The sequence below is a fragment of the Lentibacter sp. genome (assembly GCF_965657785.1).
Classification (GTDB): domain Bacteria; phylum Pseudomonadota; class Alphaproteobacteria; order Rhodobacterales; family Rhodobacteraceae; genus Lentibacter.
This window is the reverse complement of the sequence record NZ_CBFHPP010000004.1, coordinates 13020-70161: the sequence shown is the minus strand read 5'-3', so window position 1 is coordinate 70161 and position 57142 is coordinate 13020. Positions and strand designations below refer to the sequence as shown.

General features: G+C 54.2%; 55 protein-coding genes. 29 read left to right on the top strand and 26 right to left on the bottom strand.

All coding sequences use genetic code 11. From position 1 onward, the window contains the following. The first annotated feature begins 13 nt into the window (after positions 1 to 13). Both xsc and ACTF58_RS03850 read left to right on the top strand, forming a co-directional pair. Entirely contained in the window at positions 14 to 1786 is a 1773-nt protein-coding gene (gene xsc / locus ACTF58_RS03855) for a sulfoacetaldehyde acetyltransferase (RefSeq protein ID WP_438990647.1), read from the top strand. A gap of 4 nt (positions 1787 to 1790) precedes the next feature. Beyond that, complete coding sequence (locus tag ACTF58_RS03850) at positions 1791 to 2951, top strand: acetate/propionate family kinase (RefSeq protein ID WP_438990646.1); 1161 nt, start codon at positions 1791 to 1793, stop codon at positions 2949 to 2951. 1 nt (position 2952) lies between these two features. Here the strand turns inward: ACTF58_RS03850 and ACTF58_RS03845 are convergent, their stop codons facing one another. Beyond that, the gene (locus tag ACTF58_RS03845) at positions 2953 to 3804 is read right to left on the bottom strand and encodes a phosphate acyltransferase (RefSeq protein ID WP_438990645.1); all 852 of its coding nucleotides are present in this window, start codon (positions 3802 to 3804) and stop codon (positions 2953 to 2955) included. Positions 3805 to 3840: 36 nt separating this feature from the next. On the opposite strand from ACTF58_RS03845, the gene ACTF58_RS03840 reads away from it, so the two are divergent. Together ACTF58_RS03840 and ACTF58_RS03835 are read left to right on the top strand one after the other, a co-directional pair. After that, positions 3841 to 4974, top strand: coding sequence for a citrate/2-methylcitrate synthase (locus ACTF58_RS03840; RefSeq protein ID WP_438990644.1), 1134 nt, complete (start codon positions 3841 to 3843; stop codon positions 4972 to 4974). Positions 4975 to 4977: 3 nt separating this feature from the next. After that, on the top strand, positions 4978 to 5727 hold the full coding sequence (locus tag ACTF58_RS03835) for a sulfite exporter TauE/SafE family protein (protein WP_438990643.1): 750 nt from the start codon (positions 4978 to 4980) through the stop codon (positions 5725 to 5727). A 108-nt stretch (positions 5728 to 5835) separates the two neighbouring features. Here ACTF58_RS03835 and ACTF58_RS03830 read toward each other — a convergent pair whose 3' ends face one another. The 4 genes from ACTF58_RS03830 to ACTF58_RS03815 form a co-directional block, all read right to left on the bottom strand. Continuing rightward, positions 5836 to 6477: a DUF1523 family protein gene (locus ACTF58_RS03830; RefSeq protein ID WP_438990642.1), complete on the bottom strand. Its 642-nt coding sequence runs from the start codon at positions 6475 to 6477 to the stop codon at positions 5836 to 5838. Positions 6478 to 6488: 11 nt separating this feature from the next. After that, positions 6489 to 6758, bottom strand: a complete 270-nt coding sequence (locus ACTF58_RS03825) for a hypothetical protein (RefSeq protein WP_438990641.1) — start codon at positions 6756 to 6758, stop codon at positions 6489 to 6491. A gap of 126 nt (positions 6759 to 6884) precedes the next feature. Next, positions 6885 to 7088: a hypothetical protein gene (locus ACTF58_RS03820; protein ID WP_438990640.1), complete on the bottom strand. Its 204-nt coding sequence runs from the start codon at positions 7086 to 7088 to the stop codon at positions 6885 to 6887. Positions 7089 to 7281: 193 nt separating this feature from the next. After that, positions 7282 to 8415: an S-(hydroxymethyl)glutathione dehydrogenase/class III alcohol dehydrogenase gene (locus tag ACTF58_RS03815; RefSeq protein ID WP_438990639.1), complete on the bottom strand. Its 1134-nt coding sequence runs from the start codon at positions 8413 to 8415 to the stop codon at positions 7282 to 7284. Positions 8416 to 8560: 145 nt separating this feature from the next. On the opposite strand from ACTF58_RS03815, the gene ACTF58_RS03810 reads away from it, so the two are divergent. Further along, complete coding sequence (locus ACTF58_RS03810; RefSeq protein WP_438990638.1) at positions 8561 to 8872, top strand: I78 family peptidase inhibitor; 312 nt, start codon at positions 8561 to 8563, stop codon at positions 8870 to 8872. Here the strand turns inward: ACTF58_RS03810 and ACTF58_RS03805 are convergent, their stop codons facing one another. Beyond that, positions 8873 to 9310, bottom strand: coding sequence for a c-type cytochrome (locus ACTF58_RS03805; RefSeq protein WP_438990637.1), 438 nt, complete (start codon positions 9308 to 9310; stop codon positions 8873 to 8875). 75 nt (positions 9311 to 9385) lie between these two features. Next, entirely contained in the window at positions 9386 to 10804 is a 1419-nt protein-coding gene (gene rimK, locus ACTF58_RS03800; protein ID WP_438990636.1) for a 30S ribosomal protein S6--L-glutamate ligase, read from the bottom strand. 163 nt (positions 10805 to 10967) lie between these two features. Between rimK and tgt the strand changes: the two genes are divergently transcribed. Together tgt and ACTF58_RS03790 are read left to right on the top strand one after the other, a co-directional pair. Next, the gene (gene tgt / locus ACTF58_RS03795; RefSeq protein ID WP_438990635.1) at positions 10968 to 12098 is read left to right on the top strand and encodes a tRNA guanosine(34) transglycosylase Tgt; all 1131 of its coding nucleotides are present in this window, start codon (positions 10968 to 10970) and stop codon (positions 12096 to 12098) included. 285 nt (positions 12099 to 12383) lie between these two features. Then, a complete protein-coding gene (locus tag ACTF58_RS03790) occupies positions 12384 to 12722 on the top strand; it encodes a DUF2794 domain-containing protein (protein ID WP_438990634.1) in 339 nt (112 codons plus the stop codon). A gap of 62 nt (positions 12723 to 12784) precedes the next feature. Here ACTF58_RS03790 and gyrB read toward each other — a convergent pair whose 3' ends face one another. Then, positions 12785 to 15202: a DNA topoisomerase (ATP-hydrolyzing) subunit B gene (gyrB, locus tag ACTF58_RS03785; RefSeq protein ID WP_438990633.1), complete on the bottom strand. Its 2418-nt coding sequence runs from the start codon at positions 15200 to 15202 to the stop codon at positions 12785 to 12787. Between the two features lie 214 nt (positions 15203 to 15416). Here gyrB and ACTF58_RS03780 point away from each other — a divergent pair, with 214 nt between their 5' ends. Beyond that, entirely contained in the window at positions 15417 to 15689 is a 273-nt protein-coding gene (locus ACTF58_RS03780) for a hypothetical protein (protein ID WP_438990632.1), read from the top strand. Here ACTF58_RS03780 and recF read toward each other — a convergent pair. The 6 genes from recF to mutM all read right to left on the bottom strand — a co-directional run bounded on the left by recF (position 15669) and on the right by mutM (position 21941). After that, the gene (gene recF, locus ACTF58_RS03775) at positions 15669 to 16772 is read right to left on the bottom strand and encodes a DNA replication/repair protein RecF (RefSeq protein WP_438990631.1); all 1104 of its coding nucleotides are present in this window, start codon (positions 16770 to 16772) and stop codon (positions 15669 to 15671) included. The two genes, ACTF58_RS03780 and recF, sit on opposite strands and share 21 nt — an antisense overlap. A gap of 21 nt (positions 16773 to 16793) precedes the next feature. Further along, positions 16794 to 17912, bottom strand: a complete 1119-nt coding sequence (gene dnaN, locus ACTF58_RS03770) for a DNA polymerase III subunit beta (protein ID WP_438990630.1) — start codon at positions 17910 to 17912, stop codon at positions 16794 to 16796. 121 nt (positions 17913 to 18033) lie between these two features. After that, positions 18034 to 19404, bottom strand: a complete 1371-nt coding sequence (dnaA, locus tag ACTF58_RS03765; protein ID WP_438990629.1) for a chromosomal replication initiator protein DnaA — start codon at positions 19402 to 19404, stop codon at positions 18034 to 18036. A gap of 409 nt (positions 19405 to 19813) precedes the next feature. Next, positions 19814 to 20077 (bottom strand): 30S ribosomal protein S20, encoded by a 264-nt coding sequence (gene rpsT, locus ACTF58_RS03760; RefSeq protein ID WP_438990628.1) that lies wholly within the window; start codon positions 20075 to 20077, stop codon positions 19814 to 19816. A 169-nt stretch (positions 20078 to 20246) separates the two neighbouring features. Then, positions 20247 to 21023: an enoyl-CoA hydratase gene (locus ACTF58_RS03755; protein ID WP_438990627.1), complete on the bottom strand. Its 777-nt coding sequence runs from the start codon at positions 21021 to 21023 to the stop codon at positions 20247 to 20249. A 66-nt stretch (positions 21024 to 21089) separates the two neighbouring features. Continuing rightward, positions 21090 to 21941, bottom strand: a complete 852-nt coding sequence (gene mutM, locus ACTF58_RS03750; RefSeq protein ID WP_438990749.1) for a bifunctional DNA-formamidopyrimidine glycosylase/DNA-(apurinic or apyrimidinic site) lyase — start codon at positions 21939 to 21941, stop codon at positions 21090 to 21092. Between the two features lie 95 nt (positions 21942 to 22036). On the opposite strand from mutM, the gene ubiE reads away from it, so the two are divergent. The 4 genes from ubiE to ACTF58_RS03730 all read left to right on the top strand — a co-directional run bounded on the left by ubiE (position 22037) and on the right by ACTF58_RS03730 (position 27186). Then, the gene (ubiE, locus tag ACTF58_RS03745; RefSeq protein ID WP_438990626.1) at positions 22037 to 22780 is read left to right on the top strand and encodes a bifunctional demethylmenaquinone methyltransferase/2-methoxy-6-polyprenyl-1,4-benzoquinol methylase UbiE; all 744 of its coding nucleotides are present in this window, start codon (positions 22037 to 22039) and stop codon (positions 22778 to 22780) included. Continuing rightward, positions 22777 to 24315 carry a 2-polyprenylphenol 6-hydroxylase gene (gene ubiB, locus ACTF58_RS03740; protein ID WP_438990625.1) on the top strand — a complete coding sequence of 513 codons (1539 nt, stop codon included), beginning with the start codon at positions 22777 to 22779 and terminating at the stop codon, positions 24313 to 24315. Before ubiE ends, ubiB begins: the two co-directional genes overlap by 4 nt. Before the next feature lie 91 nt (positions 24316 to 24406). Further along, a complete protein-coding gene (locus ACTF58_RS03735; RefSeq protein ID WP_438990624.1) occupies positions 24407 to 26512 on the top strand; it encodes a YjbH domain-containing protein in 2106 nt (701 codons plus the stop codon). Continuing rightward, complete coding sequence (locus tag ACTF58_RS03730; RefSeq protein ID WP_438990623.1) at positions 26509 to 27186, top strand: YjbF family lipoprotein; 678 nt, start codon at positions 26509 to 26511, stop codon at positions 27184 to 27186. Before ACTF58_RS03735 ends, ACTF58_RS03730 begins: the two co-directional genes overlap by 4 nt. Here the strand turns inward: ACTF58_RS03730 and ACTF58_RS03725 are convergent. Both ACTF58_RS03725 and fliK read right to left on the bottom strand, forming a co-directional pair. After that, positions 27183 to 27836: a flagellar hook capping FlgD N-terminal domain-containing protein gene (locus ACTF58_RS03725; RefSeq protein WP_438990622.1), complete on the bottom strand. Its 654-nt coding sequence runs from the start codon at positions 27834 to 27836 to the stop codon at positions 27183 to 27185. The two genes, ACTF58_RS03730 and ACTF58_RS03725, sit on opposite strands and share 4 nt — an antisense overlap. Before the next feature lie 11 nt (positions 27837 to 27847). Beyond that, positions 27848 to 29593, bottom strand: coding sequence for a flagellar hook-length control protein FliK (fliK, locus tag ACTF58_RS03720; RefSeq protein WP_438990621.1), 1746 nt, complete (start codon positions 29591 to 29593; stop codon positions 27848 to 27850). 112 nt (positions 29594 to 29705) lie between these two features. Here fliK and ACTF58_RS03715 point away from each other — a divergent pair, with 112 nt between their 5' ends. From ACTF58_RS03715 to ACTF58_RS03685, 7 genes are all read left to right on the top strand, one after another. Continuing rightward, the gene (locus ACTF58_RS03715) at positions 29706 to 30011 is read left to right on the top strand and encodes a rod-binding protein (RefSeq protein WP_438990620.1); all 306 of its coding nucleotides are present in this window, start codon (positions 29706 to 29708) and stop codon (positions 30009 to 30011) included. Continuing rightward, entirely contained in the window at positions 29989 to 30348 is a 360-nt protein-coding gene (locus ACTF58_RS03710; protein ID WP_438990619.1) for a hypothetical protein, read from the top strand. The genes ACTF58_RS03715 and ACTF58_RS03710 overlap by 23 nt, the downstream gene beginning before the upstream one ends. Before the next feature lie 208 nt (positions 30349 to 30556). Next, the gene (locus ACTF58_RS03705; protein WP_438990618.1) at positions 30557 to 31771 is read left to right on the top strand and encodes a flagellin N-terminal helical domain-containing protein; all 1215 of its coding nucleotides are present in this window, start codon (positions 30557 to 30559) and stop codon (positions 31769 to 31771) included. Positions 31772 to 31854: 83 nt separating this feature from the next. Continuing rightward, complete coding sequence (gene flaF / locus ACTF58_RS03700; RefSeq protein ID WP_438990617.1) at positions 31855 to 32229, top strand: flagellar biosynthesis regulator FlaF; 375 nt, start codon at positions 31855 to 31857, stop codon at positions 32227 to 32229. Beyond that, on the top strand, positions 32226 to 32630 hold the full coding sequence (gene flbT / locus ACTF58_RS03695) for a flagellar biosynthesis repressor FlbT (RefSeq protein ID WP_438990616.1): 405 nt from the start codon (positions 32226 to 32228) through the stop codon (positions 32628 to 32630). The genes flaF and flbT overlap by 4 nt, the downstream gene beginning before the upstream one ends. After that, on the top strand, positions 32627 to 33433 hold the full coding sequence (locus tag ACTF58_RS03690; RefSeq protein WP_438990615.1) for a DUF1217 domain-containing protein: 807 nt from the start codon (positions 32627 to 32629) through the stop codon (positions 33431 to 33433). Before flbT ends, ACTF58_RS03690 begins: the two co-directional genes overlap by 4 nt. A gap of 72 nt (positions 33434 to 33505) precedes the next feature. Beyond that, complete coding sequence (locus tag ACTF58_RS03685; RefSeq protein ID WP_438990614.1) at positions 33506 to 34474, top strand: D-2-hydroxyacid dehydrogenase; 969 nt, start codon at positions 33506 to 33508, stop codon at positions 34472 to 34474. A 68-nt stretch (positions 34475 to 34542) separates the two neighbouring features. Here the strand turns inward: ACTF58_RS03685 and ACTF58_RS03680 are convergent, their stop codons facing one another. From ACTF58_RS03680 to ACTF58_RS03660, 5 genes are all read right to left on the bottom strand, one after another. Then, positions 34543 to 35313 carry a maleate cis-trans isomerase family protein gene (locus ACTF58_RS03680; protein ID WP_438990613.1) on the bottom strand — a complete coding sequence of 257 codons (771 nt, stop codon included), beginning with the start codon at positions 35311 to 35313 and terminating at the stop codon, positions 34543 to 34545. Next, positions 35273 to 36337: a pyridoxal phosphate-dependent aminotransferase gene (locus tag ACTF58_RS03675; protein ID WP_438990612.1), complete on the bottom strand. Its 1065-nt coding sequence runs from the start codon at positions 36335 to 36337 to the stop codon at positions 35273 to 35275. Before ACTF58_RS03675 ends, ACTF58_RS03680 begins: the two co-directional genes overlap by 41 nt. Then, a complete protein-coding gene (locus tag ACTF58_RS03670; protein ID WP_438990611.1) occupies positions 36334 to 37986 on the bottom strand; it encodes a hydantoinase B/oxoprolinase family protein in 1653 nt (550 codons plus the stop codon). Before ACTF58_RS03670 ends, ACTF58_RS03675 begins: the two co-directional genes overlap by 4 nt. Further along, positions 37983 to 40076: a hydantoinase/oxoprolinase family protein gene (locus tag ACTF58_RS03665; RefSeq protein WP_438990610.1), complete on the bottom strand. Its 2094-nt coding sequence runs from the start codon at positions 40074 to 40076 to the stop codon at positions 37983 to 37985. The genes ACTF58_RS03670 and ACTF58_RS03665 overlap by 4 nt, the downstream gene beginning before the upstream one ends. A 132-nt stretch (positions 40077 to 40208) precedes the next feature. Further along, the gene (locus ACTF58_RS03660; protein WP_438990609.1) at positions 40209 to 40406 is read right to left on the bottom strand and encodes a hypothetical protein; all 198 of its coding nucleotides are present in this window, start codon (positions 40404 to 40406) and stop codon (positions 40209 to 40211) included. A gap of 94 nt (positions 40407 to 40500) precedes the next feature. Here ACTF58_RS03660 and ACTF58_RS03655 point away from each other — a divergent pair, with 94 nt between their 5' ends. The 6 genes from ACTF58_RS03655 to ACTF58_RS03630 all read left to right on the top strand — a co-directional run bounded on the left by ACTF58_RS03655 (position 40501) and on the right by ACTF58_RS03630 (position 47519). Further along, positions 40501 to 41517 (top strand): LacI family DNA-binding transcriptional regulator, encoded by a 1017-nt coding sequence (locus tag ACTF58_RS03655; RefSeq protein WP_438990608.1) that lies wholly within the window; start codon positions 40501 to 40503, stop codon positions 41515 to 41517. A gap of 120 nt (positions 41518 to 41637) precedes the next feature. Further along, positions 41638 to 42504, top strand: a complete 867-nt coding sequence (locus ACTF58_RS03650) for a flagellar motor protein MotB (protein WP_438990607.1) — start codon at positions 41638 to 41640, stop codon at positions 42502 to 42504. Positions 42505 to 42598: 94 nt separating this feature from the next. Further along, positions 42599 to 43900, top strand: coding sequence for a flagellar hook protein FlgE (locus ACTF58_RS03645; RefSeq protein WP_438990606.1), 1302 nt, complete (start codon positions 42599 to 42601; stop codon positions 43898 to 43900). A 57-nt stretch (positions 43901 to 43957) separates the two neighbouring features. Beyond that, entirely contained in the window at positions 43958 to 45415 is a 1458-nt protein-coding gene (gene flgK / locus ACTF58_RS03640; RefSeq protein WP_438990605.1) for a flagellar hook-associated protein FlgK, read from the top strand. After that, positions 45412 to 46419 (top strand): flagellin, encoded by a 1008-nt coding sequence (locus tag ACTF58_RS03635; protein ID WP_438990604.1) that lies wholly within the window; start codon positions 45412 to 45414, stop codon positions 46417 to 46419. The genes flgK and ACTF58_RS03635 overlap by 4 nt, the downstream gene beginning before the upstream one ends. Before the next feature lie 17 nt (positions 46420 to 46436). Further along, entirely contained in the window at positions 46437 to 47519 is a 1083-nt protein-coding gene (locus tag ACTF58_RS03630; protein ID WP_438990748.1) for a flagellar basal body P-ring protein FlgI, read from the top strand. A gap of 3 nt (positions 47520 to 47522) precedes the next feature. Here the strand turns inward: ACTF58_RS03630 and ACTF58_RS03625 are convergent, their stop codons facing one another. Then, complete coding sequence (locus tag ACTF58_RS03625; protein WP_438990747.1) at positions 47523 to 48116, bottom strand: DUF1285 domain-containing protein; 594 nt, start codon at positions 48114 to 48116, stop codon at positions 47523 to 47525. 68 nt (positions 48117 to 48184) lie between these two features. Between ACTF58_RS03625 and ACTF58_RS03620 the strand changes: the two genes are divergently transcribed. From ACTF58_RS03620 to ACTF58_RS03605, 4 genes are read left to right on the top strand one after another with little or no spacing between them, the layout of a single operon-like run. Further along, positions 48185 to 49192, top strand: coding sequence for an AAA family ATPase (locus tag ACTF58_RS03620; RefSeq protein WP_438990603.1), 1008 nt, complete (start codon positions 48185 to 48187; stop codon positions 49190 to 49192). Beyond that, positions 49189 to 50061, top strand: a complete 873-nt coding sequence (locus ACTF58_RS03615; protein WP_438990602.1) for a DUF58 domain-containing protein — start codon at positions 49189 to 49191, stop codon at positions 50059 to 50061. The genes ACTF58_RS03620 and ACTF58_RS03615 overlap by 4 nt, the downstream gene beginning before the upstream one ends. Then, positions 50058 to 52799, top strand: a complete 2742-nt coding sequence (locus ACTF58_RS03610) for a DUF4159 domain-containing protein (RefSeq protein ID WP_438990601.1) — start codon at positions 50058 to 50060, stop codon at positions 52797 to 52799. The genes ACTF58_RS03615 and ACTF58_RS03610 overlap by 4 nt, the downstream gene beginning before the upstream one ends. Then, positions 52796 to 54853, top strand: a complete 2058-nt coding sequence (locus ACTF58_RS03605; RefSeq protein ID WP_438990600.1) for a hypothetical protein — start codon at positions 52796 to 52798, stop codon at positions 54851 to 54853. The genes ACTF58_RS03610 and ACTF58_RS03605 overlap by 4 nt, the downstream gene beginning before the upstream one ends. Before the next feature lie 2 nt (positions 54854 to 54855). On the opposite strand, the gene fliP is transcribed toward ACTF58_RS03605, so the two are convergent. The 4 genes from fliP to ACTF58_RS03585 all read right to left on the bottom strand — a co-directional run. Next, positions 54856 to 55593, bottom strand: coding sequence for a flagellar type III secretion system pore protein FliP (gene fliP, locus ACTF58_RS03600; protein WP_438990599.1), 738 nt, complete (start codon positions 55591 to 55593; stop codon positions 54856 to 54858). Beyond that, complete coding sequence (locus ACTF58_RS03595; RefSeq protein ID WP_298802045.1) at positions 55593 to 55883, bottom strand: FliM/FliN family flagellar motor switch protein; 291 nt, start codon at positions 55881 to 55883, stop codon at positions 55593 to 55595. Before ACTF58_RS03595 ends, fliP begins: the two co-directional genes overlap by 1 nt. Then, entirely contained in the window at positions 55876 to 56475 is a 600-nt protein-coding gene (locus ACTF58_RS03590; RefSeq protein ID WP_438990598.1) for a hypothetical protein, read from the bottom strand. Before ACTF58_RS03590 ends, ACTF58_RS03595 begins: the two co-directional genes overlap by 8 nt. Continuing rightward, a partial coding sequence (locus ACTF58_RS03585) for a flagellar M-ring protein FliF C-terminal domain-containing protein (RefSeq protein WP_438990597.1) occupies positions 56472 to 57142 on the bottom strand: 671 nt, incomplete at its 5' end. The genes ACTF58_RS03585 and ACTF58_RS03590, both read right to left, overlap by 4 nt.

Here is a 57142-nt window from a genome sequence, read left to right as displayed (position 1 = left end):
GGAGAAAACGCACATGAAAATGACGACAGAAGAAGCCTTCGTAAAGGTCCTCCAGCGCCACGGTATCGCACACGCCTTTGGCATTATCGGCTCCGCCATGATGCCGATCTCCGATCTGTTCCCCAAAGCGGGCATCACATTCTGGGATTGCGCCCACGAAGGCTCCGCTGGCATGATGAGCGACGGCTACACCCGCGCCACTGGCAAAATGTCGATGATGATCGCCCAAAACGGCCCCGGCATCACAAACTTCGTGACCGCCGTCAAAACAGCCTATTGGAACCACACACCGCTCCTCCTCGTGACCCCCCAAGCCGCCAACAAAACAATCGGCCAAGGCGGCTTTCAGGAAGTCGAGCAGATGAAACTGTTTGAAGACATGGTCGCCTATCAGGAAGAGGTCCGCGATCCCTCCCGCGTGGTCGAAGTGCTCACCCGCGTGATCGCGCAGGCCAAGCGCCTCTCAGGCCCCGCCCAGCTCAATATCCCGCGTGACTTCTGGACACAGGTGATTGACGTCGAAATCGCCGATCCAATCGAATTCGAGCGCTCACCGGGCGGCACAAACTCTGTTGCCGAAGCCGCAGCACTCCTCAGCACAGCCAAAAATCCGGTGATCCTCAACGGCGCAGGTGTTGTTCTCTCGCACGGCGGGATCGCAGCCAGCCAAGCCCTCGCCGAGCGCCTCGATGCGCCCGTCTGTGTCGGCTACCAGCACAATGACGCCTTCCCGGGCAGCCACCCGCTCTTTGCCGGCCCACTGGGCTACAACGGCTCAAAAGCAGGTATGGAGCTGATCAAAGAGGCCGATGTAGTCCTCTGCCTTGGCACCCGTCTCAACCCCTTCTCCACCCTGCCGGGTTACGGCATGGATTACTGGCCGACGAATGCCAAAATCATTCAAGTCGACATCAACCCTGATCGCATTGGTCTAACGAAAAAGGTCACAGTCGGGATCGTCGGCGACGCCGCCATGGTTGCAGAAGGCATCCTCGAAAAGCTCTCTGGCACAGCAGGCGACGAAGGCCGCGATGCACGCCGCGCCAAAATCGCCGAGACAAAATCACGCTGGGCGCAGCAGCTCTCCAGCATGGACCACGAAGACGACGACGAAGGCACAGATTGGAACAAGCGCGCGCGCTCCGACAAGCCCGACTGGATGAGCCCCCGCATGGCATGGCGCGCGATCCAGTCCGCCCTGCCCGCAAATGCGATTATCTCGTCTGACATTGGCAACAACTGCGCCATTGGCAACGCCTACCCAAGCTTCAACGAAGGCCGCAAATATCTCGCGCCTGGTCTCTTCGGCCCCTGCGGCTACGGCCTCCCCGCCGTTGTCGGTGCCAAGATCGGCTGCCCCGATGTGCCCGTGGTCGGCTTCTCAGGCGATGGTGCTTTCGGTATCGCCGTAAACGAGCTGACAGCCATTGGCCGCGGCGAGTGGCCCGCTGTCACACAGGTTGTTTTCCGCAACTACCAGTGGGGCGCCGAAAAGCGCAACTCGACACTCTGGTTTGATGACAACTTCGTCGGCACAGAGCTCGACACCCAAGTCAGCTACGCAGGCATCGCCACAGCCTGTGGCCTCAAAGGCGTTGTTGCACGCACAATGGACGAGCTGACAGCCGCGCTCGCCCAAGCCTGTGAAGATCAGAAAAACGGCATCACAACCCTGATCGAAGCCATGATCAACCAAGAGCTCGGCGAGCCGTTCCGCCGTGACGCCATGAAAAAACCTGTCGCCGTCGCAGGCATTTCTGCGGCCGATATGGTTTCACAAGCCTAAGCCAATGACAGGGTCCAGCATCACAGGCTCCATTCTGGTCCTCAATGCTGGATCCTCCTCAATCAAGTTCGCGCTGTTTGATGAGGCGCTCAAAGAACAGATATCAGGCCTCGCCGCAGGCATTGGCGGCCAGAGCTTTCTTGAAGTCTCAGGCCAGCGCGAGGCGATCCCCCTCATAGATCACCGTGCGGCGCTCAAAGCCGTTCTGGCGGCTCTTGAGGCCAAGGGCATGAGCCTCACAAGCCTCCAAGCCGCCGCTCACCGCGTGGTCCATGGCGGGCGCAAACTCACCCGGCCTTTGCGCATTTCTCCTGAGGTCCGCAGCGAGATTGCCGCCTGTTCACCGCTCGCACCGCTTCACAACCCACACAACCTCGCCGCCATAGACACCCTCGCAGAGCTTGCGCCAGAGCTGCCACAATACGCCAGCTTTGACACAAGCTTTCACGCCACCAACCCTGATGTCGCGACCCGCTACGCCATCCCCAAAATGCAGGAAACAAAAGGCATCCGCCGCTACGGCTTTCACGGCCTCAGCTATGCCTCGCTGGTGGACGCGCTCCCCGAGATTTCGGGCGCGCCCCTGCCCTCGCGACTGCTCGCCTTTCATCTGGGCAATGGCGCCTCCCTCTGCGCCATACGCAACGGCGCCTCCGTTGCCACAACCATGGGCTACTCCCCGCTTGACGGCCTCACAATGGGCACCCGCTCCGGCGGAATAGATGCCAACGCCGTCTTGCGCCTTGTGGAAGACAACGGCCTTGAGCGCACCAAAGCCATCCTCAATCACGAAAGCGGCCTGCTTGGCCTTTCCGGCGGCAAATCCGATATGCGCCGCCTGATGCTGGATCAAACCGCCGACAGCGACTTTGCCATCGAGCATTTTTGCTACTGGTCCCTACGCCACGCAGGCTCGCTCATTGCCGCCATGGAAGGCCTCGATGCTATCGCCTTCACAGGCGGGATCGGCGAAAACGCAGTAGGCGTGCGCGCCCGTATCTGCCGTGGACTTGAGTGGACAGGCCTGCGCATGAACCCTGATGCCAACCACGGCCATGGCCCACAGCTTCAGTCCCAAGGCTCACGCGTTGCCGCATGGGTTGTCCCTGCGCGCGAAGAACGCCAGATCGCGCAAGATGCACAACAGCTGATCAAAACGTCATGAGCTACGAAAGCGCCACAACAATAGCGCTCACAGCGACAATATCCTCCACAGTCGCACCCCGACTCAAATCGCCGACAGGCTTGGCAAACCCCTGCAAGACAGGTCCCAAAGCCTGCGCGCCGGCAAGCTCCTGCGCCAGCTTATACGCAATATTGCCCGCATCCAGACTGGGGAAAATGAGCACATTCGCCGCGCCCGCGCCCATCCCCTTCTTGGCCGCGACCCTCGGATTCAATGCCGCATCGCCCTGCACAGGCCCGACAAACCCCGCAAGCTCTACGGCCCTGCGCACCCGCTCCACGCTGGGACCAGTCCCGCTTGTGCCCGTCGAGAATGATAGCATAGCCACCTCGGAGCGCCCCAAAAGGGCTTTGGCGCTCGCGTCAGAGGCGCGCGCAATATCGGCCAGTTCCTCGGCACTTGGCTCAAGGTTCAAGGCACAATCCGCAAAGATCAGCTCGCGCCCGTCAGGAAAGAGCATCACAAAGAAAGACGAGGCCGTGCTCACGCCTGCCGCAGGGCCAATCGCCATAGACGCCGCCTCGATCACCCGCCGTGTCGGGCTGTCCGCCCCCGCGACCATGGCATCCGCCTCGCCCGCCGCCACCATCGCCGCCGCGCGATACAACGGCTTCGCCAGCAAGCGCCGCGCCATCGCCTCCTTCATGCCCCGCGCGCTCACAAGCGCCTGCACCTGTGCCTCCGTGACCGCGCCCAAAGCCAACGGCTCGCAGATCCCCTCCGCCCTGAGCCGCGCCATCGCCGCAGCAATCCGCGGCTCCTCCGCCTCCGGAAAAACAACCCGTTTGGACCGCGCCCGCGCCACCTCATAAATTTTTTTCAAAAATTCCATGTATGCCTCTGTATACTTTCCCCAAAGGAGCCAGCAATGAGCACAGACGTCAAGATCAACCGTGGCCTCAAAGGCATCTACTTCGAACGCTCGGGCGTCAGCCATATCGACGGAGCCAAAGGCGAGCTGAGCTATCGTGGCTATTCTATCCACGATCTGGCCACCCGCTCGACCTTTGAGGAAGTCTGCTATCTGCTCATCTTTGGAGAGCTGCCGAGCACAACAGAGCTGGCTGAGTTTGACGCCCGCCTCAAGGCCGCGCGCCAGCTGCCCCCTGCGATCTATGACATCATCGACAGCACCAAGACAGGCCACCCGATGGATGTCTTGCGCACGGCTGTCTCGGCGCTCGCAGCCCTTGAACCACAGAGCCAAACCGTGGGCGAAGACGCCTTCATAGAGAACGGCATCCGCCTGACGGCACAGGTTCCAATGATCATTGCGGCACATGAGCATATCCGCAATGGCCGCGCCCCTGTGCCCGCCGATCCGTCGCTCAGCCATGCCGCCAACTGGCTCTATATGCTCAAAGGCACGCGCCCGTCTGAAGATGCCGCACGGCTGGCAGATGTCGATTTTATTCTCCACGCCGAACACGGCGCAAACGCCTCCGCCTTTGCCGCCCGCGTCACTGTCGGCACCGAAGTAAACCTGCACGGTGCCATGGTCACAGCCCTCGCCACCCTCGCAGGCCCCGCCCATGGCGGTGCTGCCGAAGACGTTATGAAAATGGTTCAGGAGATCGGCTCGCCCGACAAGGCCGCCGCCTACGTCAAAGCCAAACGCGCCGCCCGCGAACCCGTCACAGGCTTTGGCCACCGCGTCTATCGCGCCGAAGACCCGCGCGCGCGCCATATGCGCGAGGGCGTTCGCAAACTGGGCGCCGAGATGGGCGCACCGGTCTGGTATGAAATCCTGCAAGGCGTGGTCGAGGCCATGAAGCCCTATGCCCGCCACGGTCTCAATGTGAACGTCGACTTCTACTCAGGCGTCATCTACCAGCTTCACGGTATCCCGATGGACCTCTACGTGCCGATTTTCGCAATCGGCCGTATGCCCGGCTGGATCATCCAATGTGTTGAACAACAGCGCGGCAATATCCTCATTCGTCCGCTCACGCTCTATAATGGCCCCGACCTGCGCGACTATGTGGACATGAACGACAGGTGAGAGGTGACAGAGCTTTTTGACCTCACAACAGCCCAACTGGGCTTCGCTCTCGCCGCTGTCTTTGTGGCAGGCGTCGTGCGCGGCTTTGCTGGCTTTGCCCTCTCGGCGCTCACCATGGCCGCACTGGCCAGTATCATTCCCCCCGTCGAGCTGATCCCGATCTGCACCATGCTGGAACTGGCCTCCGCCGCCCTTCTGATGCGCGGCGGCTTTTTTGAGGCCAACACCCGCATGGCCTTCACGCTTCAAGCAGGCGCACTCATAGGCGTGCCCTCTGGCCTCTACCTGACCACAACGATCGACCCCGAGATCTCGAAAATCATCGCCCTTGGCCTGATCGTCTGCCTGGCCGTGCTACAGCTGGCGCGCGTGCGCCTGCCGCTCACGCCCTCCCCTGTGCCAACCTTTCTCACAGGTATCTTTTCAGGCTTCGTCACAGGCCTCGCCAGCATTGGCGGCCTCGTGATTGCGCTCTACACACTGGCGCTGCAAATGCCGCCCAAAAAGATGCGCGGAACCCTGATCGTGATCATTTTTATCGGCGGAACCCTGACATTTCTCTGGCAGCTCCTCTACGGCATGATCACGCCTCTGGCCCTCACCCGTGCCGTCGCCTTCGCCCCGCCAATGCTCGCAGGCGTGATGCTGGGGCGCGCCTTCTTCAAGCCCGAATACGAGCGCCACTACAGGCCCTTCTGCCTCACATTGCTCATCGGCCTCGCAGCCTTCGGCCTGTTCAACACGCTTCTTTAAAGCGCGCGACACCCCGCTTCCTCTTTCTATAAATATCCAAACACACCCCCAGCCAAACCGCGCAACGCCCCTATTGGCCTGCAAAGGCTGCCGCGGGGTGGGGTAAGCCTATTTGCTGCGCCAGCTGTCAAGCCAGCTCTGCACCCGACTCTTGCGCGCGTCATAGCCGTCTTCCAACGCATCCATGGTCGGATCGACCGTGCGCTCGACAAACTGCCGCCACATGGCCCGCACAAACAAAAGCCCGACGATAAGAAACGCAAAAAAGAAAAGGTTAAACCACGGAAACGGCCGATACTCAGGCCCGCTCACAGGCTTAATCGAAATCGCATTGGGGTAGATCGACAAAAACCGCATCCGCCAGCCATAATGCGTGATGGAAACCCACTGCTCCTTGCCCGCAAGCGCTGCGGCCTCGGCTTCAAGGTCGGAACTGTCAAACTTGAAATAGGGCGGGTAAACGCCCGTATCCTCGTTGCGATAGACCATGACCTCTTCGCCCCCGCGCCAAAGCCCGAAAAACCATGTGTTGACCCGCACGGTGTTGATCAGCCGCAAATCACGCATCTCGCTCTGATCGGCCCCAAGATCGCCTTGGTTGTAAAATGGGCGCTGAACCCAAGACAGCCGCTCCAGACGGTCCGAGATTCCTGTCACCTTGGCGACATCATGCTGGGGCAGCGTGTAATGGAAATAAAGCCCAACCAGCACAAACAAGACCCCGCGTATAAACCGTCTCACATTGCGCATCGCGCACCCCCTCAATTGATCACATAAATCAGCACCGTCACCGCAAGGGTGGGTATCACATAGACCAGCAAAATCAACTTTTTGCGAAAGCCGTTTTCATACCGCTCAAGCCCCTCCCTGACAAATCTGTCACGGGGTGTTTGCGCTTTACTGGTCTCTTCCAGCGCGTCCCACTCGCCCTCAAGCCACTCGCGCCTGACAGAGCGCGAATAAATCGAAACCAGCAGATAGACAATTGTCAGCAGAACAAAGCCGACCACAGCAAACCGAATAAACTGCATTCCCTCTCCTTGCCCTTTGGCGGGCGTCGCACTCATAAAACCTCACAACAGCATATGCGCCCGACCGGCCCGCAGCCACAGCTATTTGCCAGCCGCCCGAAGCTTTGGCCTTATGGGTTTGCCAGCTCAGTCATCACGGCGCCTGTCGAGCCAATAGGCCAGCCCGCCCACCGCCGAGAATATAAGAAGCCCGATCCCGACAGGCAGGGCCGAAAGACCAAGCGCATCAAACCGCGCCCAGGCTTCAAAGCCGATCAGATCGCCCAGACTGAGGACAACAGCAAAGGCCACACAAAGCCCAACGATAAAGACGACAGCTTTTCTGATCATGGTCTGGCACCTCCCCGAGCCGCTCACACTGTGAGATTATGCGTGTTCAGCTTGCATTTGGACAGTCTTTTCGCTGGCCGCAGCGCGGAACTTGTTTTCGAACTGTGCTGCGCACACTCCGACCGGTTGAGGGGGGCCAGCCCCCCTCAAACTCCCCCCGGGATATTTAGGGAAAGAAAAAGAGGCAGGCGGCCTAGTAGACCACAACGCTCCTGATGCTTTCGCCCGAGTGCATCAAATCAAAGGCGCGGTTGATCTCTTCAAGTGGCATTTTATGGGTGATCATCTCGTCGATCTCCACTTTGCCATCCATATACCAATCAACAATCTTGGGCACATCCGTGCGCCCCTTTGCGCCGCCAAAGGCTGTGCCTTTCCAGACGCGGCCTGTGACAAGCTGAAACGGGCGGGTGCTGATTTCGGCTCCTGCAGGCGCGACCCCGATGATGACCGAAACGCCCCAACCGCGGTGCGAACATTCCAGCGCATCGCGCATGACTTTGACATTGCCTGTGGCGTCAAAAGAGTAATCCACGCCGCCGAAAGCGTCTTGCTCGGTCTTGGTCAGCGCGACAATCGCCTCGGTGACAGTTTGGCCCTCAAGTTTGGACGGGTTTACAAAATCGGTCATGCCGAATTTGCGCGCCATGGCTTCCTTATCATCGTTCAGGTCAACGCCAATGATCTTGTCAGCACCTGCCATCCGCAGGCCCTGAATCACGTTAAGGCCGATCCCGCCAAGACCAAAGACAGCCGCCGTCGACCCGATCTCGACACCCGCCGTATTGATCACAGCGCCAATGCCCGTTGTCACGCCGCAGCCGATGTAGCAAATGCTCTCGAACGGCGCGTCCTTGCGCACTTTGGCGAGTGCGATTTCAGGCATGACCGTATGATTGGCAAAGGTCGAGCAGCCCATATAGTGAAAGATCGGCGTGCCATCGAGCATCTTGAAGCGCGTGGTGCCATCGGGCATCAGGCCTTGGCCCTGCGTGCCGCGAATGGCGGTGCAGAGGTTGGTCTTGCCCGAGAGACAGGCATGACACTCGCGGCATTCGGGCGTGTAGAGCGGGATCACATGATCGCCTGGCTGAAGCGTTGTCACGCCCTCGCCCACTTCAAGCACAACACCGGCACCCTCATGGCCAAGGATGCTGGGAAACAGCCCCTCAGGGTCATCGCCCGAGCGCGTGAACTCGTCGGTGTGGCACACACCCGTGGCCTTGATCTCGATCAGAACCTCGCCCTTCTTCGGGCCTTCGAGCTCGACTTCCATAATCTCAAGGGGCTTGCCTGCTGCAAGCGCCACAGCTGCACGTGTTCGCATGATGTCTCTCCAAAATATCTTGGCCAGAGCCTGCGGGAAACGGCACAAAGTTGCAAGACTTAGGGGGAGAGGACAGGGCGGAATTCCCCTGATATAAAAGAAACAGCCTTGCTACTGTTTTGGCACGGATTCGGGAGTAACACGTATGAATTTTAAAACCATCACCGCCGCCTTTGGCGCAATTGCTGCGCTGTCTGCCTGCCAGATGAACGGCATCCTAGACCAAAACGAGCCCCTCATTCCTGCGGAAACACGTGCCGCGCTGGCAGATTCCTGCGGCGCTGACGATCTTGCCTTTATGACAGGGATGAGAGTTGGCGAAGTCGAGTTTGACGCCCGCGAGCGCCCCGTGCGCATTGTCGGCCCAAACAGCGCCGTCACAACAGATCTGCGCCCCGAGCGCCTCAATGTCAAAATCGACAGCTCCGAGCGGATCACAGGCTTTAGCTGCGGCTGATCACTTCTTGATGCGATAGGCCTTGTGGCAGGCGGCACAGGTGCCGCCAAGCTCGCCCATACCCGCCTGTAGCCAGCCCAGATCGCTGGTATCAAGCGCCTCAGCCGCCGCGCCCATGGCCACGGCCTTCGCTTCAAAATCAGCCCAGTTTTCCCAGATCGCCGGAAGCGCGGTTGATTTCGGGTCCATCTCTTGGGCCTCAAACGCCGCAGGGACCTTGGCCGCATACTCCATCAGCGCCTGCCGCGCCGCGCCTGCCTTGTCGGCATCAAATTCTATCTCGCCCTTGGCCATGCCGCCCAAAGTGCCCGTCGCCGTCTTGACGCCATCCATAAGCATCATCCGCGCCTTCACGGCTTCGTTTTCTACGCCGTCATGCGCCAAAGCCGCGCCCGCAAGCGTCGCGCCCAGCGCCAGTGCCACACCAAATCTTGTCATCGATACTCTCCTATTGGTTGACAACATTACGCCACGGAATGCCAAACCGATCAAGACACGCTCCTGTGAGCAGGCTCAGCCCGCGCTCTTGCCCGCCGCTTTGCCACGCTTGCGCACAGGCGCAGGCCGCACCCGCGCCTCGATCATCTCATAAAGCGTGCCCGCAATATTCTTGCCGCTCGCCCCCTCGATCCCCTCAAGGCCGGGTGAGGAATTGACTTCAAGAACCTTCGGCCCATCGCTGGCGCGCAAAAGATCAACGCCCGCCATATGCAGCCCGAAGGCCTTCGTTGCGCGCAACACCACATCGCGCTCCGCCTTACTGATTCTGACGGCCTCGGCCGTGCCGCCGCGGTGCAGATTTGAGCGAAAGTCGCCCTCTGCCCCCGTGCGCCGCATGGAGGCCACAACCTTGCCGCCAATCACAAAACAGCGGATATCCTCGCCCGCCGCTTCCTTGACAAAGTTCTGCACCAGAAAGTTCGCCTTTAGCCCGCGAAACGCATCAATAACCGACTCCGCCGCCTTCTTTGTCTCCGCCAAAACAACGCCCTTGCCCTGCGTGCTCTCCAAAAGCTTCACAATCAGAGGCGCCGTGCCGACAAGCCCGACAATCGAGTTGGTGTCTTTCGGGCTGGCCGCAAAGGCCGTATTGGGCATCCCGATCTTGTGGCGCGCCATTAGCTGATGCGCATGAAGCTTGTCGCGGCTCGCGGTGATGCCTTGCGAGGAGTTGACACAAAATGTCCCGATGGTTTCAAACTGGCGCACAACCGCTGTGCCATATGACGTAATCGAAGCGCCGATCCGCGGGATCACCGCATCATAGCGCGCCAGTCGCTTGCCGTCATAATGCACCTCGGGCGCAAGCGCATTCAGCGCCATATAACAACGCGTGGTGTCGATCACTTCAACAACATGGCCCCGCTTCTCGCCCTCTTCCACAAGACGGCGGGTCGAATAATTGTCCTCACGGCTCAATACGGCCACACGGAGCGCCCGCTCTGGGGCCGTCTCGCGCACCCGCTTGGAATGATAAACATCATAGCTCAGCTCGGGCTGCAAAAACCGCTCGGTCGCCACAATGCTGATATGGTCCTTCAGCGCCTGCCGCCCAAGCAACATACGGTTGCTCATGGTCGCCCGGTTGCTCAGCGTGATCTCGATGGGCCAGCGGTGGCCGTTGACCAGCAAGTTGGTCTCGATCACATAGCGGTTCTCGCTCTCGCCATTGGAAGAGGTCACGTCGCGGCGATCCTTGATCTCGGCAGAGCAGGCAAAGACAATGTCTTCCCGCCCAGGAACAGGATGCACCATAAAGCGCACCTTGGGCTTGGCAGAGGCCCCGAAAACCTCGATATCATAAGCATGAAGCGCCGAGGTTTTGGCCCCCGTGTCGACTTTGGCCTGAATGGCGGGCAGGCCAAGCTGGGGCAAAGCCACCCACTCTTCCCACCCGAACGACAAAATAGAACCACTCTTATCAAGACTCATGCGCTGCAATCCAATGTTTGAAAACGGCTGATGCCGAGCCTACCGCAATAAGGCTCAAAGACCAACTCGCCGCCTTTCGCATAGTTTTTCTCACAGGGCCAGCCCCTAAGTTCATCGGCTTCTCTCTTGGCAATCAGCTCTATTTGCGCCAAGACACAAAACCATGACACAAGAATTTTCCTTCTCCCTCGCCGCCACATCTGGCAAAGCCCGCACTGGCACAATCCGCACTCCGCGGGGCGAGATCCGCACACCCGCCTTTATGCCCGTCGGCACAGCGGCAACCGTCAAGGCGATGATGCCCGAAAGCGTGCGCGCCACAGGGGCCGACATCCTTCTTGGCAATACCTATCACCTGATGCTGCGCCCCACAGCCGAGCGCATCGCCGCTCTGGGCGGCTTGCACACATTCATGAATTGGGACCGCCCGATCCTCACAGACTCAGGCGGCTTTCAGGTCATGTCTCTGGCCGATCTGCGCAAGCTCACAGAAGAGGGCGTCGCCTTTAAGTCCCACATCGACGGCTCCAAACATATGCTCTCCCCCGAACGCAGCATGGAAATCCAGCGCCTGCTCGGCTCTGATATTGTCATGTGCTTTGACGAATGCCCCGCCCTGCCCGCCACGCGTGACGACATCGCCAAGTCGATGGAACTGTCCATGCGCTGGGCCAAGCGCTCGCGCACAGCCTTCGGCGATCGTCCGGGTTACGCCCTCTTCGGCATCCAGCAAGGCGGCCTTGAAGAAGACCTGCGCGCCCAATCCGCCGAGGCCCTGCAAGAGATCGGCTTTGAAGGCTACGCTGTCGGCGGCCTCGCCGTGGGCGAAGGTCAGGAGGCCATGTTCAACACGCTGGAGTTCGCGCCTGACCAACTCCCAAAAGACAAACCGCGCTACCTCATGGGTGTCGGCAAGCCCGACGATATCGTCGGCGCCGTCGCCCGCGGCATTGATATGATGGACTGCGTCCTGCCCTCCCGCTCGGGCCGCACGGGTCAGGTCTTCACCCGCCTTGGCGTGCTCAACATCAAAAACGCCCGCCATCAAGACGACCCGCGCCCGCTGGACGAAAACTGCGGTTGCCCTGCCTGCAAAAATTACAGCCGCGCCTACCTGCACCATGTCTTCCGCTCCCAAGAGATCATCTCCTCGATGCTGCTCACATGGCACAACCTGCACTACTACCAAGACCTCATGGCAGGGATGCGCGCCGCCATCGCCGAAGACCGCTTCGCCGCCTTCGAGCGCGACTTCCACAGCACCCGCGCCCAAGGCGACATCGACCCCCTCTAATCTGCCCCCTGCTTCCTCTTTCTAAAAATATCCCGGGGGGTCTGGGGGGCTGGCCCCCCAGCTTAGCCTGTGGTCTGGGGGGCTGGCCCCCAGCGTGTCGGAGGGCGCGCAGCGCACTCCGACACCCGCCTCGAGCGCACGCTCCGTTAACACCCCGAAATCCTGTTTTGCCGGTGCACGCATGGTGCACGCGTGGTGCACGCTTATCACCCCCCTAGAATCACCCCCGTTAACCATTTCAACGAGGGGCTTGATTCGGCCTGAAAACAGCGTCAGGCTAGAGCTATGAACATGGCCTCTCACACGCCCTTGCCCACAAGCTCACAGGTCGCCTTTCACCGCACCGAGCTGTCCCTCATTCTCGGCCTCTACGGCCGCATGGTCGCCGCAGGCGAGTGGCGCGATTATGGCATTTCCTGCCTCAAGGACTACGCCGTGTTTTCGGTCTTTCGCCGCACCGCCGAAAACCCGCTCTATCGCATTGAAAAACATCCGAAATTGCGCCTCAAGCAAGGGCAGTATTCAGTCATCGGCCTCAATGGTCAGGTGCTCAAACGCGGCCATGATCTCAAGGCTGTGCTGCGCGTTCTGGAGCGCAAACTCATCCGCGCCGTCAGCGACTGAGCGCGCATAAAAAAGGCCCAAACCTCTTTCGAAATTCGGGCCGGAATTTGCCATTAAGTGACTTAGAAGTCTAGGTTTTCCACGCTCAAAGCGTTCTGCTGGATAAACTCGCGACGCGGCTCCACAACATCGCCCATCAACTTGGTAAAGAGGTCATCCGCCTCCGCCATATCCTCGACTTTGACTTGCAAGAATGTGCGCGCATCAGGGTCCAACGTCGTCTCCCAAAGCTGGCTCGGGTTCATCTCGCCAAGGCCCTTATAACGCTGCAGCGATAGCCCGCGCTCACCCTCTTCAAGGATCGCTTTCAGCAAGTCCAAAGGCCCATAAATCATCTGGGTGCGGTCCTTGCGTTCAAGCTTCGCAGCCGTGCCGTAAACCTCCTGCAAACTCTGGGTCAGCGTGCCTGTGCGGCGCGCTTCTCCAGAGCGCAGCATCGGCCCGTCCAGCGTGCGAACCTCCTCCACACCGCGCAAAATGCGCGCCAGTCGGATGCCGTGATCCTGCGTGATACGGCCCTGCCAACCTTTCTCATATTCCAGTGCAATAAGGTCCAAACGCTTCGCAACCTTATCGGCCACACCCTGCAAATCGCCCTCAATTGCGCCGGGCACAAAGGCTCCCGCAATCGCGGCTTGCTCAAGAATATGGCGCGGGTAATGCGTTGGAAACGCATCCAAAACGCGGCGCAGCTGGCGCGCTTCATCGACCACACGGATCAGATCCTGACCCGCCATTTCGGTGCCATTTCCGAGCTTCAAGACAGCACCGTCAACACCCTGTTGAACGAGGTAATCGTCCAGAGCATTCTGGTCCTTGAGATAGACTTCAGACTTCCCACGCGCCACTTTGTAAAGAGGCGGCTGGGCAATATAGAGATAGCCACCCTCAATCAGTTCAGGCATCTGGCGATAGAAGAACGTCAACAAAAGCGTGCGAATATGCGCGCCGTCCACGTCCGCATCCGTCATCAAAACGATCTTGTGATACCGCAGTTTCTCGATGTTGAATTCGTCGCGCCCAATACCCGTTCCAAGCGCCATCACAAGGTTGCCGATTTCCTGGCTGCCGAGCATACGATCAAACCGCGCACGCTCCACATTGAGGATCTTGCCTTTGAGCGGCAAAATGGCCTGTGTGCCACGGTCGCGCCCCGTCTGGGCCGAGCCACCAGCGGAGTCACCCTCCACGATGAAAAGCTCTGTTTTGCTTGGGTCTTTCTCCGAGCAATCCTTGAGTTTTCCTGCCAGAAAGTTCACATCCATAGCCGTCTTGCGCCGCGTCAGCTCGCGCGCTTTTCGCGCCGCTTCACGCGCCTGTGCCGCCTCGACAATCTTGCCAACAATGATCTTCGCTTGCGACGGGTTTTCTTCAAACCACTCCGCCAGCTTGTCGTTCACCATGCTTTCAACAACAGGGCGCACTTCGGAGCTGACCAATTTATCTTTGGTTTGGCTTGAGAATTTAGGGTCAGGAACTTTGACAGACAGCACACAAGTCAGCCCCTCGCGCGCATCATCGCCCGTGAAGTTAATCTTTTCTTTCTTAGCTATGCCTGATGATTGCGCATAGTTGTTAATCGTCCGCGTCAGCGCGCCCCTGAAGCCCGCCATATGCGTGCCCCCGTCTCGCTGCGGAATATTGTTTGTGAAAGGAAGAACATTCTCGTGGTAGCTATCGTTCCACCACATCGCAACTTCGACGCCGATATCGTCCTTTTCACCGACGATATAAATCGGCTCTTCCATGACAGATGTTTTCGAGCGGTCGAGATACTTCACAAACTCCTTAACGCCGCCGTCATAATAAAGCTCGGATTTCAGCGGCTCCGCTGGCCGTTCATCTTCAAGGATGATCCGCACGCCGCTGTTCAGAAAGGCAAGCTCGCGGAGGCGTTTTTCCAAAACGGAAAATTCATAATCAAGGTTAGAGAATGTCTCCGTCGAGGCCAGAAAGCGCACTTCCGTGCCTGTCTCACCGTTTGCGTCGCCAACAACGCGCAGGTGCTCAACAGTGTCGCCATGCGAAAACTTCGCATAATGCTCCTTGCCGTCTCGCCACACGCGCAGCTCAAGCCAGACAGACAGCGCGTTTACAACAGAAACACCCACCCCATGGAGGCCGCCTGAAACTTTATAGGAGTTGCTGTCAAATTTGCCGCCCGCGTGGAGCTGCGTCATGATCACTTCGGCCGCCGAGACGCCCTCCTCCTCGTGGATGCCCACAGGAATGCCGCGTCCGTTGTCACGGACAGAAATCGAAGAATCCGCATGGATTTTGACGTTTACATAATCGGCGTGCCCCGCCAGCGCTTCGTCAATCCCGTTGTCGACAACCTCATAGACCATATGATGCAGGCCAGAGCCATCATCCGTATCGCCGATATACATCCCGGGCCGCTTGCGGACAGCCTCTAACCCCTTGAGAACCTTAATGGAATCAGCGCCATACTCTTCGGGTTTCTGCTCGTTCTCTGACATTCACACGCTTCCTTTGCGATTTTGTCATTTTATACTGTTTATGGGGGAGGTTGTCACGCTCAACCGCTATATTTTGGGCCTCTCGACACGCTCAGGCCGAAATAGGCCGAGGCAGGTTGTTACTTCATCATATTAAAATAAAACCACTTCAAAAAACACAATCATGCCATCAACTACTCTGCTCTTTGGCACAGTGTTTTGCGAGGTTACTTTCATGAAAAATCAAATCTCGTCAAAATATCACGCTCCGGATACCTCCTCCTTCAAGCCCATGAGACCACAGGACAAAGTCTTATGGTCGCCAATGGAGGCGGTGCTCTTCTCTGCTGCAAACGTTGCTGTCTTTGCGTTCCTTATGGGACATGGCCATTACGCCTATATCGCCCACCTCTTCGAACCGGTTTTTGCTATCGGCCTCTTTGTCGTGTGCGCACAATGGGCATACCAAATCTGGCGCAAAAAACAGTCAAGTCATGATCAACCGTGAGGCTTCAAGGCCTTCTTGAACCTCAATATGCTGGGCACGATCACCCAGCTCCGCAAACAGTTCTGGACCTGTGCCAGTCATCCAAGCTTGCGCGCCCAAAGCGCATATCTCGTCATAAAGCGCAGCGCGACGGTTCGAATCAAGATGCGCCGCAACCTCATCCAAAAGAACAATCGGAGGCGCTCCGACATCCGCCTTCAAGGCCCGCGCGTTCGCAAGAATGAGCGAGATCAAGAGCGCCTTTTGTTCACCCGTCGAGCAGTCTTTCGCAGGCACGGCTTTAGCCGCAAAGACGCCATATAAATCAGAACGATGCGGCCCAACGAGGGCACGCCCCGCCGCCATATCTCTAAAGCGGCTTTCGCTCAGAGCCTCGACGAGATCAGCCGCTGTCTCAGGCATTGCGCCTTCGCTCTGGACAAGCTCCAACTCAGCAGATGGAAAGGTCGTTTCTGCCCCGTCTTGCGCCACTCGAAGACGCGCAAGTGTCGCCACCCTATTGGCGTGAATGCCCGCTCCGCTCTGTGCCATCTTGGCTTCCAGAGCAGCATACCAATGCGTGTCACGAACCTCAGCCTTCAACAGCCTGTTGCGCTCTCGCATGGCCTTTTCGTATTCAAGAGAGAGGTCAGAGTGATCCGGAAAAAAGCTCATGCTCATACGGTCCAGAAAACGCCGCCGCCCGTCCGCCCCCTCTATCCAAAGCCTATCCATCGATGGGATCAACCAAACAACCCGCGCAATCCGCCCCAGCGCAGTCTGTGCAGCAGCCTTATCATCAATCCTGACAGAGCGCGCCGCGCCGTCTTCGGAGCTGGTATCAACCTCATAGGTGCGACCGTCATGCTCGATCAGCCCCGAGAGTTTCCAGCCAATATCCTCTGGCCGCTTCGCCATCTCTTTCGCGGAAGAACGCCGCATTCCGCGCCCGGGAGAGAACAGGGAAACCGCCTCAAGGATGTTGGTTTTTCCGGCTCCATTGGCCCCAAAGATAGCCAAAGGCCGCGCATCAACGTCAAGCTGCGCAGCCTTGTGAGAGCGAAAATGTGAGAGCCTAAGCTTGGTCAGGGCAAGCGAAGCCATGCGTGCTTACCCCGCCACAGCTCAAACGCGCATGGGCATCACGACGTAAACAGCCGATGTGTCATTGCCTTCGCGCATCAAAGTGGGGTCACCCGAAGAATTGAACATAAATACCGCATTTTCGCGGTCCACCTGATTGGCAATTTCGAGCAGATACTTGGCGTTAAATCCGATTTCCAGACGCTCATCGCCATAAGCGACAGCCAGCTCTTCTTCAGCAGCACCACTGTCAGGCGCATTGACCGACAAGATCAGCTTGTCTTCACCAAGCGTCAGCTTCACAGCGCGCGAGCGCTCTGACGAAACAGTCGCCACACGGTCAACCGCCTTGGCAAACTCGGCAGCATCAACTTCAAGTTTGCGTGTATTGCCCTGCGGTATAACCCGCGTGTAATCAGGGAATGTTCCATCAATGACTTTAGACGTCAGGGTGATATCAGGTGTTGCAAAGCGGATCTTAGTCTCGCTTACAGAAACCGCAATCTTGGCCTCATCATCGTCCAGCAGCTTGCGCAACTCACCGACAGTTTTGCGCGGCACAATCACACCCGGCATTTCCGCAGCACCAGGCGGTAGCTCCGCATCAATCCGTGCAAGGCGGTGACCGTCTGTCGCAACGCAACGCAAGACTTTGCCCCCATCTGAATCGGAGATGTGCATATAAACACCGTTAAGATAATAACGGGTTTCCTCCGTAGAGATCGCAAATTTCGACTTATCAAACAAGCGGCGCAACATAACGGCTGGCGCAGAAAAATTTGAGCTGTATTCGGATGTCGCCATCACAGGGAAGTCTTCTTTAGGCAATGTCGCCAAAGAGAAGTTCGAGCGACCGGCTTCGACAGTCAGCCGGCCTTTGGCGCCATCATCCGTCAGCGTCACAAGCGAGCCATCAGGCAGCTTGCGCACAATCTCATGGAGCAGCACAGCCGATACAGTTGTCGCCCCAGCGCGCTCAACTTGTGCATCGGCGCGATCGACCACTTCAATATCAAGATCTGTAGCGCGGAAGCGCACATCGCTGTCCTGCGCCTCAATCAGCACATTCGCCAAAATAGGGATCGTGTTACGGCGCTCTACGACTGACTGTGCTTGTGCCACAGCCTTCAACAGTGCGGCGCGCTCTATGCTAAACTTCATCCCTAGCTCCTCTGTGCTGGCGGGAGCAACAAATTAGCCCATCCCCCAGTCAACTCAAGTTCTTTCTTGTGTTGTCCACTGGAAAGTCAAAGGCGTCAAGCGCCTAGACCCCTGCTCTTGCTTAAGCTTCCAGTATGCGGCGCAGAATCTCTATATCTTCAGCGAGTTGCCCATCCTGAGCGCGCATATCTTCAATTTTGCGCACCCCATACATGATCGTCGTATGGTCACGCCCGCCAAAACAGCGGCCGATCTCTGGAAGGGAACGGCTGGTGAGTTGCTTGCAAAGATACATAGCAACCTGACGTGGGCGCGCATAGGTGCGCACACGCTTCGGGCCAATCATATCGCTCAAACGGATATTATAGTGCTCCGAAACTTTGCGCTGGATTTCTTCGACAGAAATCTTGCGCTCGGAATTGCGCAGCACGTCGGCCAAGCAATCTTGCGCCAGCTCGAGAGTGATTGGGCGGCCTACCAAAGAGGCAAACGCAAACAACCTTGTCAAAGCACCTTCAAGCACGCGCACGTTTGTGCTGATGCGATGCGCAAGGAATTCCAGCACACCCGCATCAAGCGTAAGTTCGGGATATTGCGCCTGCTGCACTTCTACTTTGGATTGAAGGATACCAAGCCGCAGCTCGTAATCTGTTGGGTGCAAGTCCACCACCAAGCCGCATTGCAGGCGGCTTTTGATCCGCTCTTCCAAATCCTTGATCTCACCCGGAGCACGATCGGCTGAAATAATGATCTGCTTTCGCTGATCAACCAGCGCGTTGAAGGTATGAAAGAACTCTTCCTGTGTGCTGTCTTTCCCAGCAATAAACTGGACATCATCAACCATAAGCACATCAACCGAGCGGAACAGTTCTTTGAAATCCATCATCTTGCGGTCGCGCAATGCCTGAACAAAACGATACATGAATTGCTCGGCAGACAGGTATACCACATTCAGATCAGGGCGAGAGGTCTGAAGCTCCCATGCGATTGCGTGCATCAAGTGGGTTTTACCAAGCCCGACGCCACCGTAAAGAAACAGCGGATTGAACGTCACAGGGCCGCCTTCGGCGACACGCTTGGCTGCCGCATGGGCCAGCTCGTTTGGCTTACCAACAACAAAGTTTGAGAAGGTAAATTTCGGGTCCAAAGGGGCCGCAGCAATAGGCGTATCGCGCTTTTGCGGCGCCACATCCAAGGCAGGCGTTACGCTATCTTGGTTCTCTATAGACCGGTTTGCTACGGCAGGAGATTGCGCAGCAACAGTAAAGCGCACGCGAGACACATTTATCCCGACACCCATCATCTGATAGAGAATTTGGTCGCCAAAATTCTGCTTTACGTAATTTCCAAGAAAGGTCGTCGGGACATTAAAGGTAGCAACACCATCACGAACATCATCAAAAGCCAGCGGTTCAATCCAGCTTGCGTAGTTGTTCTTACCAACGGCTTTCAAAAGGTTGCCTTGCAGCGCACCCCACTGTTCATCTGTCATTTTTGTCCCGTTTCGTCCCAATAGCCCAAATTGAGCCAGCATCAAAAAATATCATCTAGGCCCTTGCAGCAGGGCTCCTAAACGAGCGCTCACCAGTCAAAAGGATACATATAGCCTGCTAAAGCTGACTATGTTGTCTCATACCATTTTACTCTTTGGACATATGACCGTGAAAAAGGTTCGGCTTGTTTTACACAGCCAAAATTCGGCCTATCCCCCCAAAGCGAGGTGAATCGCTAAATTGAAATTAGCAATATGCTGGGCGGCCAAGCAACTGATCTTCACGCTTGACTCTCGATTCACTCAAAAAGAATCCCGTGGGCTTTTTTGCCCATTTGAAAACACTGGGAAAAACAAAAAACGGCGCCCCGATCAGAGCGCCGTCAAGTCTTCAAAAGAGCGCTAAAACTTAGCTCAGCGCCTTCACACGTGATGTAAGGCGTGACATTTTGCGCGCTGCTGTATTTTTGTGGAAAACGCCTTTTGTGACGCCGCGCATCAGCTCGGGCTGTGCTGCGCGAAGAGCAGCTGAAGCCGCTTCTTTGTCACCAGAAGCAATCGCTTCTTCAACTTTGCGGAGGTATGTGCGGATGCGCGAACGGCGCGCTTTGTTGACAGCGAAGCGCGCTTCGTTTTGACGGGCGCGTTTTTTTGCTTGGGGCGTATTTGCCATGTGAGTGACCTCGGTTCGGTTATGTTAATTCGTTAAAACGCACTGCGCCCAATAGCCGACACCAAAGTGGTGATTCTAGCCAAAGCGGGCTGCACACGCATATATTGGCTGGCCGTATACGTCAGTTTGCTGCAAATGCAAACCCTTATATATCGGCCATAACCAGCGCTTATCGGTCGCGGAACTGAGGCTGGCGCTTTTCGCTGAACGCGGCCATGCCTTCCTTCTGATCTTCTGTCGCAAACAAGGAGTGAAAGACACGACGCTCAAAGAGCAGACCTTCATTCAGAGTCGTTTCAAAAGAGCGGTTCGTTGCCTCTTTGATTGCCATAACCGTGATCATTGATTTTTCGGCAATCTTGGCTGCAGCGCTCATGGCTTCTTTCATCAGCTCTTTGGCAGGCACCACACGGCTCACCAACCCTGAGCGTTCAGCTTCTTCCGCGTCCATGAAACGCCCGGTAAGGTTCATGTCCATAGACTTTGCCTTGCCTACAGCGCGCGTGAGGCGCTGCGTGCCTCCAAGGCCCGCCATAACGCCAAGATTGATCTCTGGTTGCCCAAACTTGGCCGTATCGGAGCAAATGATAAAGTCGCACATCATAGCCAGCTCGCATCCGCCGCCAAGCGCATAGCCAGAAACGGCTGCGATAATAGGCTTACGGATCCGAGCAATCTCATGGCTTTCTGGCGTAAAGAGATCTTCAGTGAAAACATCCACAAAGCTCTTCTCGCTCATCATTTTGATATCAGCGCCCGCTGCGAAAGCCTTTTCGCTGCCAGTGATAACAATACAACGCACTTTATCATTTGTTTGTGCGTCTTTCAGTGCCTCGACAAGCTCTGTTAGCAGCTCTGCATTGAGCGCGTTGAGCGCTTCAGGGCGGTTTAGGCGGATAAGGGCAATGTGGTCTTCCACGTCGACGATGATCGTCTCAAAGGCCATGTGATGATCGCTTTCGCTTGTTTCACTCAGAGCCGTTTCAATATCATTCCTGTCGCATGGTTCAAGCTATCTTTGACACATGGGGCAGTAGAAGGTCGAGCGACCAGACTGAACGATCCGCTTCACCGTCCCTTCGCAGTCTTGGGTCTGACAGGCTGCGCCCTCCTTGTCGTAGACATTAAATTGGTGCTGGAAATATCCAAGTTCTCCGTTCGCCTGTTTGAAGTCTTTCAAAGAAGAGCCGCCCGCAGTTATTGCCGTTTCCAGCACGTCGCGCACAGCGGGCACAACCCTGTTCAATCGCGCGCGGCTCACTTGTCCTGCCTGTCGCGTCGGGGAAATCCCTGTTTTATGAAGCACTTCACAAACATAGATGTTGCCAAGGCCTGCAATAATCCGTTGATCAAGCAGCGCTGATTTCATTGGCGTGCGCCGTCCTGCAAGCGCCGCCGCCAGATAACTTTCTGAAAAAGAATTGCCCAAGGGCTCAGGCCCCAGCTTCGCCAGAAGCGGATGCTTTTCCGCCGTCTCTGTGGGCAACAGGTCCATCGCCCCGAAACGGCGCGGATCATTAAAAGCGATCCGTGCGCCACCCTCCATCCAGATGATAACATGGTCATGCTTCTCAAGTTGCGGATGCTCATGAACAAACTGTCCCAAAGGATCGCCCGAAACGGTCATCCGACCTGACATACCCAAATGAATGAGGAGTGATTCTCCATTGCTTAAATCAGCGAGGATATATTTGGAGCGCCGCCGTAGCCGCAGCACGTCTTGGCCCTTGAGCCGTTCAGCCATTCGCTCTGGAAATGGCCAGCGCAGATCAGGACGGTTCACATCAACGCGGGCAATGCGAACCCCTTCCATAGAAGGGGCAAGGCCTCGCATCACAGTTTCGACTTCGGGAAGTTCGGGCATGGGCTGCTCGCTTTGCTCTTTTCGTGCCATTTCAGCGCATTGTGCGCATCACCTCAGCACTATATGAGAAGGGAGCACAGCAAACGGCAAGGCCCATGTCAGAGAAAACTACACATTTCGGCTTTCAAACCGTCCCGGAGTCAGAAAAAGCGGGACGCGTTCAAGGTATATTCGGCTCAGTTGCCTCCAAATATGACGTGATGAATGACGCAATGAGCTTTGGCATCCACCGCGTTTGGAAAGACGCGATGATGGACTGGCTCGCCCCACGCCCAGGGCAACGGCTACTCGATGTTGCCGGCGGCACAGGCGACATATCGTTTCGCTTTCTTGCCCGTGCAGGAGAGGCAGACGCCGTTGTATGCGATCTAACAGAACCGATGCTCATTGAAGGGCGCAAACGCGCCGAAGCTGAGCAAATGGCGCGCAAGTTGAACTGGGTTGTCGGCGACGCGATGGCGTTACCTTTCCCTGACAACAGCTTTGATGTCTACACCATCTCGTTCGGAATCAGGAATGTAACGCGCCCTCAAGAGGCCCTTTCCGAAGCGTTCCGCGTTCTGCGCCCCGGTGGGCGCCTCATGGTGCTTGAGTTCAGCCAGATACCCAATGATCTGATGCAAAAGGTCTATGATCTTTATTCCTTCAACATCATTCCAAGGCTCGGCGAAGCCATCGCGGGCGATCGAGACAGCTATCAATATCTCGTCGAGTCGATCCGCCGCTTCCCTGACCAAGACACATTTCTACAGATGATCAAAGACGCTGGCTTTGAGAACACGGGCTATCGCAACCTCAGCCTTGGCATTGCTGCGCTTCATTCAGGCTGGAAGATTTGAAGGGCCCGCACAATATTTTCCGGATGATCCGGATGGGCGCCACGCTTGAGCGCACGGGGGCACTGACCGTTGTGCTTGAAGCTTTTGATGCGCCTCGCCCCCTTCGCATTCTTGCACGCACGCTCGTCTGGCCCTTTCAATGGCTCGGCAAACGCGGCGATCTCGAGCTGCCGCCCCCAGCACGCGCACTTTCGGCGCTTGGGCCAGCCTACATCAAGTTTGGGCAAGTGCTCAGCACCCGCCCCGATCTTGTTGGCGACGATCTCGCCGTTCAGTTGCGTATCTTACAAGATAAACTGCCTCCCTTTCCGACCACGGCCGCCAAGCGGATGATTGAGGAGGAGCTTGGCCAACCATTGGAAGCGATCTTTGAAGACTTCAGCGAACCTGTTGCCGCAGCCTCTATCGCCCAAGTTCACAAAGCCCGCCTGCGCGAAACAGGCGAAACTGTTGCCGTAAAAGTCTTGCGGCCGCGCATAGAGCGTGCCTTTCAGAGCGACATTGATGTGTTTTACTTTGTCGCAAACTTCATCGAAGCCTTCAGCCCTGGCTCGCGCCGCCTCAAGCCTCGCGATGTAATCGAACACTTTGAAGGCGTCGTGAAGGGCGAGTTGGACCTTCGACTTGAAAGCGCCTCAGCAAGTGAGTTTGCCGCCAATACCAAAGACGATGCAGGCTTCGCTTTGCCAAAAATCATTTGGGAACATTCTAGTCGCCACGTCATGACAATGAGTTGGGCAGAAGGCGTTCCGCTTGGCGATAATGACGCAATTGACCAGCTCGGGCTCGATCGTGACGAGCTGGGGACACGCGTGCTTCAACTGTTCTTAAACCACGCATTGCGCGACGGCTTCTTCCACGCCGATATGCACCAGGGCAACCTAAAAGTCGCTCCAAACGGCGACATCATTGCCTTTGACTTTGGCATCATGGGCCACATCGATGACTACACTCGCCGTGTTTATGCTGAGATCCTTTATGGATTCATCAAGCGCGATTACAAACGTGTGGCTGAGGTCCATTTCGAAGCTGGCTATGTGCCTCCCGAACGCGATGTTGATGAGTTTGCCCGTGCCCTGCGCGCTGTTGGAGAACCGATTTTCGGAATGGATGCGTCGCGTATCTCGATGGGAAAGCTGTTGAGCTATCTTTTTGAAGTGACCGAACGCTTCGGAATGGAGACCCGCACAGAGCTGATCCTGCTTCAGCGAACTATGGTTGTGGTCGAAGGCGTTGCTCGCAGTCTCAGCCCCCAGCTCAACATCTGGGATGTAGCTCACCCTATCGTTGAAGATTACATTAAGGGCGCGCTTGGCCCTCGTGCTCTTGCAAATGATCTCGTGAAAACCCTTCGCGTTGTGGCGCGATTTGGACCGCGATTGCCAGGTTTGGTTGAAAAGGCCCTTGCAGCCCAAGCAGCGCCAGAACATGAGCCTGCTCCCTTGCGGACGGGCTTAAAGATCGGACTTGCCACCCTTCTGAGCGCCGGGATTACGGCTATAGCCATGTATTTTCTACTCACCATACACATTTAAAAACCGGCGTTATTAGCCATGCCGACCTTTATCCTACCCAAAGGAGATCGTCTGGTTTAGACAGGTGGTGTAGTAATGACGAGTGCAGGATATGTTTAAAGCATCCTTGGTGAGTGCCACGGCTGGAATTTTCCTTTTGCCTGTGGGCCTTTTAGCTGAACAACAGACCACCGAGTGGATCAATATGTATGGCCTGTCCAGCGGCCTGATTGATATGCCAACAGCCGAAGTCGGCCATGATGGGCGTCTTGCAACAACAATCTCTTACTTTGGCCAAACAACCAAAACGAACCTGTCCTTTCAGCTGACACCACGCTTATCAGGCGTATTTCGTTATTCAGGCATCGATGGTCTCAGACCTCCAGGCTCCGGACTCTCAACTCATTACGACCGTAGCTTTGATGTGCACTATCAAATTTTTGATGAAAAAATGTATCGGCCATCTCTCGCCATTGGTTTGCGAGATTTCTTAGGCACGGGGATATATAGTGGCGAGTATGTCGTTGCGACCAAGTCAGTTGGGCCGAAGCTACGCCTGACTGGTGGGGTCGGTTGGGGGCGACTGGGAAGCCATGGTAGCTTTGCAACTATGGGAGCGCGCCCGTCAGGAACGCTTGGATCAGGTGGCATTCCAAATTATGACAGGTGGTTTCGTGGTCCAGTTGCTGGCTTCGCAGGCATAAATTACCAACACACGAACCGATTGGCCTTCGCGGTCGAGTATTCGTCTGACGCATATGTGCGAGAAGATGGCAGGAGTTTTTATGTTGTGTCGCCCTTTAATTTTGGGGTGAAATACAAACTCAACAACACAGTACTTCTGGGCGCATCCTATATGTATGGTAGCGAGTTTGGGATTAACCTCAGCATCGCACTTGATCCTAAAGACTCCCCAGTAATCGGTGGCAATGATACTGCCCCACAACCTGTTGCTGTACGCGCCTCAAAGTCTGCGCAAGAGCTTGGTTGGACTGTTGAAGTGGCTAAAAATGAGCAGGTTAAGGCCTCGCTCGCTCGAGCCCTAGCTCAAGAAGGTATTGTGTTAGAAGGCAGTCGGATTGAGGGGCAATCCGCAGAGCTCCTCATTCGAAACGAGCGTTTTGATATTGAAAGTCAAGCAGTTGGTCGCACCATGCGTATCATGACCCGCACTTTACCAGATTCAGTAGAAACGTTGAAAGTGACCTTCTCAAATCAAGGCATCCCTGCGGGTTCGGTAACAATTGCACGGTCTGACATTGAAGCCCTCGAGTATGCGCCTGCTTCTGACATATTGAAGCGCACTCGCTTTTCAGCTGATAGTTCCTTACGTAGTTTTGATAGCATCGTTGATACCCATCCACGGCTCACTTGGAATTTTGGCCCCGTCGCCAAATTAAGTGTGTTTGACCCTGATAGCCCCGTGCGCGCAGACTTGCTTGCGCAAATCGAGGGCCAATATCACATTGCGCCTGGTTGGGTGGCATCAGGCGCCTTGAATTATAAATTGGGCGGTAATCTTGATGGCCCTTCCCCAAACAGAGGCGGCTTTGTCGCGATTAACCCACCCCATGCCGTGCGCTCAGATGCGCGCCTTTACGCCATGGGCCGCGGCCCAAAGATTGAGCACCTCACCATCGCTAAATATGGCCGTCTTGGTGACAATTATTATGGGCGCCTGACGGTTGGATATCTTGAACCAATGTATGCTGGCCTCTCTGGCGAAATTCTCTGGAAACCCGTTTCAAGCCGCCTCGCCCTTGGTGCCGAGCTAAATTATGTTGCACAGCGCGATTTTAATCAGAGGTTTGGCCTGCAGAATTATAGCATCGCGACAGGTCACCTATCGGCTTACTACGACCTCGGCAAAGGCTTTCACACCCAAATCGATGTGGGGCGATATCTGGTTGGAGATTATGGCGCAACCGTCGCACTTGATCGAGAGTTTGGTAACGGTTGGCGCGTGGGGGCCTACGTGACTAAAACCGATCTTTCAGCTGAGCAATTTGGAGAAGGCTCCTTTGATAAGGGGATCCGAATTACTCTGCCAATGAGCTGGGCGCTTGGAAACGCCACCAAACGCAAAAGCGAAAGCACCATTCAATCTCTGACCCGAGATGGTGGAGCGCGTGTAAATGTAAACGGCCGGCTGTATAGTAATATTCGCGGCACACATGGCGCAGAAATGCAAAAAACATGGGGACGGTTCTGGAGATGAGCATTCACAAAAGACCAGTTACCTTCATTCTGATCACCTTGATGGCTCTTACGGCCTGCGGCAACCAACCCGATCGTGGTAAGGCGCTGGAAATCGCAAAGGGATTGGCGAATAGGACATCTCGTATCTCGCCCACACTCCCGTCAGCAGAAGAGCTTACTCAAGGCATCACAGCGGCGCTGGAAAATACGGAAAAGCCACTTGCTCTGGCCCATATAGAAGATCGAAAAAACGTCACGCTGCTAACGGAAGTTTCCATGAACGGCCCCTATAGCACGTGGGTGTCGCCCGACAGGCGCACACTCAGCGAGCAACAGGGCATGATAATTTCCAGTCGCGGTCTTGGAGCAGATTTAATGGCTGCAAAGGTAGACCCTTCTTTACAGCTGATCCGCACCAAAAAATCGGGAACAGCAGATCGCACACATGTTTATCTGGATGGTGAAAACCACGAGGTCGTCATGCGATTGAGCTGTAAGATCAAGATCAGTGGAACCGAAACTCTCTCGATTGGTGAGATCCGCTCTCACGTCACAGAATTGAGCGAACTTTGCACTGGAGAAGGCGTGTCGTTTGAAAACACCTATAAAGTTACACCCGCAGGGCGCATCGTTCAGTCACGCCAATGGCTCGGTGCCAAAAATGGTTATGTTACAATCCAAAAACTTCGTTAACTGCGCAGCCCGATCACATCTTCAGGGGAAATCGCACCACCCCCTTGAAGCAATAGAATGATTTGACCGTCGATCATTTGCGCTTCTTCGACACGTTGATAACTTTCGACTGGCGAGTTTCCAAGAAGCGCGCCTTGCGCATAATTCTCGACTTCAAAGCGGTATGATCCCGCTGGCAATGCCGACCCGTTTGCAGACACACCAGCCCACTCGATGGGTTTTCCGTCCAACGCCACAGCCAAGCGCTGCACTTCCTGCCCGCTCTCATCCGATACAACAAGATAGGCTTCATCCGCCAGGCGAGCAGGCAGCGGGTGCAATATAACGGGATCGCCCTCAAATCGAACGGATGCAGCGCTCCGCGCATCCATCCCAACCCAATTGGAGAGCTGCGCGAGATTAGACGACCCCATCTGCGCAGCCAGACCCGCCAACAAATCATTTGTCTTCACTTGTTGTTCTACGGATGAAAAGCTCGCCAACTGAGACGCATATTCTGCCGAATCCATCGGATTGAGAGGATCTTGGTTCTCGGCTTGTGCCGTCAACATCTTAATGAAAGTTTGAAAATCAGACGTCAGAGCCGACTGCGCATTTGCGCTTGCTGTATAGCTTGATGTTTGCCCAAAAGCTGGTGAAATCTCTGTCATGATATGTCCCTCTAAATTCTAACATCAAGGCGCGCATCCGACTTGCGCCACTCATATCTTGATATTTCCAAATCCGATTGACTTGGCTCCAACGCGGCATCCTCCCCTTTGGAAGACGGCAATATGTCTCTTCTATTTGAAGTGTCCTGGCTGAAACTAAAACTTGTCGTGTCAAAGCCTTCAGACGAAAACTCGCGCGCAAGTATATCTCCATGGCGACGAAGCGCTTCAAGTGTTTCTGGCCGTTCTGCAAAGACCTGCACCAGCATGTGGCCCTCACCTGAGCTCATCACAAAGCGAAGTTTCCCTAGTTCTTTAGGATGGAGTTGAAGCTCAATTTCTCGCTTTTTGGTGTTCGCCATTTCATCGAGCGCATCTCTCACAATAACAATCGCGCGCTCCGCATTCAAAACAGGCGCAGCCAGCGAGGGTGCTTGGCCCAAAGAACTTTTATACTCTGCTTGAGAAAACGGGATCAAGGCCTCAGAAGAAATCAATTCGCGGGCGTTGTCCCGCCTTGCTGAAACTTTCCCCAAAACAACTTCCGCAAATGGGGACTGATTGCCAAAGGTCTGTATCGGTGCGCGAACATCAGAAATTTTATATTGTTCTTCAGAAATGTCATCCTGAACACTTTCGGGGTGAGTCGTTCTCGCCTCTGCACTCATTTCAAAATGTCTGTCAGACTTTTCCATCGACGTTACGAAGCTGCCAAAGCGCTCTAACGCAGCCACAGGTAAGACCTGAGCCTCACTCTTGGGTGGAACAATCACAGGCTCAATGGCTCCGGGCTTTATGCGCTCCTCAAACTCTTGTGCCGCCCGATCGGGCAAGTATCCTGGCTTCAATGTCTCGTCCCTCGCGTTTTCGCCAAGAGAACGAAGTGAGGGGGCCTGTTGATGATACCTTTGTTCAAGGGTGGGTATTTGTGTCTCTGAGGTATCTTCTAAAGAGCCTGATGGCTGAAGCCCTGCCGTTTTCTGGCGTACAAAATCGGCACCCACCGACTCGGTATTCTCGTTTGAAACGATCGGATAGTAGTCGCTCCCCACAAGATCAGGCTTTACTTTTCCATTGGCGATAAGGGCGGGCTCTACACTCTCCGATTGCAGATGACCCTGATCACCTACACCTTGAGAGGCAGTATCCGATCGTGTTGCACTTGGAGCTTCAAGAGACACGTCTCCGCGCAAAACCGCTTTGTTCAAATATGAACCCACACCCACGGATAGAATGTTTACACCAGCATTCGTCTCTACTTTTTGTTCGAGGACCTGACGCTCAACGTTGGGTATAATGTCTTGAGATCCTACCTTTAGATGCTGCGTTGCTGCCACGTTTGAAGATGGAGGCCCCGATTGTTTAAAATAAGAGTCGATTTGGGTTGGCGTTGGCAACCGCCCCAAATTTTCTTTCTGAATGCCCAGCTCAATCCCACTCTCACCTTGGCTCTTTTTTTGCGGCTCTTGCTCTAAGGTCGCGTGTGTCAAATCAATATACGTCTCGTCCATATCTCTTTCGGACCCAGAGCTTTCCAAAATATGTGGCTCTATCATCTGAGAGCCTTTGATTTCGCTCTCAGTGCTTGCACTCACATGAGAGAACCCAATCGAAGAGCCCTCTCCAGCACGTTCAAAGAGATCAGCAAAAGCAAGCCCCCCGCTCTCCACAACGGAAGAATTACTCACCGGTAACGCTGATGCTCCAGTGTCGTTCGGTTTCAAAAGTTGCTGCGCAATCGGAGCATTTAACATCATGTTCTAGCCTCGGGATTTCTTCCAACACCGTGACTATCTCATCTTCTGGTTACCGCATATTTACCGTTTCTGGCTTAGAACAATGAATATCCAAAGAATTGGAGGTAATTCCGTGACGAACTTGAAAGCTATTCCTGTTCACATATCGAGACCCGCAGACCTACAAACGCAGCAAAACTCTAAACTGCGAGACGCCGCAAATAGTCTAGAAGCCAGCTTCTTGGCCGAAATGCTGAAAGCCGCAGGCCTAAGCAAAACGAGAGACACTTTTGGCGGAGGCGCTGGCGAAGAGCACTTTGCCTCTTTCTTGGCAGAGGCTCATGCCAAAACGCTTGTTGAGAGCGGCGGAATAGGCCTCGCTGAGTCGATTTTCAACGCACTTAAGGAGAAGTATGATGCCCCAACACAATTCAAATAATCTCATAAGCCAAATTAATGCCCTACTTGAAAAAGAGCATAATGCATTGGTCAATGGCGACCTGGATATGCTCGTAAAATTGCTAGACCAAAAGCAAGCCCTCGTGAGCGCACTCGATGCATCGCCTCTTTCCGATGTAAACACATTGCGTGGACTTCAAACCAAAGCGATCAGAAACCAGGCCATGCTTGAGAGCGCGACACGCGGGATAAAATCTGTATCGAACCGTCTCGCTACCCTTCAAAAAGTGCGTAAGAGCCTCGAAAGCTACGACGCCAGCGGGAAAAAGAAAACGATTACTGGCAGTCACAAAAACACGCTCGAGAAGCGTGCATGAGTGTTTTGTCATAAATTCAGCAGAGTTCTAGAGCGGCCGTTAAGTCTTCATTAAGCCCCACACCCACATGATGTTTTTGCATCCGGTTATCGGGTGGCGCAGCTTCACATCGGAAACGGGGTTGCACACGTCAGAACGGCATAACCCGCCCAAAGAGGGCGAACTTTAGGTGGGCGCAAAGCGCCTCGTGTCAAAAGGAACTCAAACGATGTCAAGTATTCTGACAAATAACAGTGCAATGGTTGCCCTTCAAACTTTGAAGGGTATCAATAAAAATCTATCTGACGTTCAAAACCAAATCTCAACAGGCAAAAGCGTCAGCTCTGCCAAAGAGAACTCAGCTGTCTGGGCTATTTCAAAGGTTATGGAATCCGATGTAAACGGCTTCAAAGCAATATCTGACAACTTGGCCCTTGGTGAGTCTACAGTTGCTGTTGCGCGAAATGCGGCAGAGACAATTACAGACTTGCTCACAGAGATGAAAACCAAGATCGTTGCCGCCCAAGGTGACAACGTGGATCGCACCAAAATCAACACAGATGTTACGGCATTGAAGGAACAAATTGCCTCCGTTGTGTCGGCGGCTCAATTCAACGGCCTCAATCTTGTTGACGGCTCTGCCGCTTCTGTAAACGTCCTGTCGTCGCTTGACCGTTCAGGTGCTGGCGTCACTTCAAGCAACATTCAGGTGACGGGCAACAACCTTTCAACCGGTGGATATGTCGCCAAAGCCGCTTTCGTAACGGGCGCAGCCACAAACGGTGTATCAGCAAGCCTTGACAGCTTCGGGTTTGCCCTAGATGCAACTGGTGGCGCGGCAGATGATGCTGCAATAACTATCGCAACGACAGTTTTTGCGGCAGGTGACAGTATTTCGATGCGTCTTGGCGATACCGATATCTCTTACACAATCACCGCTGAAGATGTTGCATCAACCACAACTAGAGACGTTGTCGCTCTCGGCCTTAAAAACGCAATCGAAGCAACAGGCCTCAACTTAACTGTCGACTATGACAGCGGCACACCTGGCGAACTGGCGATCACAAACACTGGTACCACGAGCCTTGCCGTGAGCGGTCAGTTCATGAATGCCTCAGCAGGTGGCCTCGGCGCCGTTGCCGCGATCAACGTTTCAACTTCAGGCGGGGCTTCAGCGGCTCTGGGCTCTATTGAAACACTGATCAATACGGCTATCGACGCCGCTGCTTCCTTTGGCTCTGCAGAAGGTCGGATTAGCACTCAAGCTGAATTTATCTCAAATCTGACCGACTCTCTTAAATCAGGAATTGGGGCAATGGTTGATGCCAACATGGAAGAAGCTTCAGCGCGCTTGCAAGCTCTCCAGGTCCAGCAGCAGCTTGGTGTGCAATCGCTTTCGATTGCCAACCAGTCTCCTCAAGCTTTGCTCTCTCTCTTCCGATAAGAAGAGCACTGGGTGCGCAGGCGACTGCGCACCCAGCCAATTGATTGCGTTTCCCATAAAATAAGTAATGACGAGGCTGAGCAATGAACGCCCAATCCCAAGCTATCGCGGGGTATACATCCCAAGGTGCCCCTACTCGGACCAATCGGGGGACCGAGTATGAAATCTTCGCCAAGGTTACAAACGCCATGAGAACCGCAGCAACCAAAGGCAAGCAGGGCTTTCCTGCTCTTGCCGATGCGATTCACAAAAACCGAAATCTCTGGACCCTATTGGCAACCGACGTTGCAAGCAGTGGCAACACTCTGTCTCAGGATTTACGTGCGCGTATTTTCTATCTGGCCGAGTTCACTCAAGATTATTCGCCAAAGGTACTAAAATCAGGTGCCAGCGTAGCTCCGTTGATTGAAATTAACGCCGCAATTATGCGTGGTTTGGCGAGCGGAGCAGCAAAATGACAGGTCTCATTCTGAAACTCGGCCCACGGGAACGCGTTCTAATCAATGGCGCTGTGATCGAAAATGGCGACAAACGCTCCCGGCTTGCGATTAAAACACCGGATGCAAAAATTCTGCGCCTAAAGGATGCCATTCACCCGGAGGAGGCCACGACACCTGTTCGCCGTGCCTGTTTTGCGACTCAATTGGTCTTGACGGGAGACAGCACGGCCGACGATGCCAAGTTGCAGATATTACGTCGGATCGAAGAGCTGAGTAGAGTGCTCACGGATCATGACAGTAGGGCACAACTCGACTTGGCGACAATCGCGATTACAGAAAATCAGTATTACAAGTGCCTCAAGGCCCTTCGCACACTTTTACCACGCGAGGAACGCTTACTCGCAACGAGACTACAATGAGCTTTCAACCAATTATCGCCACGTCAGGGTTGGCCGGTTGGAGGCTTTTGCAAAACACGATCGGTCGCCAAACCGAAGCGCATAATAGCTCGCCGGTCATCCAGAATTCGGGAGAGTATTTTTCTGATAACATCAGTAAAGTGAAATCTGCTGATGATTTGGTTGGCGATAGACGACTTCTTGAAGTCGCCCTTAGCGCTTTTGGCTTATCCGACGATATTAATAATAAGTATTTCATCCATAAAGTTCTCTCTGAAGGCACAAGCACTCAGGGCGCTCTCGCAACAAAGCTCTCTGACTCACGGTATACAGCGCTTGCCAACGCCTTTAGTTTTGACACAATTCCCCAAACTGTGATGCCTGGTTTCGCGGAAAAAATAGTTTCCCTATATGAACGCCGCTCTTTTGAAATTGCTGTTGGAGACCAAAACGAAACATTCCGCTTTGGCCTTAATCTTGAGCGAGAGCTACCTCAAATCGCCAGCAAGGAAACTTCGAATGACGCCAAGTGGTATTCAGTCATGGGAAACTCAGCCCTCCGAGAAGTATTTGAAGTTGCTTTTGGCCTGCCGAGCGAATTTGGCCAGATTGACATCGACCAACAATTAGAAGTCTTCAAAGACATTTCACAAAAGCGATTTGGAACGGATAATCTTGCTGATTTTTCCGACCCTGAAACCCTCAACAAACTGACCCAGCTCTATTTTTTGCAAGACCAGATCGCGCAAAACCAATCTCTTAATTCGGGTACAATCGCGCTAACGCTTCTGCAAAGCACTCAGAGTCTTCAATCAAATCAATAAGTCCGTTAACGTCCAGAATAAGGAAATACCCAAGAACAGTAGCGCCAAAACACGAAGCACGGAGTGATCCATATGACCCGCACACCAACCGTCCTCTTGCATACGGATAATCCTGAGGAAGCACGTGGAGTTGTCGTAGCGGCACACCCTGACCTGAATGTAGAAATATGCGACAGCTACGCCTCTCTCCCCGATGCGATTGCCCAGCATTCACCTGAAGTTATATATTCAGTCCGTTTCGCGGGCACGTCAGGGTTTCCACGTGATGCCATTGTTGAGAGTGATGCGGTCAAGTGGCTATCAGTTGGCGGATCGGGCACAGATCACATCGCAAATTGGGACTCCACACGCCTAACCGTGACAAATGCGGCTGGGGTCGCTGCTGACATGATGGCAGAATACACTCTGGGCGCCATGTTACATTTTTCACTCGATATCGCTGGTTTTGCGAGAGCAAAAAATGCGCGCGAATGGGTTTCTGGCAAAGTGGCTCCAATCGCAGGACAATGCGTGCTCATCCTTGGTATGGGCCAAACAGGTCAAGCCATTGCAGAGCGGTGCACCTCAATGGGAATGCGCGTCTTGGGCGTCCGAGCCCGCCCCGCTCCAATGAACAACGTGGACGAAGTCTATGGTATTGACGCACTCCCTGACCTTTGGTCAAAAGCCGACTATATCGTGATTTGCGTCCCCCTGCTGAACAGCACGCGGGGAATGGTAGATGCACAAGCGATTGCATCCATGCACTCGAATGCCGTTGTCATTGACATCTCAAGAGGCGGCGTAACCAATCAAACAGCGCTTGCAGAAGCATTATCAAGCGGAAACCTCAAAGGCGCGGCCTTGGATGTTTTTGAGACCGAACCATTGCCCAAGGAAAGTCCGTTTTGGTCTCTCGAGAACGTCATTTTGACACCGCATTGTTCCTCCGTTTACGACGGCTGGCAGCTCAAATCTCTCAGTATGTTTTGCGAAAACCTGACACGTTACAGAAAAGGCGACACTCTTACGAATATCGTTAACCCTGACAGAGGGTATTAGACTGAATGAACTTAGCGATATTCAAACTATTTAGTAAACTGTGACGCTATGGTTTGAAACAGCGTCACTTAAAGCAAATCAAACAAAGCACCAGGCACAGCAGGATGCTTCGAAAAGCCCAATCTGCGCATTAATGCAAAGATCATTGCCTGATTGGACGCAACAACAGGCTTACCCAGCCTGTCTTCAATCCGCTCAATAGCCTCGACAGAGCGCATATCGGTGCATGACAGAACAATCGCTTGAGCATCAGGATGATCCGCTTGAATCGCAAGATCAAAGACCTCCTCTGGAGTTAGCTCTCCTTGACCATAATTGCCGAGCGCACGCCCAATGTCGGCCCGCTTTATCACTGTTATGCCCCCATCAGCCAAAAATGTGACGGCCTGATCATTGATTTCGCCTAAATACGGCGATGCAAAGCCAACCCGTGTCGCCCCCAAGGCTGTAATGCCCTCAACCAAAGAGCCCGCAGCCGTCAATGAAAGGGCACCTGCCCCAGCCTTGATTCGCGCAGCCAATTCGCTATCAAAACCAATGCCATGTGTCAGTGTTGCCGAAGTGCAGCCATAAAGAACCGCCGCAGGGCGCACACCAGAAAGCAAGCGCAAGGTCTCCGATATGTCAGAGGCGCCCAATCCTGCCATTTGTTCAGATCCGGGAATCTCGTCGACATCATACCCTCCCATACGGGCAAAGTGCATGGTGCAACCTGGTGGGCACATCGCCATCATATCGGGCTCAAGGTTACAGTTTGTAAACGGAACCAAAACCCCAATCTTCGGGCCACATCGTTCATTATTCATAAATAATTGCCTCCAACACATTCGCCACTGCATCCATCACTTCAGCTGTTCCTATCGTTGCGCGCAAACAAACCGGAAGCCCATACCCACCCATACTGCGTAGAATGTAACCCGCTTCTAACAAAGCGGCATTCGCACGATTGGCAACCTCGGCATCACGAAAAGATATCAGCACAAAGTTTGTATGGCTCTCAGGCACATTGAGGCCCGCTGCACGCACCCGAGCGGTAAAATCCGCTCTAATTTTTGCCGTTTGGTGGACAACGTCCTTCATGTGAGCATGATCCAGTATCGCAGCCGCCGCCATATCCTGACTGGTGGTTGAAATATTATTAGGGTTCATAAGCTTGCGCGTGTGTTCTGCAATGGCAGGGGGAAAATACCCCCAACCAACCCGCGCTCCTGCAAGGCCATAGGCTTTGGAGAACGTGCGCATCACAACCGTATCCCCCCGCGCAACCAAATCGAACACCGCGCTTTGATCTTGATCGTCAAATTCGCCATAAGCCTGATCAACAATCAGCAAAATGTTTGCACTCAAACTCTTTCGCAATCGCACAATATCCTCATTCGGAATGCGTGTTCCAGTCGGGTTCCCTGGATTGCATATAAAGACGATACGGGTCTTTTCGGTAACCTTATCCAACAATAAATCGACAGAAACTTTGAAGTTAGGCTCATCCGCGCGCACATAGCTCGCGTTGGCTTGCTGGCAAGCTGTCGAAACAAAAAGGTAGCCAAACTCCGTCCCCAGAACCTCATCCCCTGTTCCTGCAAAGGCTCGGATGACACAGCCAATAAGCTCCATAGAGCCTGCGCCACACAATATCTGATCAGAAGGCAGATCATGGACAAACGCGATTGCAGCACGCAACGCGTGCCAATCTGGATCAGGGTATTGTGTCCCATGCTCCAATCCAGCTTGCCCAGCCACCAACGCCTTTGGACTGACTAAAAATGCGCTTTCATTCTGGGCCAGAGATATAGCGTTGCTATTGCCCAGATCAGCCAAAGGGTAGCTTGCCATCGCAGCGACAGAAGGCACCGCGCGGATCATAGCTCAGCCCCATAATCACAACGCGCGCCATCTGGCGTCACCACACCGCAGGCAATGTCCTGTGCAAGCAAAGAAGCATCTCGCTTATGAGGGGCGCCAAAGCCCCCGCCCCCTGGCGTGTCAAAAATCAACCTTTCGCCTGGCTCCACACGCAATTCGCATTTGCCTGCAATATCAGCAGAACGCCCTTCAACCTGAATACGTCCAACAGCCCCCGCCAATCCGCCAGCTCTGCCAGCGGCTGGGTTGTGAAGCCTTTCAACCGAGAGAAATACAAGAAACGGCTCATCAACAGCTGATGTCATTTCTATGCGCTGGCCTAGCCCGCCTCTGAACTGCCCAGCACCACCGGAATCTGGCAGCAATTCACGCTTCCAAATCATAACAGGCGCAGTGGCCTCGGTAATTTCGACCTGACTGCCAAAGACACCCGATGGAAAAGCTGTCGCGGACAGCCCGTCCAACATGGGGCGTGCACCCGTTCCGCCGTTGTGAACCAACTCTACGGCAAATTCTCGACCTCCGTTACGGGCCGCATCGGCGGTATGCCGCATAGGTAAGTCATACATACAAGACGCACCTTCAGCCGGAACTTGCTCTGGGAGAGCCTGATGCAAACACCCAAGCACAAGATCCGGCGTCATTTGCCCCAATGTATGGCGCATAGCAACAGGTGCAGGGCGCTGCGCGTTCAGGATACAATCCGTTGGCCCCGTGACAACGAAAGGCTCAAGCGAGCCTGCATTATTCGGGATATCTGACCCAATGATACACCGCATCGCAAATACAGAATACGCGGTCGCATAATTGATAGGCACATTTATCCCCTTGGAAGAGCAGCCAGATGTTCCCTCAAAATCCAAATGTAACCGGTCCGCAGTAACCGTTAGCTTTGCCTTAAGGGTAAGCGGCGTCTCATAGCCATCCATAATCATTTCATTGAGATACACACCAGCAGGAACCTTTGAGATCGCGTCCAAAGTCCCCCGTTTTGAAGTCGTAATGATATAGTCAGACAAATCGTCAAGCGTCTCCAGCTCATAATCAGTCATCATCTGCACAAGTCGATCCGCTCCCGCTTCGCAACAGGCAATCAAAGCATATATGTCGCCCTCATTTGCAATAGGTTCGCGCGAATTCGCGCGCACGATCTCCATTAACAAAGCGTTAACCTCACCCTGATCTACAAGTTTGCAAGGCGGGATCAGCAAGCCTTCATCATAAATATCAGACCCTTCTGGCCCCATTCCAAGTCCGCCCAAATCGACCAGATGTGACGTGCAGGATGTATATCCAATCACGCGACCCGATTTGAACACCGGCATCATCAACAAGAAGTCATTAAGATGACCAGAGGCCAACCAAGGATCATTCGTCATATAGATGTCGCCTGGCTGCATGGATTGTGCGGGAAAGCGTTCCCGCAGAGTTTTGACAGCTTCGGCCATTGTATTGATATGGCCGGGGGTGCCCGTGACAGCCTGCGCAAGCATCTGACCCTGTGCATCAAATATACCGGCTGAAATATCGCCACATTCTCGAACAATGGGTGAAAATGCAGCGCGAATTAGTGTCTGGCCTTGCTCTTCAACGACAGCAAGCAACCTGTTCCACATAACCTGTAAACGAGCGGGAGAAATATTGGTCATGATATCACCTCACGATTGAGAATAAGGTTGCTGCGCGCATCAACGAGAAGCGTAAAATCGGCCCCTACAAAAGTGGTTGTTTGAGGCTCCACCACCAATGCAGGCCCCTTAAACGTGTCTCCAGGGACAAGGTCCTTGCGATGAACAAACCCAGCATCAAGGTGACGCGCGTGAACGTCACAAAAAATTTGTCTGTGCTCTTTAGGGATAATCTCTCGTCTGGACGGCTCCGACATCTGCAAGACATCACGCCCTGTTATCGTGGCAATATGAACAGACCAATTGAGTATCTCAATCACCATTCCCGGGACGGGGCGGGAAAACTGCCGCGAATATGCTTTTTCAAATGCGGCTGCCAGCAGGGCTAGATCGTTCACCGTCAAGGCGCGATCTGGCAGGGCAATTTCAATTTCATGACCCTGTCCATGATAGCGCATATAAGCGATCCGACGCGTTTCAATTTCTGATGTTGCATCGCCTTGCCGCACGACGCTGAGCGCTTCAGCACACATACTCTCAAACATTGTGTTGATGCCGTCCAAGTCAATCGTTTGAAGCATTGCGTAACGGCTACGCACAATTTCAAAAGAAACGGGCGCAAAGAGAAAACCAACCGCCGAGCCCACTCCCGGGTTTGCAGGGACAAGGATACGATCAATCCCTGCACTGCGAGCCACACGACAGGCGTGCAGAGGTCCATTTCCGCCAAATGCGATCATCGTGCGCGGCCCCAAGTCTTTACCCGATTCAACCGCATGGGTGCGACCTGCACTTGCCATACTCTCATCTACAATTCGACTGACACCATCACCTGCCCCAAAAGCGTCTAGGCTCAGAGGCTCTCCGATACAGGCCGTGAGAGCCGCTCTCGCTGCGGCAACGTCAATTTGAAACTGACCTTCAGCAAATGTCTCAGCTTGAATGTAGCCAAGGGCAATATCGGCATCACTCACAGTTGGCTCTACCCCACCACGCCCAAAGGCGACAGGGCCCGGCTCAGACCCAGCACTCTTTGGCCCAACAGTCAGACGGCCGAGTCTATCCACACCCGCAATAGAGCCACCGCCTGCGCCAATTTCGATCATCTCGATAACAGGAATCCGCACGGGCATACCCGAACCCTTAATAAAGCGTGCGGCGCGGCCAATCTCGAACTGCCGCGAGCTTTGGGGCTGGGCATTGTCAATCAGGCAGAGCTTAGCGGTTGTGCCTCCCATGTCAAAAGACAACACCTCATCCAAACCGCTTTCGGCGGCAATATGAGCAGCTAAAATAGCTCCCCCCGCCGGACCGCTTTCAACGAGACGGATAGGAAACTGCGCGGCCGTTTTAAGGGTGGTCATACCCCCACCTGCCGTCATCATCAGGATGGGACACGTCAGACCTTCGGCGACAAAGCGCGCCTCAAACGCGTCAAGATAGCGTGACATCATTGGCTGGATGTAAGCATTTGCAATGGTAGTGCACAGACGATCAAACTCGCGCGCTTCTGGGCTGACTTCTGCACTGATCGAAATCACCAGATCCGGTCGGGCCGCATGAAGCAAATCGCGAAGCTGTTTTTCGTGGGCGGGGTTCGCGTAAGAGTGCAAAAGACAAATCGCAACCGCATCAGCGCCCGTCGAATCCAACTGCCTAAGAAGCTTGGGCAGACATTGCCCATCCAACGCTTCAATCACGTCACCAGCAGCAGACATCCGTTCAGGAACGGTTAAACAACGATCCCGCGTAACCAGTAGATCGGTCTTTTCAATATTGATGTCGTATTGGCTGTACCGACGCTCATAAGCAATTTCGAGTATATCCCTAAAGCCTTGCGTCGTGATGGTTGCGACCCGTGCGCCCCGCTTTTCAATCAGCGCATTGGTTGCAAGCGTGGTTCCATGAATAAAACCCGCAACATCCCCAATCCGCGCTTTCGCCGCTTCAAGCGCTCGCTTAGCGCCCTGCATAGCCCCCTCAGCAGGGTTTTCATGAGTTGTCAGTGTCTTGGTAGAGGCGATTACGTTATCGTTTTTATCGACAATAACGGTGTCAGTGAACGTTCCACCAATATCAGTGGCGAGACGGAGTGTTGGAATATGTGTCATTCAGGATATCCAGTAAATGGTTTGAATCTATCAAGAATTCCCCATTCCTACCTGATACCAGATCACACCCCGTTTGCCGGCGCATCATCGGGTTTCGCACCCAAGCAAAGGCTCGTTTATTTGTCAGCATTGTTAAACTTCTCTAAACCAAGCAAGCACACCAGCCCGATAGCTTAATTTCAACTGCGTTTCAGCGCACCAAAGCCCGCCAAAATATTCATTGCATGACACAAACGCTCCACCATTTTTGCGCCCCTCGTTATATGTATTGAGGCCATAATATTTTTCACTGTCAAGCTTTGCTTTTGCGTTGAAGCGCCGCGAAATCATGTCCCCTTATTCCAAGACCCATCCAAACACGCTTGCGGGGGGGGCGCTGGTTGCGCTAGCATTGAGGTGCACAAAGGCGAGGATTTTGACCGTGATGAAGCGCAGTGTTCGGCCTCTGACACTCAGAGATGTTTCGGAGGCCTCTGGTGTTTCAGAGATGACCGTGAGCCGCGTTTTGCGCAACAGGGGCGATGTTTCAGATGCCACACGAGAGAAAGTGCTCGCAGCGTCAAAGCGGCTTGGCTATGTGCCCAACAAGATTGCTGGTGCGCTGGCCAGCCAGAGGGTGAACCTTGTGGCGGTGATTATCCCTTCAATGAAGAATATGGTTTTTCCTGAAGTGTTGTCGGGCATCACCAGCATTCTTGAAGACAGCGACTTGCAACCTGTTGTCGGAATCACCGATTATTTGCCCGAGAAAGAAGAGAAGGTGCTTTATGAAATGCTTTCATGGCGGCCTTCAGGTGTGATCATTGCTGGGCTGGAGCATTCCGACAATGCGCGCGCTATGCTGGCCGCCTCGGGCATTCCGGTTGTCGAGATTATGGATGTGGACGGCGAGCCAGTCGACACGGCTGTCGGCATCAGTCACCGCGCGGCGGGGCGCAAGATGGCAGAAGCTATTGTCGCTGCGGGACACAAGCGGATCGCATTTCTAGGCACAAAGATGCCGCTTGATCACCGCGCGCGGAAGCGCTTTGAGGGCTTTACGCAGGCGCTTGCCAAGGCGGGGATCGAGATAGCCGATCAGGAGTTTTATTCGGGTGGCTCGGCCTTGGCGAAGGGGCGCGAGATGACCAAGGCGGTGCTTGAGCGCACGCCTGATCTGGATTTTATCTACTATTCCAATGACATGATCGGGGCGGGCGGTTTGCTTTACTGCCTTGAAGCGGGGATTGATGTGCCAGGACAGATCGGCTTGGCCGGGTTCAACGGCGTTGAACTATTGCAAGGTTTGCCCAAAATGCTGGCGACAATGGATGCCTGCCGTGCCGAGATCGGCCAGAAGGCCGCGGAGATTATTCTTGCGCGCTCTGCGGATGAAGCTGTGAGCTTTGATGAAAAGATCGTCCTGACACCACGTATTGCGCCTGGAAACACAATGCGCTGAGGCGGCAAGGGGTGCCTTAATTAGGCCGTTATAGATCATAGGAATGCCTTGTTTTGTTAAGGCACCAGTAAGAGTTCTGGCTTAGCTCTGAAGGTGGGTGAGTAAAACAAGGTGGTGAAGATGAGCGCGCAGAGCAATTTGGCGCCAGTCATCATCAAGAGAAAGAAGAAAGTTGTAGGCGGCGGGCATCATGGTGGTGCTTGGAAGGTTGCTTATGCGGACTTCGTGACGGCTATGATGGCCTTTTTTCTCTTGATGTGGCTGTTGAATGCAACAACAGAACAGCAGCGGAAAGGCGTCGCTGATTATTTCAGCCCCACTGTCCCAATCGCGCGGATTTCGGGCGGGGGAGACGGAAACTTTGGCGGTGAGTCTGTTTTTTCGGAGATGACCCTGCCTCAAAACGGCACTGGGGCAAGCAGCCTACACACCGCAGAGTCGCGACAGGCCCGAGGCGAAATGGGTATGACTGCGAATGGAGAGAATGCCACATCCGAAAAGGGAGGCGATCTGGAAGCCGAAGAAGCTTATCGAAAGATCGAAGACGCCTTAATGGGTATCGGTGGCGAGAGTATCGTTGAGAAAGACACTCTAAAACACATCATTACACGCGTGACAGACGAAGGCATGATCATTGAGATCTTCGACCTCGAGAACCTCGCTCTCTTTGAAGACAACAGTGACACTCCGACCAGTGTTTTGATCGATTTGGCAGATGTCATTGCGCGAGTGTCTGGGCTTGTTGAAAATGATATCGCGATAGGAGCGCATATGCGAGCCGCACCGGTCGTTCTTGCGGACAACCCTGTCTGGAGCCTGACAGCAGAGCGCGCCAACAAGATGCGCGAAATGCTAGAAGACCGTGGGTTAGCACGAACTCGGTTTATGCGGCAAACGGGCCACGCGGATAAATCGCTCGCTGTGAGAAATCCTATGGCTGTGCGTAACAACCGTTTGGAAATTGTCTTACTGAGATCCGACCGCTGAAACTCTTTTCAATTTTAGATGTTAGCCCAGTGTTAAGTGTGACGCGTTAAGACTGTTGCTCAACAAGCGTTTGATGCAGCAGAAAGGCGTATCCATGACAATTTCCTCTTCTCTCAATGCCGGTGTCGCAGGCCTTACAGCCAATGCGACACGGCTCGCGGCAATTTCGGACAATATCGCCAATTCGGCCACATATGGTTACAAACGGATGGAGGCAGACTTTCATTCGATGGTGATCTCCTCAACAGGCGGAACATATTCCGCCGGCGGGGTGCGCTCGACAACACAACGTCTGATTAGCGAACGCGGCGCGCTTGTGGCCACATCAAACCCAACAGATATCGCTGTCCGCGGAAACGGTTTTTTGCCCGTGGCAAGAGATTCAGAGATCAACACAGGCAATGGCCAGTCCCAAATGCTGCTCGCCACGACTGGCTCGTTCCGAACAGATTCTAACGGCTACCTGCGCAGCGAAGCGGGCCTCGTCCTATTGGGTTGGCCTGCTCTGCCTGATGGCAGCATCCCAACCTACCCACGCGATACAACGGACGGGCTCAAGCCCGTCCAGATTAACGTCAACCAGTTCACAGGCGAGCCAACGACCAAAATTGACCTTGGCGTCAACCTGCCCGCAACCGAGACAGAAGCCGGAGCAGCTGGGGCGCCCTCAGAGCTTTCGATTGAGTATTACGATAATATGGGCACCTCCGAGAGCGTCTCAATTTCATTCTCTCCCTCTGTGCCTGCAACGGGCGTCTCCAACGAATGGACAATGACGATCACTGACTCCGCCACTCCGGGAACAGTGATTGGCGAATACACGCTGACCTTTGACGACAGCCGCACAGCAGGAGGCACATTGGAGTCCGTCGCAACCATTACAGGCGGAGCTTATGATCCGCTGACAGGCGCGCTCGAAGTCACAGTGGCGGGCGGCCCAATGACGCTCAATATTGGCGAGGTCGGAACGTCTGACGGCCTCACACAGCTCTCAGATACCTTTGCACCAGTTTCGATCTCGAAAGATGGGACACCGGTTGGGAACATGACCTCTGTAGAAGTGGATCAAAACGGTTTCGTCCACGCCTTCTTTGACACTGGAATTACCAAAACAATCTACCAAATCCCGATGGTCTCCCTGCCCAATCCAAACGGAATGGTTGCACTGGACCAGCAAACATATTTGCCATCTCCACAAAGCGGATCCTATTTTCTATGGGATGCAGGCGATGGGCCAACAGGCGATATCGTGGCTTTTGCTCGAGAAGAATCAACGACAGATGTCGCAGGCGAACTGACCGCGATGATCGAGACCCAGCGCGCCTATACTTCAAACGCAAAAGTCATCCAAACTGTTGATGAAATGCTGCAAGAGACGGCCAATATCAAACGATAAACGTAAGGCGTGCGGTATGAAGCCGCGCGCCTGTCTGTGCATTTTCAAGGTGGTGATATGTCTTTATCCGGAGCACTTTCCAATGCGATCAGCGGCCTAACCGCAGCGACACGCTCGGCGCAGATTGTCTCGTCAAATATGGCCAATTCCATGACAGATGGATATGGTCGGCGTGACGTAGAATTGCAATCACAAGACGCGCGTGGCGGAGGTGTGAAGGTCCTTGGAACGGTTCGACACCGTCAGCCAGCACTTGTTGCAGAAATGCGCGATGCAAATTCCAATCAGGCAGCCCAAGAAACCATCTCAACCTTTCAAAAAAAGCTTGAACAGCTTGTTGGCACGCCAGATTTAGCTAGTTCTCTGACCGCCAGAATGGCCCGATTTGAGGCCGCTCTGGTCTCAGCAATCAGCCGTCCAGATCTCTCTGGGCGCCTTGATCAGGTCGTGCGCGAAGCTAGTTCGATTTCTGAATCGCTCAATACGACAAGCCAGGGCATACAGGATATGCGTGTAGCGGCGGATCGAAAGATCCACTCAGCCGTTGAGCTTTTGAACACGAAGCTTTCGCAGGTTCAGGAACTCAACGTCCAAATTGCTGGTGGTTCTACAGCCAAGCGCGATGTATCCGCCCTCGTTGATTACCGAGAAAGTCTGATCACCGAAATTGCAAGTTTTGTTCCCGTCAAAGAAATGCAACGCCCCAATCAAGGCATAGCGCTCTATACTCAGGGTGGCGCACTTCTTTTAGATGGGGCGGCTGCAGAAATTTCTTACACGAATGCCCACACAATAGTGCCCCATATGACGATTGACGCGGGCCATCTGTCAGGCATTGCAATCAACGGCGTCGATATCTCATTGAGCGCTCAGAATAGCCCCCTGCGCGGTGGAGAGCTCGCAGCCCTCTTTCAAATAAGGGATGATCTCGCTGTTAACGCTCAATCAGAGCTTGATGCCCTCGCGCGGGATCTGACGGAACGGTTACAAGCGCCGGGGCTTGATCCCACATTAGCGCCTGGATCACCTGGGTTGTTTACAGATGCGGGCACTCTTTTTGAGGCTTCAAATGAAGTAGGGATCGCTCGGCGCATAACAGTAAACCAAATAGTCGATCCAGACCAAGGCGGAGCGAGCTGGCATTTGCGAGACGGGTTTGGTGCCGCAACAATTGGTTCGGTCGGAGATGCCTCCTTGCTTCAGGCATTTTCCACGTCTTTCAATGCCTCTCAGAGCCTGTCATCAGGCAGCTTTAGCGCTCAATCTGCATCAGCTTCGGACTTGGCAAGCTTAGTGGCAGGTAAATTCGGCGCACAACGTTTGAGCGCCGAGCAAGATCTGACGTTTGCCGCCGTTCGGGCAGCCGAAACGAAGCAGTTTTTGTTAAACGACGGCGTCGACTCTGACCAAGAGATGCAAAAGCTCATGCAGATCGAGCAAGCTTACGCAGCAAATGCCCGTGTTTTGCAAACCGTTGACGATATGATGAATGTATTGATGGGGGCCATAGGATGAACTCGGTTTCTATAGGTGACATGGCGCAGTCTTTCCATTTGCGCCGCCAAAACGCTGAGCTCAAGACCGAGATGATGCGGCTAACCAGCGAACTTTCGAGCGGGAAAGTGCAAGATGTAATGAAACATCTGGGTGGGGATTTAAATTACCTCACCGATATAGAACGCAGCCTTCAAATGAACAGCGTCTTTACCAGATCAGCCCATGAAGCTGCTGGCTTTTCTGCGGCAATGCAATCCAGCCTGAGCTATCTGCAGCAAAGCATCAGCGACATGAGTTCTGATATTTTGGGGCTTGGAGACGGCTCAAACACTTACACAGACACTCATCTTGCGCTCAAAGGGCAGGCGGTGGTTGAGGGTTTGGTATCCACTCTCAACACTTCAGTAGCTGGCCGCGCGTTATTTTCAGGCAGCGCAACAGACCGCACCACATTGGCAAGTGCCGATATAATACTAAATGATCTTCGAGCCGCACTGACAGGGCAAGTCACAGTGGCAGACATCGAAACAGCGATGAATGATTGGTTCGGATCTGGCGGCGGTTATGAAACCGTGGCCTATACAGGCGGAACAAGCCATATGTCGGCCTTTCACTTAGGCGATGGCGAACGCGTTGACCTCAAAATTAAAGGCGATGACGCTGCCTTTAAAATTACGCTTAAATCTGCAGCAATGGCAGCGCTTTCCGCCGATCCCGCACTGGTGCTGTCAGACGAAACACGTGCGGCTATGCTTGACCGCGCAGGTGAAATAAGCCTTAACGCCGTCGACAGCCTGACAGTGACGCGCGCCGCTCTGGGCCATGCTGAAGCTCGGATCGAAGATGCGAGCATCCGCTTGACAGCTCAAAACACCAGCCTTGAAATCGCTCGAACAGAGCTGCTCTCTGCCGATCCATACGATACAATCGTAAAGCTGGAAGCAACGCAGTTCAGACTGGAAAGTTTATATACAGCAACAGCAAAACTCTCACAGCTTTCCCTTGTGGGATTTTTAAGATGATGAGACTGTTGATCATTATGCTGGCCAGTTTGAGCCTATCAGGGGCCGTTCAGGCCAGCGAGGTCCGGATTAAGGATCTCGTCGAATTTGATGGTGTTCGCGGAAATGATTTAATAGGTTATGGCCTTGTTGTTGGTCTGAATGGCACAGGCGACGGGATACGAAACGCCCCCTTCACCGAAGAAATCATGTCAAATATTCTAGAACGCCTCGGCGTCAACGTCAGTGGTGAGCAATACCGCCCCAAGAACGTTGCTGCCGTTTTCGTCACTGCCGAGCTACCTGCTTTTGCGCGGGCGGGTGGGACAATTGATGTCAATGTTTCAGCCATTGGTGATGCCAAAAGCTTGATGGGCGGCACACTGATCATGACGCCGCTCAATGCTGCGGATGGACAGATTTATGCCGTTGCGCAAGGCACAATTATTGCCGGGGGTGCCGCTGCAGAAGGGGAGGCTGGTGGCGTTGTGAAAGGCGTTCCAACGGCTGGTGTGATACCCTCCGGCGCACGGGTAGAGCGTGAGATCGAGTTTGAGCTTTCTTCGCTGAGCACTTTGAGGCTGGCTTTACGCGAAGCCGATTTCACAACGGCAGGGCGGATTGAAAATGTAATCAACAAAAACTTCGGTAAGCGCGTGGCGGTGATGCTTGATTCTGGAACCGTCCAAATCAATATCCAAGCCACAGGACGGCGCTCAACAGCGCACGCTATCGGCGAGATTGAAAACATTATGGTGCGCCCTGAACGTCGTGCGCGTGTTGTCGTGGATCAACGCTCTGGAACCATTGTGATGGGTGAAGATGTGCGAATTTCTCGCGTTGCCGTCAGCCAGGGCGGCTTGACCTTACGTATTCAAGAAGCACCGGTTGCTGTTCAGCCCAACCCTTTTGCAGAGGGGGAAACAGTCATCGTGCCGCGCACCAATGCTGCGATTGAAGACGAACCGGGGATCAATCTTGCCGAAGTGCCTGACGGGACAACCCTTTCGGAGGTCATTTCAGGCTTGAATGCACTCGGAGTCAAACCACGCGACATGATCGACATTTTGAAGAGCATTAAAGCCGCAGGCGCGCTCCATGCCGAGTTCGTCGTACATTAGTTTCTACTCGACTAACTCAGCCGATGGGATAATTGGAAAAAACACGCCGTCTGACCAAAGGCCAAACCAGTCGGCTCCCTCATGGTGCTCCGATGTTCCTATCTCAACAAGACGATAAAAGCTCTTACGGTCAATAAGAGCATCAAGATTGGCTCGAATGCGGACATATGGCGAAGGCTCGCCTGTCACTGGGTCTCGTTCGACACGAATGGGCACATTCGGGCCCGCTTGGGCTTTATCACCAACATTTGTTGTGAAGCTAAGAGATTGGGTCTGGCCTGCACCGGTCGCTTCAAAGTCGACGGCAACGAAAGGCGCATCTTCAACTGTAATTCCAACTTTCTCAACTGGCGTCACTAAAACATAGGCGTCGCCGTCCTTGCGTAAAATCGTAGAAAAGAGCCGCACCAGTTCAGGGCGGCCAATCGGAGTTCCCATATAAAACCACGTGCCGTCACGGGCGATGCGCATATCAAGATCGCCACAGTGCGGCGGATTCCAAAGGTGAACAGGCGGAAGGCCGCGCCCCTTTGCAGCGGCCCGCGCAGAAGCCGCAATACTTTCAGCACTTGGGTTCACGGTATTTTGTCCGCTCATTGATTTTGCCATTTGTAAGTTTCTGTTTAGACTGAGACCAAACGTAGTGTTTCATTTGGAGAATTGCCATGGGCGATGCAGACAATTTGCTTGCAGAGATCGAGACCCTCGAGGAAAGACTGTCTGCAGCAAAGGCAGAAATCACACGCCGTTTCATTGGCCAAGAACGCGTTGTCGATCTGACACTCTCAGCTCTTCTCTGCGGTGGACACGGACTTCTCATTGGGTTGCCAGGCTTGGGCAAAACACGACTTGTCGAAACACTCGGAACCGTGATGGGCCTTGATAGCAAACGTGTCCAATTCACGCCTGATCTAATGCCAGCGGACATTCTTGGATCTGAAGTTCTTGAGACAGATCATGATGGAAGCCGTGCCTTCAAGTTTATTGAAGGTCCTGTATTCTGCCAGCTTCTGATGGCAGATGAAATAAATCGCGCGAGTCCAAGAACGCAATCTGCGCTTTTGCAAGCGATGCAAGAGCAGCAAGTCAGTGTATCTGGGCGAGCCCGCGATTTGGCAAAGCCCTTCCATGTTCTGGCGACACAAAACCCCATTGAGCAGGAAGGGACTTATCCGCTGCCGGAAGCGCAGTTAGACCGCTTTCTCCTGCGGATTGACGTTGGTTACCCTGATCTGGAAACTGAGCGGCAAATTTTGCTCGCGACAACAGGCCCGACGGAAGGGACGGTTCAAAATATCTTCTCCGCGGAAGACCTTCTAGCGGCTCAAGCGGTTTTGCGCCGTATGCCCGTTGGAGAAGACATTATGGAAAGCATTTTGGAACTTGTTCGGGCCTTTCGACCAGACGAGCCAAATGCGTCTGAGCGTGTCCGCGAAACTGTGGCTTGGGGGCCTGGCCCACGTGCAAGCCAAGCTTTGATGTTGACGGTTCGCGCGCGCGCTTTGTTGCATGGGCGGTTGGTGCCTGATGCATCAGACGTGATTGCTATGGCAAAACCAGTCTTGAAACATCGCATGGCCCTTAACTTTGCAGCCCTTGCGCGTGGGGAAAGCCTGGACAGCTTGATTGAGGCCGAGATCGCCCAGAGTGCGCGCCTGAAAGACGCCGCATGAGTGAGGCGCGGCCTCTACGCAGCCGCGCTGAAGCGACAACGGCCAACTTCGCCGCGCTCTTGGTGCGTGCCGAACAATTGGCGGCGGCTGTAATTCCTGGTGGGCATGGGCGGCGGCGTGCGGGCAGTGGAGATGACTTCTGGCAGTATCGACCCGTTCAGCTGGGCGATACTTTGCGCATGGTTGATTGGCGGCGCTCAGCACGCTCAGATGCACAGTTTGTGCGCCAAAAAGAATGGCAAATTTCACAATCGGTGTTCTTTTGGGTGGATCGAGCGCGCTCCATGCAGTTTTCAAGCGCTCCAAATCTACCCGAAAAGATAGATCGCGCGCAGCTTCTGAGCCTTGCTGTGGCGATTTTGCTCTCACGGGGAGGAGAGCAAATCGGTCTATCTGGTGAAAACCTGCCGCCGCGCGCAGGCGCAAAGCAGCTCCAGAGATTTGCAGAGTTTCTGACTGACCTGAAAACAGAAGATTACGCAGCACCACAGTTTGAGACGATAAAAAAGAACGCTTTCTGTGTTTGTGTATCGGATTTTTTGGGTGACATTGAAAAAATTGAAAAAACTCTACTGGAAGCTGCAACCAAAGGCGCACGTGGAGTTTGCGTGCAAATTCTGGATCCTGCGGAAGAAAGCTTTCCATTTCGAGGCCGCTCGGTTTTTGACTCAGTTGGAGGAACCATGCGTCATGAAACCTTGCAAGCAGCAGACCTGAGTGCCCGCTATTTGGAGCGATTGGCAGCACGCAAGGCGCGCCTGAAGCAAATATGCCGTCAAACAGGTTGGACCTTTTACAGCCACCACACGAACACACCGGCCCAGTCAGCTGTGATGTGGCTACACACCATGATTGAAGGTCCAAAATGAACATTGGTCCGTTATTCTTTACCGCGCCCTACCTTCTCCTAGGGTTGTTGGCACTTCCTATCTTGTGGGTATTGTTACGAGCAGTGCCCCCAGCACCAATACGGCGTTTGTTTCCGGCTGTGTCACTCTTGATCGGCCTCAAGGATAATGACAGCAGTTCGGACCGCACCCCTTGGTGGCTTCTGTTGCTGCGGACACTTGCTGTTGCAGCAGTCATTATTGGACTGGCAGGGCCCGTGTTTAATCCAAACAGCAAAACCAAAGAGAGTCGTGAGCGACTGCTGGTTGTGTTGGATGCTAGCTGGGCAAGCGCTCATGATTGGCAAAGTCGGCAGGGTTTTTTGGCCCGCGTATTAAAGGAGGCTGCAGCTGAGAGTCGAACCGTTGCACTCATGAAGACGACACGTCCAGAAGACACAGTGTTTCAACCGGCACAGGTTTGGGAGCGGCGCTTGGCAGGCTTGCAACCTGAAGCTTGGGAAATGACAACCTCAGGCGCCTTCGAGGCGAAATTACCTCAGGGGCGCTTTGACACGCTTTGGGTCAGTGACGGTGTGGCGAGGGAAAGCCGTAGCGACCTTCTGGCTCTACTCGAAACGCGCGGAGTGGTTACAGTCGCGGAAGGTTCAGCGCCTTTGTATGCCTTATCTTTTTCACCTCAAAAAATGAACGGCATTCAACTCACCGTCCATAACCTTAAAAAGACAGGGGCGCGTGATCTTGTGGTGCAGGCCATTGGCCCTGATCCTGCTGGTGTCGAGCGTATCCTAGATGAGATAAACATAAGGCTTGATGCTGGTGTCCAAGAAACCAATGTCGAGTTTGATTTGCCTTTAGAGTTACAAGCGCGCGTGAACCGCTTTTCAATCAAAGGACAAGCACAGGCGGGCGCCGTTGTGCTGGCAGATGACAGCTTACGCCAGCGTAACATTGCGCTTGTGGATGCGCGGAAAAACCGAGAGGGCCTCGAATTGTTATCGCCACTTCACTATTTAAATAAGGCGCTTGTAACTTCATCAAACCTGAGCTTCGGCAGCCTTGATGATATTTTGCTGGCGCCCCCTGACGTTGTGATCATGGCAGATGTGGCCGAGCTGACAGACGCAAATGAAACAGCGCTGATTGAATGGGTGACCGCGGGTGGCCTCTTGGTGCGCTTTGCGGGTCCACGGCTTGCCGCCAGCGAAGTGAGCCGCGCCACAGAGCATCCACTACTGCCTGTAAGACTTCGGGCAGGAGGACGTTTTGTCGGAGGCGCGATGAGTTGGGGAGAGCCCAAATCGCTTGCACCTTTTGACCCCGACTCGCCATTCTTCGGGTTGAGTATTGCTGAAGACCTAAAGGTAACAGCACAAGTTGTCGCCCAACCCGACCCACAACTGGCAGACCGCGTTATCGCCCAGTTAAGTGATGGAACGCCCCTTGTCACACGCAAAGCGCTTGGTCAGGGGGAGGTCGTTTTATTCCATATCTCAGCCAATGCCGAGTGGTCCAATTTACCGCTTTCTGGGCTTTTTGTCAGAATGCTTGAAAGGCTGTCTGTTGCCCGCTCAACAACCTCTCTGGATCAAGAAGAAATGGTTGGAACACTCTGGAAACCGTTAAAAACGCTCGACGCTTTTGGGCAATTGCAAGACGCACAAAACCTGAGCAGCGTAACCGGCGACGCGCTGTTAAACAACCAAGTCGGGCCTGACCTGATCCCCGGGCTATATGAAGGGCCAGGACGGCGCGTAGCAAAAAATGTGATCGACACAGATCGCCGCCTTGAGCGCGCAAGCTGGCCGCCACAAATCGAGAAAACAAGCTTTGACGGCCAAACAGAACAAGCCTTGGGCGGGCCGCTTTTTGGCTTCGCTCTCCTGCTTCTGGCCCTTGATATTTTGGCAACGTTATTTTTGTCGGGTCGCTTGCGTCAGCCTATTGTCACCCTGATTGCCCTTGCGCTATTGGCGACAGCAGACACGACAGAGGCACAGGAAACCGCAAAATCTATCAGCGCGACGCGCGAGATCGCCTTGGCCCATGTGCTCACAGGAAACAGAGGCATAGACGATATGGCGCTTGCGGGCCTTGCGGGGCTGTCAAACACCCTCTTTTTCAGAACCTCCATTGAGCCAGAGCCGCCACACTCTGTTGATCTGGAGCGCGATGAGATTGCTTTTTATCCGTTGCTATATTGGCCCATAACCCCCGATCAAAACACACCATCACAAGCCGCATATCTCAAACTCAACTCTTATTTGCGGGCCGGCGGAATGATTTTGTTTGATACACGTGACTCAAATGTTGCGAAGTTTGGCGCCGCAAGCCCTTCAGGACAAGCGCTGCGCAGACTGGCCGCCCAACTTGATATCCCCGAGCTTGAGCCAGTGCCAGAGGATCATGTCCTAACGCGAGCCTTTTATCTGCTGCAAGACTTCCCAGGTCGGCACATGGGCCATGATGTCTGGGTTGAAGCCTCAACCGTCGAAGCGGTGCAGGCAGAAGGAATGCCCTTTCGAAACCTGAACGACGGTGTCAGCCCAGTTGTGATTGGCGGCAACGATTGGGCCGCGGCTTGGGCCGTCGATCGACGCGGCGCACCTCTTGTGCCGGTAGGCCGCGGCCTTGCAGGCGAGCGGCAACGGGAGATGGCTTTTCGCTTCGGAGTCAACCTTGTGATGCACGTACTCACAGGAAACTACAAATCAGATCAAGTGCACGTGCCCGCACTGCTTGAAAGGCTGGGACAATGAGCTGGGATATTGTGTTTGTTCCACTGTTGAGCTGGCCGATCTTGTCGATTTTAGGTCTGCTATCGGGAGTGGCGATTGGCTTTGCCATCTGGCGCAGACTTGCGGGGGCTTGGCAGAGGTCCTTAGCGGCTGCTCTTGTGCTTCTCGTGCTAACCGGACCGGTTTTAGAACGGGAAGAACGCAAAGCGCTGAACGATATTGTCTTTGTTCTAAGCGACCGCAGCTCCAGCCAAAAACTGGGCGCTCGTGCAGAGCAAACAAACCGTGCAGAAGCAGACATTTTGCAAAAGCTGCAAAGGCGCCCCAATACAGATATCCGCGAAATTCGTGTTGGCGACGGAGCAGACGACACAGGCACGCGCGCCTTAACTGCGTTGACAACGGCTCTGGCCAAAGAACCTCAAAGCCGTGTTGCTGGCGCTATTCTCATCAGCGATGGCTTGGTGCATGACATTGAGACAATGCCACAGATGCCCGCGCCTGTGCATTTGCTCATGACGGGGTCTCCCACAGACTGGGACCGCCGTTTGACAGTTGAGAATGCACCAGCTTTCGGAATTATTGGCGAGCAAATCGAGCTAACGATACGGATCGAAGACCAAGGTGCTGTGCCTGTTGACGAAGGCTTTACACAGCTCTCAATTTCGGTGGGTGCAGAAGAGCCAATTCGCTTTGACGTTCCGATTGGCCGCGACATCTCCTTGCCTGTGAGCCTACCACACGCTGGACGAAATGTGATCAAGTTTGACCTCCCCGAAACTGCAGGCGAACTGACCACACGCAACAATTCATACGTGCTTGAGATAAACGGCGTGCGAGATCGTTTGCGCGTTTTGTTGGTTTCTGGCGAGCCTCACGCAGGAGGCAGAACTTGGCGCAATCTTTTGAAGTCTGATAGCTCCGTTGATCTTGTTCACTTCACCATTCTACGCCCGCCGGAAAAACATGATGGCGTGCCCGTCGGAGAGCTTTCGTTGATTGCCTTTCCGACGCGCGAACTCTTTATTGAAAAGATCCAGGATTTCGATCTGATCATCTTTGACCGCTATAAGCGGCGGGGTATTTTGCCGTCTGAATATCTCGAAAACGTTCGCAACTATGTCGAAACAGGCGGCGCGGTCTTGTTTGCCGCAGGGCCTGACTTTGCCTCGGCAGACAGTTTGTATCGTTCGCCATTGGGGCCAATTGTTCCTGCACGCCCGACGGCGCGTGTGATTGAACAAAAATTCCAACCAAAAGTGACACCAACAGGACAGCGTCACCCTGTGACACGTGGATTGGGCGGGAAAACCGCAGCAGATTCCGACTGGGGCAGCTGGATACGACAAATCGAACTCGCAGACGTCACTGGTGATATATTGATGGAGGGGTTTGAAGAAAAGCCGCTCTTGGTATTGGACCGTGTCGGCGAGGGCCGTGTGGCTTTGCTCGCGTCTGATCATGCTTGGCTTTGGGCGCGAGGTTATGAAGGTGGCGGCCCACAACTCGAACTCCTACGACGCTTATCACATTGGATGATGAAAGAACCCGACCTTGAGGAGGAAGCCCTTTTGGCAGAAGCCACGGAAGGCGGCCTCAAGATCACGCGTCGCAGCTTACACGACAAACCAGATGCAGTGACAGTGACTCACCCGTCAGGGGAAACGAGCGAAGTAATTCTAAAGGAGGTAAGCGCCGGCCTCTTTGAGGGGCTTCTACCCGCCAGTGACGCAGGGTTATACCGCCTGGAAGACGGCGCATTGGCATCTGTTGCCGGCTTAGGCCCCGCCTCATCACGAGAGTTTGCAAACACGATTGCGAGCGCCGAGATTTTGGCCCCATTTGTAGAGGCAAAGCGAGGCGGTATATTTGGAATTGAAGAGCCCCTTCCCAGCTTGCGAAACATCCGTGAAGGGCGCAATGCCGCGGGTGCAAGCTGGCTGGGGCTGACCCCACGGGGTGCTTACGAAACCGTTGGACTCAAACAATCTGCCCTGATGCCGCCCTGGCTGGCTCTTCTCGTATTCTCCGCATTTATCGTCTTTGGATGGTTGCGCGAAGGTCGCAAGCGTTGAGGTCAAAAATAACTGCGCACAAGCCCTTCCGTCAACAGACGCCAACCGTCAGCCAATACAAAGAATGAAAGTTTGAAAGGTAGCGCCACAACAGCAGGGGGCACCATCATCATCCCCATCGACATCAGGATCGCTGCCACCACGAGATCAATAATCAGGAACGGAATAAATATAAGAAATCCGACTTGAAATGCGCGCGCCACCTCCGAAAGCATAAAGCTCGGGACCAAGACAGAGAGAGGCGCGTCAACATTCGGGCTAAGCGAAGCCATCTCGGGGCGCAGCGAAGCGATAGACGCAAATGTTTCAGGATCAATACGCCCCAGCATAAAGCTGCGAAACGGGTCCGCCACCTTAGGAAAAGCTTCAGCCATCGTCAGCTCTTCTCGGGTAAGCGGCTCAATGCCTTCGGTCCAAGCCTGCATAAATACCGGCTCCATAATGAAATACGTCAAAAACATTGCAAGGCTCACCAGAAGCATATTCGGGGGCGACTGCTGAAGCCCGATGGCCTGACGAAGGATAGATAAAACCGTCACTAAAAATGGAAAACACGTTACCATAATTGCCAAACCGGGAGCCACACTCAGCACGGTAATCAACAATATCAGCTGGACCGAACGGCCAGAAAGCGAAGCCCCTTCCCCAAGAGATACACTCAACTCTTGCGCGACGCCCGGGCCAGCCGTGACCAAGCAGAGGCTCGCAACAAGAGCAATCAGAAAACCAGGCTTATTCATCAGACAAACGGCTTTCCGGATTCGGCAATTTCCGTAATGCGAACAGCCAGTTGCCCGGCTTCGTCGCCGTCCAACTCCTGAAGCTCGCCCCGCGCAACAAGCCGATCGCCGACGAAAAGCTCGACGGGGTCGTCGATCCGCGTATCCAATGGCAGAACGGCATCCTCGCTCAGCGTGAGCAAGTCGCGAATAAGTGGCCTTGCACGCCCCACTGAAACTGTCATTTCGATCGGAACCGTAGAAAAAAGCCCGCCGCTTTCCGGCTTGGGCGCATCAAATGTATCAGCCATTGAGTGGCTCCCCTTTTATGCTTTCAAAATAATTATGAATAAGGCTGCGCGCCTGAGTGGCAAAATGTGCCACATCAATTTCGCGCTCGACCTCCGAGAACTTCAGAGTAATTTGATCCGTGGTCAGCCGGTCATCCGGCACAACAGATACGGAAAGACTTAGCCCATCAGGCAAAGCCGATTGCACCATATTCCGTCGACTCGGATGGCAGCTGACGAGCAGTTGAGTGCCCGCGTGTGAGCGGGCCAGCGCTGTTACCTCTGCGCCAAGTTTTTGCCCCAAACTGTCGCTTGCAAGGTCTGGCAGTGTTGTTTCCACAAGCTGGCGCACCAAAGGCTCTATCGAGCGGACAAGCGCAGAATAGGCTTCATGGTATGTGAAGGATAGATCGTTCAAGTTTTGGGCAAAAGCTTCACTCAAAGCTGCTCCAGACTGTTCCGCAGCTGCGGTGCAGTCATCCCATCCTGCTTTATAACCGCGCTCAAAAACAGCAAGTTCGTGATCAGTTCTCTGATCATCAGCGCTTTGCCCCAAGACGTCTTCAGGATTAATCTCTTCGAATGTTTCGAGCAGATGCGAGATGCTCATCACGCCTTCTCCTCTTTATTTTCGAGCCAGTTTTTCAATATTTGCACTGTCTCATCCTGCCGTTCTGCGATCAGATTGCGCAGGCGCTCAACGGGATCCTCTTCAGAAGAGCTAGAAATATCTGCAAGCGAGTTGCCAGCAGAAAAATCAACAGCCCCAATGCCCTCCCCATCATCCGCAATCTCGCCATTGAGCGGCTCAACCCCCATAGGGGTGTAACCAATGCTCTGAGAGGCAGCGGCAGCCACGACTGGGGCAGGCTTTGTGAGAATCGGGCGTAGCACAAACAGGCCCAAAACAAGCGAAACAAGCGCAAGAACACCCATCTGAATCAGCGACATAGCATCAAACGCCATCTTACTCATAAAGGAAGAGCTGGCCTCGGTTCCTAAGGTATCAAGGGGTTGGAATTGAAGCGACTTAAGCGTGATGACATCCCCCCGCGCTTCGTCAAAGCCAACGGCCGAAGACACAAGCTCTTGCAGGGCAGCCAGCTCTTCTGCCGAGCGGGGTTCAAAGACTGTTTGGCCCTCTTCATTTGTGGCTTCTGTTCCATTGACCAAAACCGCAACGCTGAGCCGCTTGACGGCGCCCGCAGCACGCGTGATTTCTCGCAAGGTTTCGGAGACTTCATAGTTTACACGCTCGCGTGTCTCGGTGTTTTGGCTTG

Coding starts and splice junctions, on each gene's coding strand:
- ACTF58_RS03735 (WP_438990624.1), top strand. CDS start 24,407: ATGTTTAAAGCATCCTTGGTGAGTGCCACGGCTGGAATTTTCCTTTTG.
- fliP (WP_438990599.1), bottom strand. CDS start 55,593: ATGAATAAGCCTGGTTTTCTGATTGCTCTTGTTGCGAGCCTCTGCTTG.
- ACTF58_RS03810 (WP_438990638.1), top strand. CDS start 8,561: ATGAATTTTAAAACCATCACCGCCGCCTTTGGCGCAATTGCTGCGCTG.
- ACTF58_RS03850 (WP_438990646.1), top strand. CDS start 1,791: ATGACAGGGTCCAGCATCACAGGCTCCATTCTGGTCCTCAATGCTGGA.
- ACTF58_RS03820 (WP_438990640.1), bottom strand. CDS start 7,088: ATGATCAGAAAAGCTGTCGTCTTTATCGTTGGGCTTTGTGTGGCCTTT.
- ACTF58_RS03830 (WP_438990642.1), bottom strand. CDS start 6,477: ATGCGCAATGTGAGACGGTTTATACGCGGGGTCTTGTTTGTGCTGGTT.
- dnaN (WP_438990630.1), bottom strand. CDS start 17,912: ATGAAGTTTAGCATAGAGCGCGCCGCACTGTTGAAGGCTGTGGCACAA.
- ACTF58_RS03675 (WP_438990612.1), bottom strand. CDS start 36,337: ATGATCCGCGCGGTGCCTTCTGTCGCTGCGATGGCAAGCTACCCTTTG.
- ACTF58_RS03755 (WP_438990627.1), bottom strand. CDS start 21,023: ATGGCCTTTGAGACGATCATCGTCGACGTGGAAGACCACATTGCCCTT.
- mutM (WP_438990749.1), bottom strand. CDS start 21,941: ATGCCCGAACTTCCCGAAGTCGAAACTGTGATGCGAGGCCTTGCCCCT.
- ACTF58_RS03725 (WP_438990622.1), bottom strand. CDS start 27,836: ATGACAGAGATTTCACCAGCTTTTGGGCAAACATCAAGCTATACAGCA.
- ACTF58_RS03815 (WP_438990639.1), bottom strand. CDS start 8,415: ATGCGAACACGTGCAGCTGTGGCGCTTGCAGCAGGCAAGCCCCTTGAG.
- ACTF58_RS03790 (WP_438990634.1), top strand. CDS start 12,384: ATGAACATGGCCTCTCACACGCCCTTGCCCACAAGCTCACAGGTCGCC.
- ACTF58_RS03655 (WP_438990608.1), top strand. CDS start 40,501: ATGAAGCGCAGTGTTCGGCCTCTGACACTCAGAGATGTTTCGGAGGCC.
- ACTF58_RS03605 (WP_438990600.1), top strand. CDS start 52,796: ATGAGCTGGGATATTGTGTTTGTTCCACTGTTGAGCTGGCCGATCTTG.
- dnaA (WP_438990629.1), bottom strand. CDS start 19,404: ATGACAGATGAACAGTGGGGTGCGCTGCAAGGCAACCTTTTGAAAGCC.
- ACTF58_RS03650 (WP_438990607.1), top strand. CDS start 41,638: ATGAGCGCGCAGAGCAATTTGGCGCCAGTCATCATCAAGAGAAAGAAG.
- ACTF58_RS03665 (WP_438990610.1), bottom strand. CDS start 40,076: ATGACACATATTCCAACACTCCGTCTCGCCACTGATATTGGTGGAACG.
- gyrB (WP_438990633.1), bottom strand. CDS start 15,202: ATGTCAGAGAACGAGCAGAAACCCGAAGAGTATGGCGCTGATTCCATT.
- xsc (WP_438990647.1), top strand. CDS start 14: ATGAAAATGACGACAGAAGAAGCCTTCGTAAAGGTCCTCCAGCGCCAC.
- ACTF58_RS03690 (WP_438990615.1), top strand. CDS start 32,627: ATGAGCTTTCAACCAATTATCGCCACGTCAGGGTTGGCCGGTTGGAGG.
- ACTF58_RS03685 (WP_438990614.1), top strand. CDS start 33,506: ATGACCCGCACACCAACCGTCCTCTTGCATACGGATAATCCTGAGGAA.
- ubiE (WP_438990626.1), top strand. CDS start 22,037: ATGTCAGAGAAAACTACACATTTCGGCTTTCAAACCGTCCCGGAGTCA.
- flaF (WP_438990617.1), top strand. CDS start 31,855: ATGAACGCCCAATCCCAAGCTATCGCGGGGTATACATCCCAAGGTGCC.
- ACTF58_RS03845 (WP_438990645.1), bottom strand. CDS start 3,804: ATGGAATTTTTGAAAAAAATTTATGAGGTGGCGCGGGCGCGGTCCAAA.
- ACTF58_RS03645 (WP_438990606.1), top strand. CDS start 42,599: ATGACAATTTCCTCTTCTCTCAATGCCGGTGTCGCAGGCCTTACAGCC.
- flbT (WP_438990616.1), top strand. CDS start 32,226: ATGACAGGTCTCATTCTGAAACTCGGCCCACGGGAACGCGTTCTAATC.
- ACTF58_RS03805 (WP_438990637.1), bottom strand. CDS start 9,310: ATGACAAGATTTGGTGTGGCACTGGCGCTGGGCGCGACGCTTGCGGGC.
- ACTF58_RS03625 (WP_438990747.1), bottom strand. CDS start 48,116: ATGAGCGGACAAAATACCGTGAACCCAAGTGCTGAAAGTATTGCGGCT.
- ACTF58_RS03705 (WP_438990618.1), top strand. CDS start 30,557: ATGTCAAGTATTCTGACAAATAACAGTGCAATGGTTGCCCTTCAAACT.
- ACTF58_RS03840 (WP_438990644.1), top strand. CDS start 3,841: ATGAGCACAGACGTCAAGATCAACCGTGGCCTCAAAGGCATCTACTTC.
- fliK (WP_438990621.1), bottom strand. CDS start 29,593: ATGATGTTAAATGCTCCGATTGCGCAGCAACTTTTGAAACCGAACGAC.
- ACTF58_RS03825 (WP_438990641.1), bottom strand. CDS start 6,758: ATGCAGTTTATTCGGTTTGCTGTGGTCGGCTTTGTTCTGCTGACAATT.
- ACTF58_RS03680 (WP_438990613.1), bottom strand. CDS start 35,313: ATGCAGTGGCGAATGTGTTGGAGGCAATTATTTATGAATAATGAACGA.
- ACTF58_RS03610 (WP_438990601.1), top strand. CDS start 50,058: ATGAACATTGGTCCGTTATTCTTTACCGCGCCCTACCTTCTCCTAGGG.
- ACTF58_RS03710 (WP_438990619.1), top strand. CDS start 29,989: ATGCCCCAACACAATTCAAATAATCTCATAAGCCAAATTAATGCCCTA.
- ACTF58_RS03615 (WP_438990602.1), top strand. CDS start 49,189: ATGAGTGAGGCGCGGCCTCTACGCAGCCGCGCTGAAGCGACAACGGCC.
- ACTF58_RS03670 (WP_438990611.1), bottom strand. CDS start 37,986: ATGACCAATATTTCTCCCGCTCGTTTACAGGTTATGTGGAACAGGTTG.
- ACTF58_RS03780 (WP_438990632.1), top strand. CDS start 15,417: ATGAAAAATCAAATCTCGTCAAAATATCACGCTCCGGATACCTCCTCC.
- ACTF58_RS03635 (WP_438990604.1), top strand. CDS start 45,412: ATGAACTCGGTTTCTATAGGTGACATGGCGCAGTCTTTCCATTTGCGC.
- rimK (WP_438990636.1), bottom strand. CDS start 10,804: ATGAGTCTTGATAAGAGTGGTTCTATTTTGTCGTTCGGGTGGGAAGAG.
- flgK (WP_438990605.1), top strand. CDS start 43,958: ATGTCTTTATCCGGAGCACTTTCCAATGCGATCAGCGGCCTAACCGCA.
- rpsT (WP_438990628.1), bottom strand. CDS start 20,077: ATGGCAAATACGCCCCAAGCAAAAAAACGCGCCCGTCAAAACGAAGCG.
- ACTF58_RS03660 (WP_438990609.1), bottom strand. CDS start 40,406: ATGATTTCGCGGCGCTTCAACGCAAAAGCAAAGCTTGACAGTGAAAAA.
- ACTF58_RS03630 (WP_438990748.1), top strand. CDS start 46,437: ATGCTGGCCAGTTTGAGCCTATCAGGGGCCGTTCAGGCCAGCGAGGTC.
- recF (WP_438990631.1), bottom strand. CDS start 16,772: ATGGCTTCGCTTGCCCTGACCAAGCTTAGGCTCTCACATTTTCGCTCT.
- ACTF58_RS03595 (WP_298802045.1), bottom strand. CDS start 55,883: ATGGCTGATACATTTGATGCGCCCAAGCCGGAAAGCGGCGGGCTTTTT.
- ACTF58_RS03620 (WP_438990603.1), top strand. CDS start 48,185: ATGGGCGATGCAGACAATTTGCTTGCAGAGATCGAGACCCTCGAGGAA.
- ACTF58_RS03730 (WP_438990623.1), top strand. CDS start 26,509: ATGAGCATTCACAAAAGACCAGTTACCTTCATTCTGATCACCTTGATG.
- tgt (WP_438990635.1), top strand. CDS start 10,968: ATGACACAAGAATTTTCCTTCTCCCTCGCCGCCACATCTGGCAAAGCC.